The sequence below is a fragment of the Flavobacteriales bacterium genome (assembly GCA_030584065.1).
Taxonomy (GTDB): Bacteria; Bacteroidota; Bacteroidia; order Flavobacteriales_F; family PHOS-HE28; genus PHOS-HE28.
Genome location: CP129489.1, coordinates 1,603,396 through 1,661,066 on the forward strand (window position 1 = coordinate 1,603,396; position 57,671 = coordinate 1,661,066).

The 57,671-nt window shown below is 65.9% G+C and carries 40 protein-coding genes (2 of these 40 only partly in view); 22 read left to right on the forward strand and 18 right to left on the reverse strand.

Annotation, left to right across the window (positions count from 1 at the left end; genetic code table 11):
* The 3 genes from QY325_07105 to QY325_07115 form a co-directional block, all read right to left on the reverse strand.
* Positions 1-347 carry the 5' portion of a putative sulfate exporter family transporter gene (locus tag QY325_07105; protein ID WKZ67689.1) on the reverse strand. 634 nt of this gene lie to the left of the window's left edge, so the window shows 347 of its 981 coding nt (coding positions 1-347); it begins with the start codon at positions 345-347; its stop codon lies off the left edge, out of view.
* A 102-nt stretch (positions 348-449) separates the two neighbouring features.
* Positions 450-1,286, reverse strand: coding sequence for an alpha/beta hydrolase-fold protein (locus tag QY325_07110; protein WKZ67690.1), 837 nt, complete (start codon positions 1,284-1,286; stop codon positions 450-452).
* A gap of 56 nt (positions 1,287-1,342) precedes the next feature.
* Entirely contained in the window at positions 1,343-1,555 is a 213-nt protein-coding gene (locus QY325_07115; GenBank protein ID WKZ67691.1) for a hypothetical protein, read from the reverse strand.
* A 118-nt stretch (positions 1,556-1,673) separates the two neighbouring features.
* On the opposite strand from QY325_07115, the gene QY325_07120 reads away from it, so the two are divergent.
* On the forward strand, positions 1,674-1,901 hold the full coding sequence (locus QY325_07120; protein WKZ67692.1) for an RNA-binding S4 domain-containing protein: 228 nt from the start codon (positions 1,674-1,676) through the stop codon (positions 1,899-1,901).
* Here the strand turns inward: QY325_07120 and QY325_07125 are convergent.
* Together QY325_07125 and QY325_07130 are read right to left on the reverse strand one after the other, a co-directional pair.
* Positions 1,886-2,836, reverse strand: coding sequence for a CPBP family intramembrane metalloprotease (locus tag QY325_07125; protein WKZ67693.1), 951 nt, complete (start codon positions 2,834-2,836; stop codon positions 1,886-1,888). The genes QY325_07120 and QY325_07125 overlap by 16 nt on opposite strands.
* 25 nt (positions 2,837-2,861) lie before the next feature.
* Positions 2,862-3,962: a hypothetical protein gene (locus tag QY325_07130; protein WKZ67694.1), complete on the reverse strand. Its 1,101-nt coding sequence runs from the start codon at positions 3,960-3,962 to the stop codon at positions 2,862-2,864.
* A gap of 43 nt (positions 3,963-4,005) precedes the next feature.
* On the opposite strand from QY325_07130, the gene QY325_07135 reads away from it, so the two are divergent.
* From QY325_07135 to QY325_07145, 3 genes are all read left to right on the forward strand, one after another.
* A complete protein-coding gene (locus tag QY325_07135; GenBank protein ID WKZ67695.1) occupies positions 4,006-4,773 on the forward strand; it encodes an alpha/beta fold hydrolase in 768 nt (255 codons plus the stop codon).
* A gap of 86 nt (positions 4,774-4,859) precedes the next feature.
* Positions 4,860-6,920, forward strand: coding sequence for a T9SS type A sorting domain-containing protein (locus QY325_07140; protein ID WKZ67696.1), 2,061 nt, complete (start codon positions 4,860-4,862; stop codon positions 6,918-6,920).
* A 42-nt stretch (positions 6,921-6,962) separates the two neighbouring features.
* Positions 6,963-7,370 carry a hypothetical protein gene (locus tag QY325_07145; GenBank protein ID WKZ67697.1) on the forward strand — a complete coding sequence of 136 codons (408 nt, stop codon included), beginning with the start codon at positions 6,963-6,965 and terminating at the stop codon, positions 7,368-7,370.
* A 123-nt stretch (positions 7,371-7,493) separates the two neighbouring features.
* On the opposite strand, the gene QY325_07150 is transcribed toward QY325_07145, so the two are convergent.
* On the reverse strand, positions 7,494-7,940 hold the full coding sequence (locus QY325_07150; protein WKZ67698.1) for a hypothetical protein: 447 nt from the start codon (positions 7,938-7,940) through the stop codon (positions 7,494-7,496).
* Between the two features lie 66 nt (positions 7,941-8,006).
* Between QY325_07150 and QY325_07155 the strand changes: the two genes are divergently transcribed.
* Positions 8,007-9,038 (forward strand): tryptophan 2,3-dioxygenase family protein, encoded by a 1,032-nt coding sequence (locus QY325_07155; protein ID WKZ67699.1) that lies wholly within the window; start codon positions 8,007-8,009, stop codon positions 9,036-9,038.
* Positions 9,039-9,265: 227 nt separating this feature from the next.
* Here the strand turns inward: QY325_07155 and cmk are convergent, their stop codons facing one another.
* Both cmk and porQ read right to left on the reverse strand, forming a co-directional pair.
* Positions 9,266-9,967, reverse strand: coding sequence for a (d)CMP kinase (cmk, locus tag QY325_07160; GenBank protein ID WKZ67700.1), 702 nt, complete (start codon positions 9,965-9,967; stop codon positions 9,266-9,268).
* A gap of 43 nt (positions 9,968-10,010) precedes the next feature.
* On the reverse strand, positions 10,011-11,051 hold the full coding sequence (gene porQ / locus QY325_07165) for a type IX secretion system protein PorQ (GenBank protein ID WKZ67701.1): 1,041 nt from the start codon (positions 11,049-11,051) through the stop codon (positions 10,011-10,013).
* A 197-nt stretch (positions 11,052-11,248) separates the two neighbouring features.
* Here porQ and QY325_07170 point away from each other — a divergent pair, with 197 nt between their 5' ends.
* The 5 genes from QY325_07170 (at position 11,249) to QY325_07190 (ending at position 21,521) form a co-directional block, all read left to right on the forward strand.
* A complete protein-coding gene (locus QY325_07170; GenBank protein WKZ67702.1) occupies positions 11,249-12,691 on the forward strand; it encodes a hypothetical protein in 1,443 nt (480 codons plus the stop codon).
* 10 nt (positions 12,692-12,701) lie between these two features.
* Complete coding sequence (locus QY325_07175; protein WKZ67703.1) at positions 12,702-14,807, forward strand: SPOR domain-containing protein; 2,106 nt, start codon at positions 12,702-12,704, stop codon at positions 14,805-14,807.
* Positions 14,808-14,956: 149 nt separating this feature from the next.
* Complete coding sequence (locus tag QY325_07180) at positions 14,957-20,569, forward strand: MG2 domain-containing protein (protein ID WKZ67704.1); 5,613 nt, start codon at positions 14,957-14,959, stop codon at positions 20,567-20,569.
* A gap of 175 nt (positions 20,570-20,744) precedes the next feature.
* Entirely contained in the window at positions 20,745-21,242 is a 498-nt protein-coding gene (locus QY325_07185; GenBank protein ID WKZ67705.1) for a hypothetical protein, read from the forward strand.
* An 87-nt stretch (positions 21,243-21,329) separates the two neighbouring features.
* A complete protein-coding gene (locus QY325_07190; GenBank protein WKZ67706.1) occupies positions 21,330-21,521 on the forward strand; it encodes a hypothetical protein in 192 nt (63 codons plus the stop codon).
* A gap of 103 nt (positions 21,522-21,624) precedes the next feature.
* On the opposite strand, the gene QY325_07195 is transcribed toward QY325_07190, so the two are convergent.
* The 3 genes from QY325_07195 to QY325_07205 all read right to left on the reverse strand — a co-directional run bounded on the left by QY325_07195 (position 21,625) and on the right by QY325_07205 (position 24,975).
* Positions 21,625-22,677, reverse strand: a complete 1,053-nt coding sequence (locus QY325_07195; GenBank protein ID WKZ67707.1) for a hypothetical protein — start codon at positions 22,675-22,677, stop codon at positions 21,625-21,627.
* A gap of 448 nt (positions 22,678-23,125) precedes the next feature.
* Positions 23,126-24,223 carry a hypothetical protein gene (locus QY325_07200; protein ID WKZ67708.1) on the reverse strand — a complete coding sequence of 366 codons (1,098 nt, stop codon included), beginning with the start codon at positions 24,221-24,223 and terminating at the stop codon, positions 23,126-23,128.
* 146 nt (positions 24,224-24,369) lie between these two features.
* Positions 24,370-24,975 (reverse strand): hypothetical protein, encoded by a 606-nt coding sequence (locus tag QY325_07205; GenBank protein ID WKZ67709.1) that lies wholly within the window; start codon positions 24,973-24,975, stop codon positions 24,370-24,372.
* A gap of 84 nt (positions 24,976-25,059) precedes the next feature.
* Between QY325_07205 and QY325_07210 the strand changes: the two genes are divergently transcribed.
* Positions 25,060-25,461 carry a hypothetical protein gene (locus tag QY325_07210; GenBank protein WKZ67710.1) on the forward strand — a complete coding sequence of 134 codons (402 nt, stop codon included), beginning with the start codon at positions 25,060-25,062 and terminating at the stop codon, positions 25,459-25,461.
* A gap of 85 nt (positions 25,462-25,546) precedes the next feature.
* Here the strand turns inward: QY325_07210 and QY325_07215 are convergent, their stop codons facing one another.
* From QY325_07215 to QY325_07225, 3 genes are all read right to left on the reverse strand, one after another.
* Positions 25,547-25,711 carry a hypothetical protein gene (locus tag QY325_07215; GenBank protein ID WKZ67711.1) on the reverse strand — a complete coding sequence of 55 codons (165 nt, stop codon included), beginning with the start codon at positions 25,709-25,711 and terminating at the stop codon, positions 25,547-25,549.
* 142 nt (positions 25,712-25,853) lie between these two features.
* Positions 25,854-26,297: a KTSC domain-containing protein gene (locus QY325_07220; GenBank protein ID WKZ67712.1), complete on the reverse strand. Its 444-nt coding sequence runs from the start codon at positions 26,295-26,297 to the stop codon at positions 25,854-25,856.
* Positions 26,298-26,355: 58 nt separating this feature from the next.
* Complete coding sequence (locus QY325_07225) at positions 26,356-27,978, reverse strand: trypsin-like peptidase domain-containing protein (GenBank protein WKZ67713.1); 1,623 nt, start codon at positions 27,976-27,978, stop codon at positions 26,356-26,358.
* 64 nt (positions 27,979-28,042) lie between these two features.
* Here QY325_07225 and pbpC point away from each other — a divergent pair, with 64 nt between their 5' ends.
* From pbpC to QY325_07240, 3 genes are all read left to right on the forward strand, one after another.
* Positions 28,043-30,436, forward strand: a complete 2,394-nt coding sequence (gene pbpC, locus QY325_07230; GenBank protein ID WKZ67714.1) for a penicillin-binding protein 1C — start codon at positions 28,043-28,045, stop codon at positions 30,434-30,436.
* A gap of 64 nt (positions 30,437-30,500) precedes the next feature.
* Positions 30,501-32,153 (forward strand): S41 family peptidase, encoded by a 1,653-nt coding sequence (locus QY325_07235; protein WKZ67715.1) that lies wholly within the window; start codon positions 30,501-30,503, stop codon positions 32,151-32,153.
* Between the two features lie 96 nt (positions 32,154-32,249).
* On the forward strand, positions 32,250-32,813 hold the full coding sequence (locus QY325_07240; GenBank protein WKZ67716.1) for a DUF1573 domain-containing protein: 564 nt from the start codon (positions 32,250-32,252) through the stop codon (positions 32,811-32,813).
* Between the two features lie 159 nt (positions 32,814-32,972).
* On the opposite strand, the gene QY325_07245 is transcribed toward QY325_07240, so the two are convergent.
* The 4 genes from QY325_07245 to QY325_07260 all read right to left on the reverse strand — a co-directional run bounded on the left by QY325_07245 (position 32,973) and on the right by QY325_07260 (position 36,286).
* Positions 32,973-33,212, reverse strand: a complete 240-nt coding sequence (locus QY325_07245; protein WKZ67717.1) for a 4a-hydroxytetrahydrobiopterin dehydratase — start codon at positions 33,210-33,212, stop codon at positions 32,973-32,975.
* The gene (locus tag QY325_07250; protein WKZ67718.1) at positions 33,209-35,398 is read right to left on the reverse strand and encodes a S46 family peptidase; all 2,190 of its coding nucleotides are present in this window, start codon (positions 35,396-35,398) and stop codon (positions 33,209-33,211) included. Before QY325_07250 ends, QY325_07245 begins: the two co-directional genes overlap by 4 nt.
* Positions 35,399-35,468: 70 nt before the next feature.
* Positions 35,469-35,750, reverse strand: a complete 282-nt coding sequence (locus QY325_07255; protein ID WKZ67719.1) for a hypothetical protein — start codon at positions 35,748-35,750, stop codon at positions 35,469-35,471.
* Positions 35,747-36,286, reverse strand: coding sequence for a sigma-70 family RNA polymerase sigma factor (locus QY325_07260; protein WKZ67720.1), 540 nt, complete (start codon positions 36,284-36,286; stop codon positions 35,747-35,749). Before QY325_07260 ends, QY325_07255 begins: the two co-directional genes overlap by 4 nt.
* Before the next feature lie 230 nt (positions 36,287-36,516).
* On the opposite strand from QY325_07260, the gene QY325_07265 reads away from it, so the two are divergent.
* From QY325_07265 to QY325_07300, 8 genes are all read left to right on the forward strand, one after another.
* Entirely contained in the window at positions 36,517-46,254 is a 9,738-nt protein-coding gene (locus QY325_07265) for an HYR domain-containing protein (GenBank protein WKZ67721.1), read from the forward strand.
* Positions 46,251-47,174 carry a type IX secretion system membrane protein PorP/SprF gene (locus tag QY325_07270; protein ID WKZ67722.1) on the forward strand — a complete coding sequence of 308 codons (924 nt, stop codon included), beginning with the start codon at positions 46,251-46,253 and terminating at the stop codon, positions 47,172-47,174. Before QY325_07265 ends, QY325_07270 begins: the two co-directional genes overlap by 4 nt.
* A gap of 1 nt (position 47,175) precedes the next feature.
* A complete protein-coding gene (locus tag QY325_07275) occupies positions 47,176-49,401 on the forward strand; it encodes a PKD domain-containing protein (protein ID WKZ67723.1) in 2,226 nt (741 codons plus the stop codon).
* Positions 49,402-49,462: 61 nt separating this feature from the next.
* Positions 49,463-52,966, forward strand: coding sequence for a gliding motility-associated C-terminal domain-containing protein (locus QY325_07280; protein WKZ67724.1), 3,504 nt, complete (start codon positions 49,463-49,465; stop codon positions 52,964-52,966).
* Positions 52,963-53,970 (forward strand): PorP/SprF family type IX secretion system membrane protein, encoded by a 1,008-nt coding sequence (locus QY325_07285; GenBank protein WKZ67725.1) that lies wholly within the window; start codon positions 52,963-52,965, stop codon positions 53,968-53,970. Before QY325_07280 ends, QY325_07285 begins: the two co-directional genes overlap by 4 nt.
* A gap of 11 nt (positions 53,971-53,981) precedes the next feature.
* Complete coding sequence (locus QY325_07290; protein WKZ67726.1) at positions 53,982-56,249, forward strand: DUF1573 domain-containing protein; 2,268 nt, start codon at positions 53,982-53,984, stop codon at positions 56,247-56,249.
* A gap of 9 nt (positions 56,250-56,258) precedes the next feature.
* Positions 56,259-56,966, forward strand: coding sequence for a dipeptidase PepE (pepE, locus tag QY325_07295; protein ID WKZ67727.1), 708 nt, complete (start codon positions 56,259-56,261; stop codon positions 56,964-56,966).
* A gap of 45 nt (positions 56,967-57,011) precedes the next feature.
* Positions 57,012-57,671, forward strand: the 5' portion of a protein-coding gene (locus QY325_07300; protein WKZ67728.1) for a mechanosensitive ion channel family protein. The gene runs 210 nt beyond the window's last position; the window shows 660 of its 870 coding nt (coding positions 1-660); its start codon is at positions 57,012-57,014; its stop codon lies off the right edge, out of view.

Below are 57,671 nucleotides of genomic sequence, written 5' to 3' on the forward strand. Positions count from 1 at the left end.
CCCGTCGCGCCCGGGCACCGCACCCTTCGCGCCAGGAAGTACGTGATGAGCACCATGGCCGCCACCACGATGGCGATGACGGTGAACGAGGCCGCGCCCAGGTCAGCGATGCGCGCATAGTCGATGCCGAAGGCCAGGAAGATCACCGAGGCCTCGAGCAGCCTCCCGCTGGTGAGCCCGATGCCGGGCGAAAGGGCAGCCGGCAGCCTGACCAGGTTGCCGACCAGCATGCCCAGCAGCAGCGCCAACAGGATGCCATTGAGCGCGGAAGGCGTGAAGGCCGAGAGGAAATGGCCGATCGATCCAATGGCCGCGGCCAGCATAAAACCCGGCAGGTGGGAGCGCATGGATGCCATTCGCGATGCGGCCTCAGCGGCGCTCGGCAAAGCTACCCGCACCCTGGTGAGGCGGTGTGGGCCTTTGGTCACCGAGCCGCAGCCGCCTGCGACCTATCGGCGCCCGCCCTCAGCCATCCAGCGCAGGCCATCCAACAGGGCCTGGTGCATGATCGCGGCATGATCGAAGGCCGAGAGCCGTGCGAAGCCGACCCTCGTGCGCGGCGATCGGCGCACCAGATCGGCAAGCCGCTTCGCACCCTTCACCATCACCGGATGCTCCCTGCCCACCGCCACGAACACCCGTGCAGGCGCCAGCGATCGGTCGGCGGTGAACCGGGCATCGCGCCGAAGCACGGTGCCATCGTCCCACCACAGGCTCGGGCTCACGATGAGGTAGTCGGTGAACAGGTCAGGCCGCTCCATCAGCACCTCCGTGGCGAAGAGCCCGCCCAGCGACTGCCCGATGAGCATGCGCCGCGGCTCCGTGCGGAACCGGGCATCCACCGATGGGATGGCCTCTTCGGCTAGGAAACGGAGGAAAGCCGCCGATCCTCCCGCCGTGGGAAAGTCCGCCTTGTCCTTGGCGATGGAGGTCGGATGCGTGAAGTCCCGCTTGCGATCGATGCTGACCACGCCCACCACGATGCTCTGCGGCATCCATGCGACCCACGGGAACGCGGCGAACTGCACCGCTCCGGAGGTGTGCAGGATGTCCTCGTCCAAGCCGCCATCGAGAACGAAGATGACCGGGTAACGCGCAGCGCCATCCGGCGAATAGCCGTGGGGCAAGACGACATTCAGGACGCGCTGCTCGCCCAACACAGCAGATTGAAGCTCGAGCACTTCGCCCACAACCAGCGGCTTGCTGCTGACCTGGGCCCGCAGCCCCGGGGAGAGTCCGACGATCATGGCGGCAATCGCGCCCCATAGCGGACGGTGTGCGTTCATCGCCGGCAATGTAGCGCGGCCGGCAGCTGGCGTTGGAAGCCGGCCCAGCGGACGGCTCAGTTGCCGCCGCCGTTATCATCGCCCGGCGGGTCGTCTCCGCCATGGCCGCCGTGGTCATCGGCAGCGGTCGCCGGCGAGGGCGCGGCGGAATCATCCTTCGTGCAGGAAGGCAGCACAGCGGTCAACGCGAGCAGGGCCAGCATGTAGAGCACGAGGGAGAGCAGCGCGTTCCGCTGCCAGCGGTGCGTGGAGGAGGCTTGGTGGTACATGGCTTCGGTGTCTGATGGCGCCAAGCTCCCTCTGCCCGGTGCCGGGGCCAACCCATATGCGATGGAACCGGACGAAGGGCCGATGAACCGGGCAGCGTCGCATTCCTTCCTTTGCGCCATGGACGAGATCACCTTCGAGCTGCGGGACGAGCACATCGAACTGAACCAGCTGCTGAAGCTCGCCGGCGTGTGCGAGAGCGGCGGTCAGGGCAAGCAGCTGGTGGCCGAGGGCCGCGTGAAGGTGGATGGCCAGGTGGAACTGCGCAAGACCAACAAGATCCGCGCGGGGCAGGTGGTGGAGTGCGGGCGGGTGAGGATCACGGTGGTGGCTCAAGGGGCCGGTTGATCCCCGACTGCGACGAGAAGGCCCTTGCGGTACCGTGCATCGAACAGCAGGACGACCAGCGCAAGCGTCGCCAACGCGATGAAGCCCGCCACGCCCACCGGCGAGCCCCAGAGCGGATGTCCGCCCCATGCAAAGAGCACCACGCCGCCAGCGCTGCCATTGATGATGCCGTGGAGCAGCGCAGAGGACCAGATGCTACCGCTCCGGGTGCGCGTCCAATCGAAGAGGATCGCCGCCAACGCGCAGAAGGCCACCATCATCGCCACGCCGATCCAGGGAAAGCCGGGATAGTTGTGGCCCATGAGGATGAGCGGTGCATGCCACAGGCCCCATGCGGCACCCGTGAAGGCGATGCGCCGCATGCCGCTCCAATGGGCGGTGGCTCGCCACAGGTAACCCCGCCATCCGAGCTCCTCGCCCAGCATGAAGAGCAGGTTGACGCTGCAGGCGGAAAGCAGGGCAGCGAACTGGATAATCGCCAGCACCAGCCATGGCGGCCAGCCTGCCAGCACGCTCTCCTCCTCCCCGGCCTGCACCCCCGCTTGGTGCGCCAATTCGCTCAGCGATGCGGCCATGCGCTCCGCCGTAAAGCTCACATGGCCGAAGCGGACCATGCCCAGCCCGTCCCCCAGCAGATGCTGCACCAGCAGGTACAGGGGCATGATGATCATGCCGGCCACTGCCGTGAACGCCACGATGCGCCAGTCCGTGACCTTGAATCCGAGGCCGAGCCAGTTCCAGCTGCGATGCTCACGCAGGCGTGCCTGCACCACCGCCCCTGCAGCGGGCCCCAGCATGCAGGCACCCGCCAGCACCAGATAAGGGAGGCCTGAATCCGCCCTGATGCCCAGCAGCGCACCCAGGCCCGCCAGGATCCATGTGAAGCCGAAGGCTGCTGCAAGGAAGCCCGCAACGCCACGAGTCGAATCGCGCATGCCGCAAGATTAGCCCCCCCCGGCCTTAGTGCGAAGCGCGCGTCACGCGCACCTGGTCGATGCGGAGCACCTCATTGCCCGGCAATGGGTTCACCAATCGGAGCGCACCGGCCCGTTTGCCTCCGGCTGTCACCTGGTCCATGCGCAGTGAGGCATGGCAGCGGTCGGCGTTGATCCGTGGCCAGGCCACCCGCGTGGCGATATGGAAGGTCTCATCCCACCAGCCCACCTGGCTCAGATTCAACTGCCCGCTCACGTAGGCGATCACAGGCGCCTCGAAGCGCCCGTTCCAGTAAACATGGCTGAGGTCCACGATCGCGCGGGGCGGCATGTTCACGTGTATGCTGGCCTTGCGGACGGCATGCTCCACATGGAAATTGGCGAGCGTGAACTGCTTCACCACGGTATTCTTCGCCGGCACATCATCCTCGCCCCCGATGGCCGCGCTCAGGAACAGGTCATGATCGCAGGGATGACCCTCGCTGATGCAGTCGGTCATACGGACGCCGTTGCAGTGGAGCACCGTGAAGGCCTGCGTGGTGGTGGGTGCGGCATAGACCCGGCAGCGTTCGAGCACCGTGTGGTTGCTCTGGCTGTTGCTCCATGTTGCCCCCGGCCAATCGCCTTGGCGCACCACGATGCCCCGGCGGACAGGGCTGGTCACGAGCACGCCGCTCACCTTGGCCAGCAGGCAGAAACGCAGGTCGATGGCCGCCTCCGATTGACCCGTGCAGCGCACGTTCTCCACGGCGCTGCCCAGCGTGGCCTGGAGGTCGATGGCCTTGCGCCCGCCTTCGATGGCGGCGAAATCCCGGATCGCATAGCGGCTCCCCGTTCGGGCCTCCGCGTCCTTCTGGTCGCGGATCCGGCGCGTGAAGCCGAGGCTGGCGGGCCCCAGCACCAGCCGCGCCCCCGCACCGTCCACCACGAGGAACTGCGCATCGGGCAGCACGATGTCCGCTTCGCATCGGTACACCGCGGCCGCTGAGAAGACCACGCGCGTGGCGTCCTTCGGCAGCTTGGCGAAGAAACCGGCCACATCGGAAGGCGGCACCACGTAATCCTTGGCGCTTATCTTTCCCACGAGGAGGGCCGCCAGCGACAGCAGTGCGAGGCGAAGGTCCATGAGCGCTAAGTTCGACCGCTCCGCAGCGACGGCCAAATGAGCCATGCACAGGACGCTCCTTTGCATACACGGCTTCCCGCATGATGGGAGCTTCTGGCGGGGCCAGGAAGAGGCACTTGCAGGAGCCGCTACGGTGATGGCGCCCGATCTCCGCGGCTTCGGGCATGACCGGGCCCCGCTGCCGACGGCCATGAGCATGGAGGCCTATGCGACCGACCTGCACGACCTGCTCGATGCGGCGGGCAGGGAGCGGGTGGTGCTCTGCGGATTGAGCATGGGCGGCTATGTAGCCCTGAGCTTCATCGACCAGTGGCCCGAACGGGTGGAGGGCCTCATCCTGTGCAATACCCGCGCAACGGCCGACGGACCCGAGGGCCGCACCGCGCGCGAGCAAACCGCCCGCGATGCGGAGGACAAGGGAGCCGCGGTGATCGCGCGGGCCATGGCGCCGAAGCTGCTCTCGGAACGCACGCGGATGCTCCATCCGGAAATCTGCTCCCGGATGGAGCGGATGATGGCCGAACAGCGCCCGGAGGCCATCGCCGCCGCAGCGCGCGGAATGGCTGAGCGACCTGACCGGAGCGAGCTGCTGCCGCGCATCGAGGTGCCCACGTTGATCATCACCGGGAGCGACGATGCGCTGATGCCGCTGGAAACGAGCGAAGCCCTGCACCGTGCCATCCCCGGGAGCCGCATGATGGTCATCCAAGGCGCTGGCCACCTGAGCCCGGTGGAGGCCCCTGCACTGTTCAACGAGGCCGTGGAGCTATTCCTCGACGAACTGGAGGACCTCCATCGGCCGATGCGGTGAGCCCGGCGGACGCCAGACGAGTTTCATCGCATTCCGTCGAACAGTGCGTTCCGCAGGGTAGTTTCACCCGCACAACGCACCCTCCCATGCGCCTCCTTCTACGCTCGATCCTCCTGGCCCCGGCCACCCTTGCGGCCGCCCTCTGCACAGCCCAATGCCCGGCTGGGCAGCTCGAAGTGACCATCGAGGTGGTCACCGACGACTGGGGCAATGAGACCTATTGGCAGCTGGTCCCCTACGGCAACACCTGCGGGCAATCGCCGCTCTTCATCGGCGGAAACACGGCAGCGCTCACCTGCACGAGCGGTGGGACCCAGACCTCCCCTTCAGGCGGATATGCCAGCAACACGACCATCAACGCCGGGCCCTGGTGCCTGGACGAGGGCTCGCAATGGTCCATCGTGGCCATCGACAGCTACGGCGATGCACAAGCCACCTACCGTGTCTTCGCCGATGGCGCCTCCATCGGCGAGTTCAATGAGGACGGCGGGTTCCACATCTTCTCCTTCACCGTCATGGCTCCGGAGGCCCATGACCTGGGCGTCATCGCCCTGACCACGCCCCTCTACAACACCGAGGGCCTGCCGACGGCCATCACGGGCACGCTGCGGAACTTCGGCTCCGAGACCATCACCGCCTTCACGCTCAATGCAGCCCTCGACGGGGCGCTCGTGCTGAGCCAAGGGTTCACCGGAGTCAGCATCCCTTCGGGCAACATATACGAATTCACCACGTCGGACCTGTGGACGCCCGATGCGCCAGGCTCCGCAACGCTCACCGTATGGGCAACGGACCTCAATGGCCAGCCCGATGCAGTGCCCAGCAACGATATCGCCTCAGCGGGCCTCGTCGTGAACGAACCGACGCCCGACCTTGTCAACGATTACCTGGCCGCAGTGCCCACCATCGCCATCGTGGCCGATGATGACGAGGACCTGCTCACCCCACGCGACCTGGCCTTCCACCCCGACCGGAGCCGTGACGAACTCTGGGTGATCAACAAGGATGTGGCGAATACGGGCGGCAGTACGGTGCGCTTCTTCAGCCCGGGCCAGCCCCAGCAGACGCACCTCTGGCAGCGCGACCCCAACGCCTGGCACTTCATGAGCCTACCCACCGCCATCGCCTTCGGTGACAACGGCAACTTCGCCACCTGCCCGGGCATCTTCGATGCCAACCAGAACGGCGGCGACCCCTTCACCGGGCCGTCGCTCTGGAGCGGCGATCCCGCCATCTACGCGCAGCCCGGGGAAGGTCCGTTGGGCAGCCATCTGGACATGCTCCACGTGAACCCGCGCAGCCAGGGAATCGCGCATGAACGCTGGAACCGCTACTGGGTGGTGGACGGGCACTACGGCGATGTGGTGATGAACGACTTCCGCGAGGACCATGGCCCCGGGAACACCTGGCACGGCGATGCGGTCATCCGCCGCTATACCGGAATCAACATCCAGCGCGACCCCAACGACCACATCGTCAGCCACTGCGAGTTCGACAAGCGCACGGGTTGGCTGTACGTGGTGGACCACGGCAATCAGCGCGTGGTGCGGCTCGATACGCGCAGCGGCAGCGTGAGCGGCCCCGGTGCGCATGGCCCGTGGGAGAGCTATGTGGAATACAGCCAGATGAGCGGCCACACCTGGGAGACCGTGGCCTCCTCCGGGCTGCAGCAGCCGGCAGGCATCGCCCTCAGTGGTAACCACCTGCTCGTCAGCGACCACGCGAACGGCGATATCGTGGTGTACGACCTGACGGCTGGCGGATTCCCTGAGGTGGGGCGCATCGCCACCGGGTTGCCCGGCATCATGGGGATCGAGGTGGGACCTGATGGCCGCATCTGGTTCGTGAATGCCTCCACCCATGCCTTGGGGCGCCTCGATCCGGCCGTGAGCACCGGTGTGCACGAACCGGTCACGGCTTCGGCCTTCAGTGCCTATCCGAACCCGGCGAGCGACCGCCTCTTCATCGCCGCAGCGCCGGGAACGCCGGCCGATGCGATAGTGACCCTGCTGGACGCCTCGGGACGCAAGGTGATGGAGGGAACCTATGCGGCGATGCGCAATGGCATCGATGTGAGCAGCCTCGGGGCCGGTGCGTACGCCCTGGCCATCGGTGAGACGGCCATCAGGCTGTGCATCCAGCACTGATCCGGGCGATCGAGGCCTCGCGAGCATGCCTACATTCGTTGCATGAGAAAGCACTTCATCGCCGCCTGCCTTGCCGTTGCAGCCGTCGGCATGCAGGCCCAAGAGCCGGCCACTGCCCCGGCCGCGCCGCAGGCATCCGCCCAACGCCCCGCCCCGGTCGTCATCACCCCGGAGTCCCTCACCAAGGAACTTGGGCTCACACCGGAGCAGCATGAGCAACTGGAGCGGGTGTTCAGCGAGCATGCCGCCGGCGCCAAGGCCATCAACCGGGAGAATCTCGAGCCCGCCGTGAAGCGCGAGCGCACCGTGGCCTTGCGCGAGAAGAAGGAGAAAGGCATCCTCGCCATCCTCACGGAGGAGCAGCGCACCCGCTACAACGCGTTGAAGCAAGGCATGCACGATGCCCGCAAGGAACAGCGGAAAGCCGTGCAGAAGCCGCACCAGGAGTAGCAACCCAGGGCGCGGCGTGAAGCCCGTTCACACGCAATCGGCCCTGCGCATGGCGCAGGGCCGGTTGCATGCGGACTTGGCTACTCTCTTCCCGCCCGCTTGTGAGGATTTCCATGTCCCGATTCAGGGGCTCGGCCGCACCTTGGTCTGCATGCGTGTCCGCACCTTGCTGTAGCCGATTCGGCCGGGCTCCCAGGCTGATGATCGCATCGCGGCGCACTCGACCCTGCGGTTGAGCCCCGTGCAGCCTCCCTTCACCACCTGCGCATCGGTGATGGTGCCGTCGCGTTCAACGGTATAGCGGAGCACCAATGCACTCTGTGCGGCGCACTGGCGGACCGTGGTATCCGCCGGGCAGCCTTCCATCCGCAGTAAGGCCTCCGTCCATCGCTCCAGCCCTTCCGTGCAGCGCGGTTCGATATCCAGTTCGCGGAGGGAGTAGAGCGCCAGCGTGTCCGGTACCGTACCTATGCGATGCGTGCTCCGGCCTACCGGAATCCGCACCCCGATGCCGAACTGCGCGCTGGCTTCCACCGCCATCAGCACAAGCAGGAGGAAGGTGAATCGCATGACCAAAGTTAGGCCTGCGGAAGAGGCCCCGGCTACATTTGGCCGCAACCCCGCCTGCATGCGCACATGAGCGCGCGCATCCGGGCACCAGCGCGCATGAGCAACGTCTATTACCCCGACTACCTCCAGCTCGACAAGATCCTGGAGGCTCAGCATCCCGAGAGCGCCAAGCATGGAGAGCCGGCGCACGACGAGATGCTCTTCATCATCATCCACCAGAGCTACGAGCTGTGGTTCAAGCAGGTGCTGCATGAGGTGGGCAGCGTGATGGCGCTCTTCGCGGATGGGCATATCGACGACAACGCCGGCGAGCTCAGCATCGCGGTGCACCGCCTGAGCCGGGTGCATACCATCCTGCAGGTGCTGGTGCAGAAGATCGACATCCTGGAGACGTTGACGCCGCTGGACTTCCTGGACTTCCGCGACATGCTGCGCCCTGCGAGCGGGTTCCAGAGCATGCAGTTCAAGATCCTGGAGGCGAAGCTGGGCCTTCGCATGGAGCAGCGCTTCGGCAAGCAGTACTACACCAGCCAGCTGAAGCCCGAGCACAAGGCGGAGATCGAGGCGCTCGAGGGACAGCCCACCTTCCTCGACCTGATCAACGGCTGGCTGGGGCGCATGCCTTATTTCGACGCGCGCTACTGGCCGCAGGGCGAAGCGCCGCTCTGGGACCGGTTGAAGGGCATCTACGCCGCATCATTGGTGCAGGGCGAAGAGGGCAATCTGGCCCTGTGGGAGAAGCTCTTCGAGACCGGCGAGGGCCGCCGCCTCACCCCGGCCGCCGCACGCAGCGCCGTCTTCATCATGCTCTACCGCGACGAGCCCATCCTGCAGATGCCCTTCCGCCTGCTGGAATGCCTGCTCGATATCGACGAGGCGCTGGCCACCTGGCGCTACCGCCACATGAGCATGGTGCACCGGACCATCGGCCTGCGCGTGGGCACGGGCGGAAGCACGGGCAAGCAATACCTGGCCGGTGCGCTCCACAGCCACCATATCTTCCAGGAGCTCGCGGACCTCAGCAGCTTCCTCTTCCAGCGCCAGCGGCTCCCGCCCCTGCCCCAGCAGCTGCGCAGCGCATTGCGCTTCCAGCCTTGAACTGCGGCGCGCAGAACGACTTGCGCGAGGCGCCCATCGCCCTCCCCCGCGGAGCTTGACACGGCGGGAGCGGTGCAGGCTTATTCCCCTGCGACGAAAGCCTGCGGCGATGCCCTTGAGCGCTCATCATGCGGTTGCGCCAGGCACCGGTATACAAATCCTCCGCGCGACGGTCCTATCCTGCCTCATTGCCGGTGAGCCATGGTGCCTGGCCCCCCACGTGGCTGTCACTCCTGCCCCACGCGGGCAAGCACCCCTAGTACGATGTCCAGCGCCTTCACGAACTGCTGCTCCGCGGTGATGTCGCTGTTGTCGATCTCCACCGCATCCGGCGCCTTCACGAGTGGGTCGGCGGCGCGGGTGGTATCATCCTCATCGCGCCGGGCGATGTTCTCCAGCACGCTGGCGTAGTCCACCTCGACACCTTTCTGCTTCAGCTCGTGATAACGGCGCTGGGCGCGCACCTCGGGCCGAGCGGTCATGTAGAGCTTCACCTCCGCATCAGGGAACACCACGGTGCCGATATCGCGCCCATCCATCACCACGCCCTTGTCACGCCCGAACGCCTGCTGCAGCCGCACGAGCTTGGCCCGCACCTCGGGCACCGGGCTCACCAGGGTCACGTGCCGGCTCACCTCCATGCCACGGATCTCGCGCTCCACGTTGCGGCCGTTGAGGTAGGTCGCGCTGCGATCGGCCAACGGGTCGTGCTGAAAGCGGATGTCGATGCCATCGAGCGCATCGAGGAGGCCTTCGCGGTCGAGCCGGCCATCGCGCACCAGGCCGTGCTCGATCACGTAGAGCGCCACGGCCCTGTACATGGCGCCGCTATCGATGTAGGTATAGCCGAGGTGGGCCGCCAGCTGCTTGGCCAGGGTGCTCTTTCCGCAAGAGGAGAAGCCGTCGATGGCGATCGTGATGCGATTCATCCGGGCCCCAATGATAGCGCAGGGCGCCGTGATGCAGGCGGGATCAGACGCCCTCCTTGCGGAAATCGGAGAAGCGCACCGCCAGCGTGATGGTGTTGCTGATGCCGGCCAGGTGCAGCTGCGAGAAGCCGTAGCTCAGGTGCACCTTGCTCACCCGCAGGCCGAGCCCGAAGCTCAGGCCCACGGCCCCTGGCCGGTTGTCAACCTGCATTTCGTAGCGGGTCCTGAAGTTGTAGGCTACACGGAGCATGAAATTCCTGCTCAGCAGGATCTCGGCGCTGGGGACGGCATGCAGCAGCGCCTTTCGCGCATTGGAGATCTTCTTCTCCACCACTTCGCCTGTAGTGGGGTCGATCTGCGCGCTGGCGGTCGGATCCTCGTAGGTGAGGTCCCAGCGCTGCAGCTCCTCCAGCATCAGGCCGAGCCGGAACGGCGCGTGCTTGAACTTGTAGGTGACCCCCAGCTGCACCTGGAAGGGCAGGTCCTCGTATTCGTCGGAATAGCGATTGGTCTGCCGCCCGATGTTGCGCAGCATGGCCGCCACGGTAAGCCCGATGGAGCGCTTGGTGAAGACCCCGCCCACGTCGAGCGCCACGCCTGAGGCGGTATACGCTTCGAGGTTGCTGGTGATGAACTTGGCATTGGCGCCGATGCTGAAGAGGCTGTCGATGGCGCGGCCGGCCCCGACCTGCAGTACGTACTCGCCGGCACGGAACTCGCCCAGCTCATGCCCCACCTCATCGGTACGCGTGAAGCTCCCGTAATCCACGTACTGCACCGTGCCCGAGAAGGTGGTCCGGATGCTGTCGAAGTGATGGCCGTAACTCGCGTATCCGATGTTGATGCCGTCGATGTAAGGCAGGTAGCTCAGGGCCGCCTGCTTCCCCATCTCGGAGTTGAGCAGTGCGGGGTTGAATATGCCCAGGTTGAGGTCGTTGTCCTGCACCGCGATGTAGTTGCCGCCGAGGGCGGAGACCCGTGCTGAGGAAGGGACATCCAGCACGCGGAATACCTGCTGGCCGCCCAATTGGGCCGCCGAGGTGAGGTGCAGCAGGAAGAGGCAGGGGAGTATGGCTCGTCGCATCCGGGTGGGGAACGAAGGTAGCGCGCGGGTATTGTCCGCCGGCCCCGGTCCCAACGCCTTCGCGGGCGCCTTGTTCAACACCGGCCTGTTGGAATAAGCGCCTGAGCCCCTGCCCTTCGCCGCGGGCACCCCGGATACTTTTGATCGCGAGCCTGCGCAGGACCCTTTCCGCTTGCGCACCTGACCCAGACCGCACCATGGTGAACCAACTCGTCCTGTTGATCAACGTGGTCGGCATCCTGCTCGTGGATGCCTTCCTCGCCGCCAACCTCAGCATCACCCAGAATGTGCCGGCCGCCTTGGCACCAGGCAGCGAGGTGAAGGTGACGGTCACGGTGGAGAAGGGCGACCTCACGGGCTTCGCCAAGCTGCAGATCGACCTGCCCGATGGCCTTACGGCCACCGCCATCGAGACCAAGGGCGCCTCCTTCACCTTCTCCGACGGCAAGGCCAAGTTCATCTGGATGTCGCTGCCCGCCTCGCCCACCTTCAAGGTCACTTACACCCTCTCCGCCGCCGCGAATGCCTCCGGTATAAAGACCATCAACGGCCGCCTTTCCTACATCGAGGACAATGAGCGCAAGGTGTTCGAATTGCCCGCCAGCACGGTGGACCTCGGCGCTCCGGGCGCGGTGGCCGCCATCACCCAGCCGATAACGGCGGAAGACCCGACGGCCAATGACGTGGTGAGCGCAGCTGGCGCCGCCCCCGTGGGCACCATCCCCGTGATGGTGATCGACGATGCCAGCGGCGTGGCCCCGATCCAGGGCGCCGGTGGCGTGACCGGCCAACGGACCATCACACCCGTCACCGAGAAGGAGATGCTGGTGGAAGTGGTGGTCAGCAAGGGGAGCATCCGCGGATTCGGCAAGCTGCAGGAGGTCATCCCGCAGGGATTCACGGCCATGGAGAAGAACAGCGCCGAGGCCATCTTCACCACACAGGACCGCATCGTGAAGTTCGTTTGGCTCAATCTGCCCGCGAGCAGCGAAGTGAAGATCGTCTACAAGCTGCGCGCGAACGAGCGTCCTGATGGGGAGTACACCATCGATGGGGAGTTCGGCTACCTGCTCAACGACGAGACCCAGAAGGCCGTGCTCGGCAGCAGCAAGTTCATCGTGGGCGCCCGGGCGTTCGAGGCGCTCGCCCAGGACACCAGCTCCATGGGACAGCAGGAGGTGGAGGACCCCGAATTGGCCTTGCGCCTGAAGGAGGAGGCTGAGCGCAAGGCCCGCGCCGAGGCAGAGGCCCGTGCCGCTGAGGCCGTGAAGCCCGTGGTGAAGGAGAAGCCCGAGACCGCAACGGCCGCTCAGCAGCCCAAGGCCGCCGGACGCATCCCGGCACCTGAGAAAGGCGTTACCTACAAGGTGCAGATCACCGCAGCGCACCGCGAGGTGGGGAAGGCCTACTTCAAGGCGCGCCACAACTACGGCGGCGACTTCCAGATCGAGCGGCATCAGGGCTGGATCAAGTATGTAACCGGCAGCTATGCCGAGTACAAGGATGCCCGCGATCAGCGCGTGGGCTACGTGCAGGCCGGCCACAACTTCCCCGGCCCGTTCGTAACGGCCTACAACAATGGCGAGCGCATCACCGTGCAGGAGGCCCTCCTGATCACCAAGCAGCAGTGGGTGCAATGATCCGGACCTGATGCGCAGCCACCGCTCGGTCCTGTCGTCATCCTTGTGCCGCGTCGCCGGCATCGCAGCCCTCTTCGCCCTTCCCTATCTCGCCTGCGGGCAATCCGACAGCCTCTCCGCCCCTCCAGTCCAGCAGCCGCCTGCGTCCGCCGCGCTCAAGCCCGGACGATTCCTGCCCACCATCGGCCTTGGCGCGGGCATGTTCGCCTTCTACGGCGATGTGGGAAACGACCACGCGGGCCGCTCGCCGCTGGTCACGCGGCCGGGATACGAGATCCGCGCATCCGCTCCGATCACCGATTGGCTCGAGGCCGACCTCTATGCACTGCATGGCCGCTTGGGCGTCAATGAGCGCGACTTCCGGCGCAACCTCAACTTCGAATCGCGGATCACCATCGGCGGCTTCCAGTTCCGGTACAACTTCCTGCAGCTCCTGAACCGCGACCGCGTAGTGGAGCCCTACCTCAACGCAGGCTTCGAGAGCGTGGAGTTCCTCACGAAGACGGACCTCTTCGACGCGCAGGGACGCCGTTATCATTATTGGGATGACGGCACCATCCGCGACATCGCGGAGGATGCTCCGGATGCGGCGAACGCCGTGGAGATTCAGCGCGACTACCGCTACGAGACCGATGTGCGCGAATTGAATGCCGACGGCTTCGGGAAGTACCTGGAGCGCACTTGGGCCGTGCCCGTGGGGATCGGCGCCCGCATGGACATCGGATCCGGGCTCGACCTCCGCATCGGCACCACCCTTCACCTCACCTTCAGCGACCTGGTGGACGGCGTCACGGACAAGAGCGTGGGCGACCGGCAGGGCAAGGCCGGGAACGACCGCTTCCTCTTCAGCTCCGTGAGCCTGGGGTATGCCATTCCCATGGAGCGCAAGCCGAAGCCGCTGCGCTTCACCACACCGCTCAGCAATGAGCAGCTCGATGTGATCGTGCTCAACGACGATGAGGACGGCGATGGCGTGAAGGACTTCCACGACCGCTGCCCGGGCACGCCTGCCGGGGTGAAGGTGGACGCCTTCGGCTGCGCCTTGGACGGCGACGGGGACGGGGTGCCCGACGACCGGGACGACGAGCTCAACTCCGCACCGGGGGCGCTGGTGGATGGTCGCGGCGTCACCCTCAGCGAGGAGGCGCTGCTGAAGGCATGGCTCAATTGGAAGGACAGCGCGAACGTGAACATCGTCACCTCCCGGGTGGAGAGCTTCGGCCCAAAGCGCGAGAAGCCACCGGTCAAGCGGGTCTACGTGGTGAAGGTGGGCACCCACACCGAGGGCATCAGCGAGGAGATGATCCAGCGCATCCTGAGCATCCCGGATGTGCGCACCATCGAGAAAGGCGACACCACCTACTACGTCGTGGGCAGCTACGATGCCATCCCGGAAGCGCTTCGCCGGGAGCTCGAGCTGAAGGGCATGGGCATCGAGAGCGTGGTAATGGCCGAGGAGGGCGGAAGGCTCATCGATGTGAGCAAGGAGACCGCTGCGGAGCGCGCCAAGATGGCGGGCATGGGTGCGGGCGATGACAGCCGCGATGTCATCATACGCGTGCAGCTGGGCGCCTTCCGCAACAAGCTCTCGAAGAACATCTTCGGAGGGATCAAAGACCTCGTGGTCATCAATGGCGACGATGGCCTCACGCGTTACTACACCGGGTCATTCAAGGAGGTGAACCCTGCCGCTGCGCACCGCGTGCAGATGCTCACCCAAGGGTTCGAGGGCGCCTTCCTGGTGGCCTTCCGCGAGGGAAAGCGCATCACCATGAAGGAAGCCGGCGCCCAGGTGCTGCGGCCCGAGGACCTCAGCACGCGGGTGACCCCCGGCAGCGTGGCGCGCGATAAAGTGCGCTACCGGGTGCAGGTGGCCACCTTCGCCGGGAACGTCCCCATGGAGACCATGGACAAGCTGCTCGGCCTCGGCGACCTGGAACCGGTGACCAGTGACCAGACCACGCGCTACTTCTATGGCAGCTTCGTGGAGCGCGGAGAAGCCGACGAGGCCATGCAGGCCATCCGGGCGAAGGGCTTCATTGATGCCTTCGTGGTGGGATCGGTCAACGGCGTGATCACGCCGGCCGAGGATGCGGACAGCCTGATCGGGAAGTAAGGCCGGGCAGAAGGCGGCCGCAGCCCTGCACAGTGTCCATCGATTTCCCGCAATGGCCGCAATAGCGCAAGCGGTGCCGCCGTTGCACCGGTCGTAGCGCGTACGCCATGGGACCCGCACCGCTACTTTCACCACCTCTTCCTACCACCATGCCATCGCTGCCCCGCCCTGCGCGCGCGACCGTCTTCGCCTTGCTGTGCATCCTCGCGCTCGCCGCCTGCCACACCAACGAGAAAGGCACGCGCCCGGATGCGGCCTTCACGCCCTACATCCCCGCCTTCACGGCCGGGCATATCAGCGCGCGCTCCCCCATCATCGTGCGGATCGCCGAGGGGCAGATCTGGAGGGACAGCTCAGCGGCTGCCGTCCAATCCCTCTTCGCACTCTCTCCCCAGGTCAAGGGAACGGTGCAATGGCAGGATGAGCTCACCCTGGCATTCGTTCCCGGGGAGCGCCTCGAACAGGACCGGACCTACCAGGTCGAATTCGCCCTGGGACGGCTCATCGATGTACCGAAAGGCCTCGAAACCTTCCGCTTCGAGGTCACCACATTCCGGCAAGGGATCGATGTGAAGGTGAACGAGATGCAGGCCCTCAGCGCAGCGGACCTCACCTGGCAGCGGCTCATCGCCAGCGTATACACCAGCGACGATGCGACCGGGCAGGACCTGGAAGCCTGCTTTACCGCCGAACAGGAAGGCCGGAGGCTGCCGCTGACCTGGGAGCACGAGCCCAATGGGCGGTACCATCGCTTCAGCGTGGACAGCGTGCGCCGTGGCGAGTCCGCATCGCGGGTCGAGATTGCGTGGAACGGCAGGGCCATTGGCAGCAGCGATGCCGCCACGCTTCCCTTCGAGGTGCCCGCCATCGGCGAACTCACCCTCATCAGCGCCACCACCTTCAGCGATGGCGAGCAGTACGCCACGTTGCTCTTCAGCGATCCGCTCGACCCCGAACAGGACCTGCGCGGCCTGGTGGGCATCGCGGGCGCGGATGAGCTGCGCATCGCGCACGACGGAAGCAAGCTCGTGCTCTACCCCGTGCAGCGCCTCAGCGGCAAGCAGGACGGCTTCGTGAGCGCGGGCCTGCGCAACGTGAACGGGCGAAAGCTCGGTAAGGACCTCAGCGTCGAGCTTGAATTCGAGGAGCTCAAGCCCGCGGTGCGCTTCACCGGAAAGGGCACCGTCCTGCCCAGCACCGACGGCCTCCTGCTCCCCTTCCAGGCCGTCAACCTGAAAGCTGTTGACGTCCGCGTGGTCCGTATCCACGAGAGCAACGTGTCCCAGTTCCTGCAGGTGAATGCGCTCGACGGCAGCCGTGAGCTCGCGCGCGTGGGACGCCTGGTCTCCCGCAAGACCATTTCACTGAAGACCGCGGACAGCCCCGATCTCGGGCGCTGGAACACCTTCTACCTCAACCTCGCCGATCACATCAAGACCGAGCCCGGCGCCGTGTACCGCGTGGAGATCGCCTTTGGCCGCCACCAGAGCGTTTACCCATGCGCCGGCAACGAGGAGGCGGAAGCACCGCGCGAGAAGAGCTGGGAGGAGGAGCAGGCTGCCTATGACCACCAGCAGGACTACTGGTACTACGACGACGACTACTACGATTACGAGGAGGAGTACAACCACCAGGAGCGGGAGGATCCGTGCAAGGCCAGTTACTACCGCCGCAACACGAGCACCGCCCGCAACATCCTGGCGAGCGATATCGGCCTGATCGCCAAGGTGGGCAACGATGGCAGCATGCTCATGGCCGTGAGCGATCTGCGCACCGCTGCGCCCCTGAGCGGCGTGAAGCTCGACGTGCTCGACTTCCAGCGCCGCTCCATGGGCCAGGTAGTGACCGACGGCGAGGGGCTGGCCACGCTTCCCGCCACAAGGCACAAGCCCTTCCTGCTGGTGGCGAGCAAGGGCAGCCAGCGCGGCTATCTCAAGCTCGACGACGGCGGCTCCCTCAGCGTGAGCAGTTACGATGTCCAGGGCGAATCCATCGAAAGGGGCCTGAAGGGCTTCCTCTACGGCGAACGAGGCGTCTGGCGCCCGGGGGATTCGCTCTACCTCAGCTTCATGCTCCAGGACGCCCAAGGCAGGCTGCCGAAGGACCACCCGGTGGTGCTGGAGCTGAGCGATCCGCGCGGCCGGCTCGACCAGAAGCATGTGCGCACCGCCGGCGTCAACGGCGTCTACGGCTTCCGCTGCGCCACCTCGCCCGATGCCCCGACGGGCTACTGGAACGCCGTGGTGCGCGTCGGCGGCACCGCCTTCCACAAGAGCGTGCGCATCGAAACCGTGAAGCCCAATCGGCTGAAGGTGCTGCTGGAGTTCCCCGACGGGCCCTCCGGCACCGAAGGGGAACGGCTCAGCGCGGAGGGGGCGCGGACGATCACGCTGCGCTCGCACTGGCTGCACGGAGCGCCGGCCCGCAACCTCAAGAGCCGCGTAACGGTGACCATGAGCGCGGGAAGTGCGGCCTTCAAGGGCTACGACGGTTTCCAGTTCAACGACCTGAGGACATGGGTGCCTGAGGAGGAGCAGGTCGCCTTCGAGGGCGCCCTCAATGAGCAGGGCGAGGCGCAGTTCGACCTGAACCTGCAGATGGGCCGCAGCGCACCCGCCGTGGTCAGCACCAACATCGTCACCCGGGTATTCGAGGCGGGCGGCGATGCCAGCATGGACCGGGTGACCGTGCCCTACTATCCCTACACCAGCTATGCCGGCATCCGCGCACCCGATGCGGGCAGCGCCTGGGGGACCTTCGTCACGGACACCACCTACCGGTTCTCGGTGGCCAGCGTGGATGCCAAGGGGAAGCCGCTCGCCGGCCACCAGCTGAAGGCGCAGGTCTACAAGCTCAACTACAACTGGTGGTGGGATGGAAGCCTCACGGGCAGCGCGAGCTACATCAGCTCTCCCAGCGTGGAACTGCAGCAGGAGCATGCCCTCATCACCGATGCCAAAGGGAAGGCGGTGCTCAGCCTGCGCATCAACCGCCCGCAATGGGGCCGATTCGCCGTGCGCGTCACCGACCCCGCCAGCGGCCACGCCAGCGCGGTGCAGGTCTACATGGATTGGCCGGGCTGGGAAGGGCGTAGCCGTAGGCAGGACCCCGACCAGGCCGCGGTGCTCAGCTTCAATGCCGACAAGGAAAAGTACCAGGTCGGCGAACAGGCCACACTCATCATTCCCAGCGGCGGCACAGGGCGTGCGCTGGTGAGCCTGGAGACAGGGAGCCGGGTGCTCGATGCCGCATGGATCGACCTGAAGGCCAAGGAGACGCGCTACACCTTCCCCATCACTGCGGACATGGCGCCGAACGTCTTCGCGCATGTCACACTCGTGCAGCCGCATGCGAGCACGGCCAACGACCTTCCCATCCGGCTGTACGGTGTCATCCCCATCCTCGTGGAGGATGCCCAGACCCACCTCAGCCCGGTGGCCCAGGCACCGAAGGAGATCAGGACCGATTCGCCCTTCAGCGTGGAGGTGAGCGAGCGGACCGGCCGCGCCATGACCTACACGCTGGCCATCGTGGACGAAGGCCTGCTCGACCTGACGCGCTTCAGGACGCCCGATCCCTGGAAGCATTTCTATGCGCGTGAGGCGCTCGGCGTGCGCACCTGGGACCTCTACGACCAGGTGATCGGATCCTTCGGCCAGCAGCTCCAGCGTGTGCTCGCGCTCGGCGGCAGCGATGAAGGGGCCAAGGGCGATGCCGCCCGGGCCAACCGCTTCAAGCCCGTGGTACGCTTCGTCGGGCCCTTCAAGCTGGAGCGCGGGAAGAAAGCCCGGCACGACTTCACGATCAGCAACTACGTGGGCAGCGTGCGCGTGATGGTGGTGGCCACGGACGGCGAAACGGCCTACGGACATGCCGAGCAGACGGTGCCCGTGCGCAAACCGCTCATGGTGCTGGCCACACTGCCGCGCGTGCTCGCGCCCGGCGAAACCGCCGACCTGCCCGTGACCGTCTTCGCCATGGACCCCAAAGTGAGGGACGTGACGGTGAAGCTGGAGCCCAATGAGCTGCTGACCCCCGAAGGGCCATCGCAGAAGTCGATCCGCTTCACGGCCATGGGCGACCAGGTCGTCACCTTCAAGGTGAAGGTGAAGGATGCCGTGGGCGTTGCGCGGATGAAGGTGAGCGTGAGCGGTGCCGGCGAGAGCGCAAGCGAGAGGATCGAGCTGCAGGTGCGCCAACCGAACCTGCCGGCCACCGAGGTGACCGAGGCCCTCGTGGAGGCTGGCCGGAGCTTCAGCGCCACGCCAGCGCCGATCGGCGTGGCAGGCACCAACAGCGCCTACCTCGAGGTCAGCACGATCCCGCCCGTGGATATGGGACGGCGCCTGCAATACCTGCTCGACTATCCGCACGGCTGCCTGGAACAGACCACGAGCAAGGCCTTCCCGCAGCTCTTCCTCGCCCAAGTGATGGAATTGCCTCCGCGCGGCGAACAGATGGCACGCGCCAATGTAGAGGCCGCCCTCCGCCGGATGGTGCAGTTCCAGCGCAGCGATGGCGGCTTCAACTATTGGCCCGGTGGCGACCACTATGACACCTGGACGAGCATCTATGCGGGCCATTTCCTCGTGGAAGCCGAGCGGGCCGGCTATGCCATGCCCGGACAGGTGAAGGCCAACTGGCTCGGCTTCCAGCGCAAGCAGGCCCGCGATTGGAACGGGTCGGTGCCTCAGGGTTGGCAGCGCAGCGGTACCCAGCTCGTCCAAGCCTATCGGCTGTATGTGCTTGCCCTGGCCAAGGCGCAGGAGCTGCCCGCCATGAACAGGCTGCGTGAGCAGAAAGACCTTGGCCTGCAGGCCAAGTGGATGCTGGCTGCGGCGTATACGCATGCCGGCCGCAAGGATGCGGCTCAGCAGCTCATCAGCGGCATCCCGCTGCAGGTGCCCGCCTACACCGAGCAAGCATTGACCTATGGCAGCGACCTCCGCGACGAGGCGCTCATCGTGGAGGCCCTCATCGCCATGGGCGAGACCGAGAAAGCCGCGCCGGTCGTGGCCCGCATCGCCAAACGGCTCAGCAGCAGCGACTGGTGGAGCACCCAGAGCACCGCTTTCGGGCTGCTGGCCGTATCGCGCCTTGCACAGCAGGGCCAGCTGGGGAAGGGCATGAGCTACACCCTCACGGTGAATGGCAAAGCCACGGAGAGGTTCTCGGAACGGGCCATCAGCCGCATCGAGCTGCCCACGCCCAACGGCAAGGCCTCCGTGCAACTGGAGAACACGGGCAAGAACCTCCTGTACGCACGGCTCGTGCGGACGGGGACTCCCTTGGCCGGCGAGGAGCAGGCCAGCAGCAGGGGCCTAGGCCTCACCGTGTCGTACACCCTGATGGACGGAACGCCCGTCGATCCCCGCCGGATCGAACAGGGCACCGATTTCATGGCGGTGGTGACCATCGCGCACCCGGGCGTGGTGAACGGCTATCAGCAACTGGCCCTCTCACAGCTCTTCCCAAGCGGCTGGGAGATCCGGAATACCCGCTTGGAGGGAACGCTGGCCGGCGCATCGCAGGGCCCCTTCACCTACCAGGATATCCGCGATGACCGGGTGCTCACCTACTTCGACCTCTGGAAAGGACAGAGCCACACCTACCGCGTGCTCCTGAACGCCAGCTATACGGGCCGGTACTACCTGCCAGGCGCGCATTGCGAGGCGATGTACGAGCATACGATACAGGCCCGCAGCAAAGGCCAATGGGTGGAGGTTGTGCCGGCCGGCGGAGAAACGGCGGCAATGCCGTAGCCCAGCCGCCAGCATAGGCAAGGCCGGACCGGGGCCTGTGCGCGGCCGGGACCGATGCGCCGATTGGCCGTGGTGGGTGCCGTTGGCGCATCCGTCGATTCGCCATCGCCGATCCGTCGAAGATCCCGCTACTTCCAGCGCCGGCCTGCGTTCAGGGACCCAAACACCTCCACCCATGGCTCCCGCCGTCCTCACCCGTCCTTTGCTGGTCTTCACCGCCCTCCTGGTCAGCGCCGGTGCGGTGCGCGCTATTGCCCCGCCCGATGGCGATGTCGTGCTCACGGGCTGGATCCATGTCGAGGACCACACCTGGCAGGATGCCACGGTGGCCGTTGAGGTCAATGGCTCCACACGTACGGCACGCGTATCGGAAACCGGCCGCTTCACGCTTTCCCTTCCCGCTGGAGCCGATGTGGTGCTGCGATTCGAGAAGCCCGGTCACCTGGCCAAGGAAGTGGTGGTGGACACACGCCATGCGGGTCAAGGACCGGCGGGCCGCCGGAAGCGCCACGTGAAGTTCGCCGTGGTCCTGGAACTGGAGCGGCACATGGCAGGCTTCACCTATCACAGCCCCGTGGGCAGCATCGGCTTCGACCAGGAGGGGGGGTGCCTGGCCGTTACCCGGCACCGCGACAAGGTGCCGCCGACCCGCCAACAGCCCATGGTTTTCTGACCATCTTCCCGGGCCCACGCACCGCTGTTCGCGAACATCTGACGAGGATCAGTCGCACATGGCTCCGGATCTCATTATCTTCATCGCATGAGCCCCTTACGCATCATCCGCAAGAAGCCACGCAAGCGGGCGTCGCGCGTGCCCGAGGAGTTGCTCGTCGCATTGCCAGGCCGGAATGGCGCCAAGCCGGAGCGTGTGGCGCTTCAATGGCACGACGGAGCCGGTGAGCTGCACGTCGCCACCTTGACCCCCGCGCAGAGCTGGCCTTACCTCAACTGAGGCACCGCCTTCCTGCGGGGCGATGGAGGATGTCCATCGCATGCTGCGGCTGAAGGCCCGTGCGGTCCTTGGTGCACCATTCCCGTTTCGCGCTTCCAGCCGCTCAGCGGTGCCAGATGAACCGCGTCGCAGCTGAATGCGCTCCGCTTCCGGGATCAAGGATCCGGAAGAGGCAGATGCCCTCCCCTGCCGCGGTCATGTCCACCCATAACGGCCCTTCGGCAGAGAGGGTCCCGGTGCGCACCAAGCGCCCCTGCGCATCGGTGATGTGCCATGGCGTACCTGCCGGCAATGACCCCGTCCAATCGACTCGGAGCATCGGCGATAGGACCTGCACGGAGAGCTTGCGGCGAGGAGCCGCCTCATCGAAGCCTGTGGAGAGGTAGGGCTCCGACGGCACATGGCAGCCATTGGCGTAGGCTACGCTCACCGTGTAGGATCCAGGCGCAACGGGCACGATGCAGCCCTGGTTGCTGTTGGCCAGTTCCACGCCGTTCAGGTACCACGCATAGGCTGGGCCCGGCGGGGTAGCGCACAGCTCGCCATCCTCAGCCGTGATCACGGGCTGCGTGGGCGGCACGAAGACGATGTCCACGGTGACGCCCAGTCCCACTACGTAGTCCGGGCAGATGGCGGGGGCCCCGCTGACGTGGTAGCTCCCGCTTTCCGTCACCACCAGCACGGGAGCATCCGCGCCATCAATGGGCTGCCCGTTGCGCGTCCACTCGATGCTCTCGGTGTAGGGCATGCCGAGCGTAAGCTGCACGAAGGCGCCCTCACAATACTGTGCCGCGCCTTCCCCGGTGATGCCCAATGGCTCATCGCCCTCCGTCATCACTACGGGCGGGAGGAAGACCCAGCCATCCACCAGCACGGGGGCGCTCATTTCAGCGCAGCCATCCAGCTCAGCCAGCACGCTGAAGCTGTAGCCGCTGCTCTGCTGGTAGTCGACGGGCAGGGTCTGCCCCATCGCACCCGGGATGGGCTGCCCCTCCCTATACCATTGGTAACTGTCGTAGACCTGGGTACTCAGCAGCGCGTTCTCAAGCGGGCAAAGCACCAGGTCGCTCGGGCTGATGGTGGGCGTGAATTCGCATTGTGCGCAAAGCCTGATGGCGAGCGCGAAACCTGTGAGTGATGTGAGGTACCGGTTCATCCTTTACTGCCTGTTCGCCAAAAGACGCACTACAATCGCAGGGCGCGGCCTGGCCGGTGATGAGCGGTGAATCCGATGGATGAACACCCGGCTGGCTCCTCCGCGGGATGCGTGCCCATTCACCGGCGAAACCTGATTCCGGCCAATTGCCTGGATGGGATGCATCGCTAGCCTCCGAAACCGCTTCAGCGCATTCCCATGGCCAACAAGTGAACCCTCAACCCTGCCTCGCCGCGCAAAGCCGGCAAGGCCGCACCCTCGCCCAGAGACCGCCGGCTTCCGGGATTGCAGCATCCGGGGCGGGTCGGAGCCAGGAACCGTCAGTGAGACCAGTCCGGCTCACAGCTTGATCGGGAGCGACATGGCCACCAGTGCCATCACGAAAGCCGGTGCCGCGCCCACGGACAAGGAGGCGGTGGCACGCAGCCGATCGAAGCAGCAGGGTCGCTCAGCGCTTGACGAAGGCCCTTCGCCTGCCTTCGGCGAACTCAAGCACGTAATACCCGGGAGCGAGGGCCGAGGCATCGACGGGTGATGCACCAAGGCCGTCGGCGACGATGCGGCCCTGGGCATCGGTGACGCGCACCGCCGGCAGTTCCCCCATCCAATGCAGCAGGTCCTCAACGGGCTGCGGGAATACCTGCGGTGCCGGGCGCCCATCATGATCGTTCACCCCCAACACCGACTCCACGGTGAGGATCGTGTCCACGGGCGCGCAAAGTGAATCGGCCAGGAAACTGACATGATAGCTGCCTGCGGGCAGGTCCTCCCAGAACGCTGAAACCCCGACCTGGTCGCCGCCGGCAGGCTCCATGGAAGGCCATGCACGAATCTGGAACCAGCCTGTGATCGGCGCTGGGGGCGGTAGCACCGCTGCAGGGTCGGGCACCACCCCGAGGATGGCAATGCTGCCCCCAGTTCCAGCGCTGACGGCTTCAACCTGCGCATCGAGCACGGCCCCATCGCAGGAGTACGCGAGCACCAATTGACTGTACCCGGATGACCCGCAGGCGCCATGATCGATGAGGTGCAGCTGGTATGCGGACCCGAAGGGCAGGCCATCCCACAGCTCGAAGCCGGCCAAGCAGGAGACCGGCCAGAGGCTATCGACGGGCACGCCATCCTGTAGCAGGTATAGCACCGTGGAGTCCGGATCCGGTGCGCAATGATGGTGATGGAAGATGCTCGTGCCGCAAAAGGGCAGGCTGGCGGTTGCATAGAAGTCGGCACCGTTCGGCCCGCCGACCGGTGAGAGATGAAGCATCCATGCGAGCTGCAGGATCTCGAAGGAGAGGGTGTCAATGGGCGCCGTGCCCTGCAGGAGCACCACCTGGTGCATTCCAACCCCGAGGCCATCGGTTGACCAATCGGTGCCGCCATTGTCCCATAAGCACGCATCGATATCGCCGAGATCACCGCACTCGAACGGGTTCAGGTAGGCCAACCCCACTGAATCGGGCCACACCGGATGGTGCATATACGGGCCGCACTGGGCGACTCCGGCGTGGGTGATCAGGGCGGCGAGGAAGCCGGCAGTGATGCGCATGGGGCATGGTCTCTTCGAAAAGACGGAAAGCCACCATCCGGTTGCCCCTGGAACGGCGGAAGGCACGGCCCGTCGCGGGTGCGAGCCGGCGCCAGGCGGCAGCCCTTCACAGCCGCTGCAAGGCGGATCCTCTCGCACCCCTGAGGCTAAGGTGCCTCCGCATCATCGGAAACACGCGGTGGACCGCTCACCCGGCCGGAACCGTCCTCCGGCTGCAGCCTTGCCTTCCTGACCTGCTCCCAATACCGGTAGTGCATGCGGCGGGCCAAGGCCAGCAAGTCATCCGCGGCGATGCGAGCGGTGTGCAGCTGGATAGGGCGGCGCTCCTCGAACACACGCCCCTGGTCGTCGACCGTGTAGATGCCGGCATAGCGGGGAAGCACGATCGGGGAGGCGGTGCGGTATACCCGGCAGGGCATGGCGAAGCAGAAGTAATTGGGGCGGCGGCAATGAGCGGACCCAGCCCGATCACGCGCCCGCTCATGGGCCTCCACCCGTGTGCGCGTTGCATCGTCGCGCTCCACCGGGAATGCGCCATTGAGGAGCAGGCCCTGGCTGTGCTTGGGCTTCAGCAGGTCGTGCTTCAGGTCATTCCGGCTCACCTTGATCTCCACCTCGCAGACATGCCCCTCCGGCGTCACGGTGAGGAGGTCGCTCTCCCAGGCGTAGAGCCTGGCATTCGGGGTGATCCACTCGTGCCGCAGCCCCATCGCGTGAAGGCGCATGTGCCAGGCGATGTCCGCTGCTTTCATCGCCTCTAAATCTAAGGCGCGGCGGGCGGGCATGCAGGTGGGCCGACGCGCACGCATCAAGCCGCGGCTCCTTATCTTCAGGCCATGGAGCGCAGGATCAGCACCCGATTGGCGGAGATGATGCTATCCGATGGCGACCGCATCATCGAGGTGCGCTACCGGGCGGGACTGGACCTGGACGTGGAAGGGCTCCTGGAGGTGCAGCAGCGACGCGGTGAATTGACGGATGCACGGTGCGCGATGCTCGCTTTCTTCCAGCCCGGTACGTTGGCGGACCTCTCCGTGATGGACATGGACTTCTTCGGCGCCACGCGTGCAGGCGAGCAGCTCATCGCACTGGCCATCGTCACCGAGGATGACCTCGGAGAGGCCATGTCATCCATCTACTACAGCTACCATCCGCAGCCTTTCCCCACGCGCATGTTCAGGAGCGAGCGGGAGGCACGGACGTGGATCGCGGAGCAGCTGCGCATGGCTGGGATCTGAAATCGGCTCCTGAGCGCTGCGCTCGCGCGAACAGAGGAGAAAGGTGGGTCAGCTGCCCAACGGTTGCGCTGAGGGCGCCCCTGGTTCACGGCACCTGCGTCGGAATGCTCGATGTGTGCTTCCAATCAGCGGGTGCCCCACTTCCGGTGAGGCCGTACTTGAGAAGGGCGAGCACACCCAGCAGAATGACCAACGGAATGATCACTTGACGAACGAGGCGGTCCACCCAATGCATGAGGCTACCTTCCATGGAATGCGGATTGTGGGCGCGCTTTCAAGCAAAGCTCACGCGCCGTCAAGCTATACGCGCCTGGCGCGCCAATGGTTGCAGGCAGCCTATTGCGGCCGCGTCGCCTGGTGCGGTGCGCATGCACGAACCGATCGGGGAGGCTTCAGGCTGCAACGGCGGCGGCGGCAATGCACCGGCGCGGGAAGCTCCCGGCCAGGTGGCGCCTGACGAAACGTGCCGAGCCATCGCTGCCCACGAACTTGTTGTAGGTATTGGGCGGAACACCATAGAACGCGTGCTCACTGCCGTCGCCGAGGCAGACCCGCAGGACCTGTCCCTTGTACTGCCAGTTGGCCACGCCGCTAAGAAGGGCCACCTCGAATTCGGCCGCCTTTGCAGCCTGCGTCTCCGGATGCAGCGCTTCCAGCAGCTTGTAGGCCGCGATGATGCGCTGGCTCATGGCCTCAGCCGCCTCCCTTTCCGCTTCCTCCTGGAAACGGTCCGGGTGATGGCGTTTCATCAGGCCCTTGTATAGCCCGTTGAGCTCCTTCAGGCTCAGGCCCGAGGCGGCGCCGAGCAGCAAGCGGCTCTCATTGATTTCCTTCATGGCGGCGTGTTCACGGGAAAAACGGCCGCAAAGGTCGGCAAAAAGACCGCTGTTCTGTTCAACGAACCATCCGCACGCTCCCGGTGCGCACACCTCCTTGGAACACGCTGAGCACATAGGTGCCCTCGTTCCAGGCCATCGCCTCAACGGTGCAGGTGGAGGAACTGATGCGTGCGGCATGCAGCAGGCGCCCGGTGGCATCGGTCACTTCCAGCCGATCGGCCCCTTGCAAGGACTCTGGCAGGCGCACGGTGAAGCGGTCGGTGAAGGGATTGGGGAACACCTCCGGTTCGGGAAGGCGCACCTCATCGATGCCGATGGTCGCGCACGGGTTGTAGCTGCCATTGAGCGTGGTGGCGTTGAACACCGGCGACAGCCAATTCCTGAGCTCCTCGGCTGCCGGATTGGGGTTCGCCGTGCCGAAATGGAAGCTCATCTTGCCGAAGTAATCCGGTGCCGTGGGCGTATCACAGAAGGATGAGCCGCCCGTGAGGGTGCCGATGATTCGTTTCGATGCGTTGAACAGCGGGGCCCCGGAAGATCCGGGTTCCGTGACCCCATGGCCGTTCACGGTGGCCGCCCAGGTCACGCGCCAATGCGATCCGCTGGGTCCGCCCCACGTCGTGCTCACAAGGTTGGAAGTGTAGGTGCTGATCTTCTTGTAATCCCCATCGGGGTGGTGGATGCACACACCGGAATTCGACCCCGTTCCTGTGGCGTCCCAGCCGGCATAGTAGGCGCCGACCGAGGCCGGCACGGCACTGGTGAGCTCGAGCAGCGCGAAATCGGAGCCGCTATCCCCACCGTTGTCGTTGCTGTCAGCCCGCCGCGTACAGCCCACCATGTTGAACCCGTTGGTGGTACCGCCATCGCAGGATGCACGCTGGTAGTTCCAGCGGAACTGGAATGTGGCGAAGTTCGAGTCCTGGCTGTCCACGATGCAATGGTGCGCCGTGAGCACATAGGGCTTGCAATCCTGGGCGGTGTTGTTGACCAGTGCCCCGGTGCAGAAACCGGTGCCTGAGGGATCCACCACCCGGATCCGGACCACCGAGTTCCGCTGGTCCACCCAGTTGTCGCCCTCCGGGCAGAGTACATCCACCTCGCACTCACCGGAGAGCATGTCCGCCATCCGATAGGCGTGGGCCAGCCGCCGCAGCCTCAGCGCTCCCTCTCCGCGCACGGCGGCCGGTTCGTGATACTCCAGCACGCAGGCATCGCCGCGGGTGAGATCGGTGGCCAACGCACCGTTCTCCTGGACGTGCGCAGCCGTGTACCCGCCGTATACCTCGTCGCCGGAGGCGGAATAGACGTGGAGCTGAGCGCCGGGCGGCAGATGCACTTCCTCGAGGAAGAGCTCCATGGCGATCGCCCCGGGTGAGGTGATGCGAAGCCGCCAGAGGCGGTCGCCACCAGGCAGCTCGAGCCAGGTTCCATCGGTGCCGAGCGATGCCTCCAGCGCCACGAATCGCCCGTAGAGCGGAACCTTGCCCATGGCATCGCGCTGGCGGTCGTCCGCGCCTGCGGCATCGGCGTCGAAGGGAGCGGCCTCCACACCCGCCACCGCATGGGGGTCTAGGCCGAGGCGCATGCTCAGCGGCAGCGCACCCGTGGTTTCCTGGCCGAGGGCACCGGATGCGAAACCGAGGAGCACGACGTTGAGGGAAAGAGCAAGTCTCATGCAGATAGGGATGAATGGGGCGAATGTAGACGAGCGGTTGCCGGAACCCAACGAACTTTCGCCCATGGTTCCGGTGAACGGAGGAGGCCCGCGCCGGATGCGGAATGCCCCTTGGATCCGCAGGCTGCGCTGGCACGCCGTTGCTGCGGCCCTGGTTCTAGCCTGGGGGCGGTGGGGGCCGATGGAGCCGCTCTTCGAAGGGCCGCGCAGCACGGTGCTGCTCGACCGCGATGGTGGCCTGCTGGGTGCCACGGTGGCCGCGGACGGCCAGTGGCGCATGCCCCCCGGCGATAGCATCCCCCACCGGTTCGAGCGCTGCCTCATCGCGTTCGAGGACCGCCGGTTCCGCGAGCATTGGGGCGTGCGCCTCCCTTCCCTCCTCCGCGCGGCGCGCCAGAACCTGCAGGCCGGCCGCACGGTGAGCGGAGGCAGCACCCTTACCATGCAGGTGGCGCGCATGGCACTGGGGCATCGGGAGCGCACGGTGCTGAACAAGCTCGAGGAGATCATGATGGCCCTGAGGCTGGAGCTGCGGTTCAGCAAGGATGAGATCCTGCGGATCTACGCTGCCAACGCGCCCTTCGGCGGCAATGTGGTGGGCCTGGAGGCCGCAGCATGGCGCTGGTACGGCCGGGACCCGCACTCCCTGGGCTGGGGTGAATGCGCCACCCTGGCCGTGCTTCCCAACGCCCCCGCCCGTATCCACCCGGGCCGCAACCGCGAGAGCCTGCGCGCCAAGCGGGACCGATTGCTGGACCGGCTGCTGGCCGCGGAGGCCCTGGATACACTGGCCTGGTCGTTGGCGCGCGAGGAACCGTTGCCTGAGGCACCTCACCCGCTGCCCCGGCTCGCCCCCCACCTCCTGGCCACGCTGCAGTCCTCGGGCCTCGAGGGGAAGCGCATCCGGAGCACGATTGACAGGGTCCTGCAGCAGCGGGTAATCGACCTGAGCCAGCGCTATGGCCACCTGCTGCGGGCCAATGAGGTGCATAACGCAGCTGTCCTGATCCTGGATGTCCCGACAGGCGAGGTGCTCGCCTACCTGGGCAACCTGCCCGATGCCGATGCCGCCCATGCCGGCCATGTGGATATCGTGCGTGCGCCCCGGAGCACCGGAAGCCTGCTGAAGCCCTTCCTCCATGCCGCCATGCTGCAGGCCGGGGAGCGCATGCCCGACCAGCTCGTGGCCGACCTGCCCACCAGCTACGACGGGTTCGCGCCACGGAACTTCGACGAGCGCTACAGCGGTGCGGTGCCGGCATCGCAGGCCCTGGCCCGCTCGCTCAACGTGCCTGCGGTGCGTGCGCTGCGCGAGCATGGCGTGGAGCGTACACGCGGCATGCTCATGGCCATGGGGCTCCTGCACCTGGACCGCAGTTCGGCCCATTACGGCCTGTCGCTGATCCTCGGCGGGGGCGAAGGCACCCTCTGGGAGCTCACCGGCGCCTATGCCTCCATGGCCAGGGTGGTGCAGCGCTACACCGGGAGCGATGAGGCCTTGGCCGGCGCCGTGCATCCCCCCGTGGTGCATGGGGCCGAGCAGGCGGGGAACGATGCGCGACCCGTGCTGGGCGCCGGGGCGCTCTATCACACACTGATGGCCCTGCAGCAGGTGAACCGTCCGGAGAATGAGGCCGGCTGGCACCGATTCGATGGGGCGCGGCGCATCGCTTGGAAGACAGGCACCAGCTTCGGCCAGCGCGATGCTTGGGCAATCGGCACCACGGACCGCCATACCGTGGGGGTATGGACCGGAAACGCAAGCGGCGAGGGCCGGCCCGGGCTCACCGGCACCTTGGCTGCCGCCCCCCTCCTCTTCGACCTCTTCGGCGCGCTGCCCCAAGGCGGCGGATTCGAGCCGCCCTACGATGCACTGGAACCCATTTCCGTTTGCCGGGCGAGCGGCTACCGGGCAGGAATGGACTGCGACGATGCGGAGGAGCGACTGACCTTGCGCGAAGCGCTCCGCACCGCCCCCTGCCCCTATCACCGCCGGATCCTGGTGAACGCCAACGGCACCTGCCGCGTGCCCCCGGGGCCGGATGCACAGGTCCGCGCTTGGTTCTGCCTGCCACCGGCCATGGAGCACTACTACGCCCCTGAGCACCCTGCCTATCGCCCCTTGCCGCCCTGGGAGCCCGGCTCGGCAGTCCCTTCCATGCAGGACCAGCCCATGCAGATGATCTATCCCGAGCAGAGCGCCACCCTCTACGTTCCGGTGCAGCTGAACGGCGAGCCGGGCCGGGTGGTGCTGCGGGCCGCGCATCGGAACCCCCGCACCAAGGTCCATTGGGACCTGGATGGCGCCCCGATCGGCACCACGGTGGGCGACCATCAGCTGGCGGTGGAGTTGGGCGACGGCGACCACATCCTCACCTTGACGGATGAGGCCGGCGCCTACCACCGCACCGGGTTCCGCACCATCTCCGCATCGCCTCGCCCCCCAACCGGTCCGTGAAGCCGATTCGATGGCCATGGCTTGACAGTTGTTGGGAGTGCCAAGGCAACCGCACCGCCATCCCATGCGTTACATTGGCGTCTCATACCGCACTCCATTGATCGTCCCCTTCCGCCACGCCGCCCTGGTCGGCGCTTTGGTGCTATCCGCAGCGCTCACGGCACAACCGGTGCCGCCCCCGTCAGCTGCCGACCCTGCCACCACCGGAAAGCTCGAATCCCTGCTCTACCACATCGACCGCATGTACGTGGACGATGTGGACAAGCAGAAGCTCGTTGACGCGGCCATCGTGCGGATGCTCGAGGAGCTGGACCCGCATTCGATCTACATCCCCAAAGAGGAGCTTGAGGAGGTGAACGAGCCGCTGAAGGGCAACTTCGAGGGCGTCGGCATCCAGTTCAACATCATCCGCGATACGATCTACGTGGTGGATGCCATACCTGGCGGTCCCAGCGAACGCCTCGGAATCCGGGCAGGCGACCGCATCCTCTCCATCGAGGGCGAGAATGCCGCCGGTGCGGGCTTCAAGAACAGCGATGTGATGAAGCGCCTGCGCGGGAAGAAGGGGACCAAGGTGGCGGTGGCAGTGGCACGCAAGGGCGAGCCGGCCCCGCTGGATTTCGTGATCACCCGGGACAAGATCCCCATCTACAGCGTGGAGGCCAGCTACATGGCCTCGCCCCAGGTGGGCTACATCAAGGTGAGCCGCTTCAGCGCCACCACCATGAAGGAATTCCGGGAGAAGATGGACGAACTGAAAGCCAAGGGTATGCAGGACCTGATCCTCGACCTGCAGGGCAATGGCGGCGGCTATCTGCGGACGGCCATCGAGATGAGCGATGAATTCCTCGGCGACCGCAAGCTCATCGTGTACACGCAGGGGCGCACCTCGGCCCGCGAGGACACCTATTCCACGAAGGAGGGCCGCTTCGAGAAGGGCCGGCTGGTGGTGCTCGTGGACGAAGGCAGCGCCAGTGCCAGCGAGATCGTGAGCGGTGCGATCCAGGACTGGGACCGTGGACTCATCGTAGGCCGCAGGAGCTTCGGCAAAGGGCTCGTGCAGCGGCCGGTGATGCTCCCCGATGGCAGTGCCGTGCGGCTCACGGTGAGCCGCTACTACACCCCCAGCGGCCGCTGCATCCAGAAACCCTATGACGACGGCGTGGAGGCCTATCGCGGCGAGAAGGTCGCCCGGCTGGCAGCGGGCGAGCTCACCAGCGCCGACAGCGTGCACCTGGCCGATACGGTGAAGTACTACACGATGAACAAGCGCGTGGTCTACGGTGGAGGAGGCATCCTGCCCGACGTTTTCGTGCCGATCGATACCACCCAGAGCAGCGCCTACTTCGGCCAGCTGGTGCGCAAAGGGGTGCTGAACACCTTCGCCCTCTCCTATGTGGATGACCATCGCGAGGAGCTCAAGCAGCGTTATGCGGGACCGGATCAGTTCCGCCAAGCCTTCCAGGTGGGCGACGTGATGCTCGATGCCTTGGAAGCCTATGCCGCCAAGGAGGGCATCGCTCCCGATGCCGCGGGGATGGATCGCTCCCAGGCCCTGATCGCCCTGCGGCTGAAGGCCCTGCTGGCACGCGACCTCTGGGACACCAGCGCCTACTGGCAGATGATCAATGCGGAGAATCCCGTGGACCGCAGCTTCCAGAAGGCCCTGGAGGTGCTGTCCGATGACAGCTTCCAGCGGCTGGGCATGTCGCGTTGACGCCAAATGCAAAGGGATCGTTAAGGCGCGCTTGCGCGGACGGCCTTGGCCTATTTTCGCAACCCGAAACACCGCATGACGAAACCCGCTACTCCCATGAAAGACAAGATCCAGATCGCATTGCTCGGCGTCATCGCCGTGGCGCTCGGCGTCATCGCCTGGGGCCAGCTCTCCGGCACGGGAAGCGACTCCGGCAGCAACGTTGTGGCCGCCGCGAGCAGCGCAGCCTCCCCTGCAGGCCAGTCGTTCGACCCTATGGCCAACACCAGCGCTCCCGTGGTGGACAACACCCCGAAGACGACGCTGAACTTCGGCAAGTACGAGCACGATTTCGGCACCGTGAAGCAGGACTCGAAGAACAAGTACGTCTTCACCTTCACCAACACCGGCAAGGAGCCGCTGATCATCGAGAGCGCCACCGGCAGCTGCGGCTGCACGGTGCCCAACTACCCCAAGGCGCCGATCCCCCCGGGCGGCACGGGCGACATTGAAGTGGAGTACAGCCCCGGCAAGCAGGAGAACGCCCAGACGAAGACGGTGAAGGTGGTGGCCAACACCGAGCCCAAGGAGACCGAGCTCCGCATCAAGGCCTTCGTGCAACCCGGCACCGGCAACCCCAACGCCGGCGGCGAAGGCCAGACCATCACCATCGGTCAGTAATCAACCGCATCGCATCGAAGAAGCCCTGCCTGCCGGCGGGGTTTCTTGCTTTGACAAGGGCGGACGAGCAGCGGCCTGATCCGCGCAGCCATCGCCCGGCGCGACGGGGTCGCCACCAACCAGCTGATTCCGGCCTGGACGCCTCGCAACCAGCGGCACCTAGCCCACCAACCGGTCAATCGCAGCCGCCAGCCGGTGGTCCTTCTCGGTGACAGCCCCACCGGCATCGTGCGTGCTCAGCCGGATGGTCACGGTATTCCACACGTTGGTCCACTCCGGATGGTGGCCGTGCTGCTCGGCCAGCAGCGCCACCCTGGTCATGAATGCGAACGCCTCGCTGAAGTCGGCGAAACGGAAGGTGCGACAGAGGGCGCCCTGCGCCTCTACCCAAGCGCTCATCGGTGAATGGGCAGGTCGATCATATGGGGCGGTTCGCGGCGCACCAAGGTCATCTCCTGCACCAGATGCCCGGCCCCGGCGAACTTGTCGATGATGAAGAGGAGGTAGCGCGCGTCCACGCAGATATTGCGGCACTTCCCGGGGTCGAACTGGATATCGCTCATCGTGCTCTCCCAGGTGCGGTCGAAGTTCAGGCCGATGAGCTCGCCACGCCCGTTGAGCACCGGACTGCCGCTATTGCCGCCCGTGGTGTGCAGCGAGGAAGTGAAGCAGACGGGCATCTCATCGCCTTCGCCATAAGGACCGTAGTCCTTGGTCCGATGGAGCTCGAGCAGCCGCTGGGGCACATCGAACTCGGCATCGCCCGGCACGTACTTCTCCAGAACGCCGTCGAGCGTGGTCCTGTGGACGTAGCGGACGCCATCACGCGGCAGGCTGCCCTCCACGGCACCATAGCTCAAGCGCAGGGTGCTGTTCGCGTCGGGCCAATATGTCCGCTCCGGATACATCTCCATCATGCCTTTCACGTAGGTGCGCATGGCGGTCTCGATGCGGTCGCTGAGCTGCGCATGAGGCGGCCGGACCTGGTCGAGGAAGGTGCTGAAGAAGCTGCGCGACACCCGGAAGGCGGGGTCCTTGGCCAATCGCTTCATGGCCCCGGCGGATGGATTGCCCAGTGCCTTGCGCAGCCTGCCCTCATCGGTGAAGGCGCTCCGCGCGTAGATCGCATCCACCCAGGCATCGGTATCGCCGCGGTAACGCGTGTCCACCTCCTTCAATACCGGTGGCAGCAGGTGCGCCGGCATGTGCTTCCGGTAGATGGGCAGCAGGGCCTTGAACACGCGCTTGTCCACTTCGGCATCGTAGTTGGCGAAGTAGGCCTTCGCGGCCTCCATGGCCTTCAGGGACTCCGGGGCCAGCTTCCCCTCCTTCCGCAATGCATCGTGCTGCTCCACCACCTCCTTGAAGCCATCGGCGAAGCGCAGCACCTCCGGACCGTAGTAGGCCATCTCCACGAACAGGTCGCGGGCCGTAGCAAAAGGCACGTAATCGCCGTAGAGCTGCTTCAGCTGCGGCAGGGCCTCGGCATAGGGCGCCATGCCGGCTGCACGGGCCTTCTCCTGGTACTCGCGCTCGTAGGCCCGCTTCCGCTCGAGCGTGCCCAGTTCCTTCAGCCCTCTGAGCTCGCCGATCCACTTCTTCCAGGCATTGCTGATGCCCGCCTGCTTGTCGGCGTACTGAAGGCGCGTACGGTCGCTGGCCCGCATGGCGGCATCGATCACCGCCAGGCTGGCGGTCCGCATCTCGATGCGCATGGGGTCGGACTTCTCCATCACATACTCCACGGCATAGCTGCTCAAGTAGCGCTGCGTCTGGCCCGGGAATCCGAAGATCATGGCGAAATCCCCCTCCTTCACGCCGTCAAGGCTGATGGGAAGCACGTGCCTCGGCTTCATGGGGATGTTCGCATCACTGGGCTCGGCGGGCTTGCCGTCCGGCCCGGTGTAGATCCGGAAGAGGCTGAAGTCGGCATTGTGCCTGGGCCACATCCAATTGTCCGTGTCGCCACCGAACTTGCCGATGGCCGCAGGCGGCGCCCCCACCAGTCGCACATCCCGGAAGGTCTCCGTGACGATGAGGTAGAAGCTGTTGCCGTAGTTGAAGGGGCGCACCACGGCCTTGAAGTGGGTGCCCGCCACCGCCTCGTCCACCAGCGGCTTGGCGGCCTTTACCAGGAGTTCCCTGCGCGCCGCCTCATCGGGCGCTCCGCTCAGCTGCGGCGCGATCCGCTCGGTGACATCCTCCATGCGCACGATGAAGGTGGCCGTGAGCCCGGGGTTCTTCAGCTCTTCGGACTTCCCGGCCGCCCAGAAACCGTTCTTGAGCCGATCGTTCTCCACGGTGCTGTGGTCGGTGATGGCACCGAAGCCGCAATGGTGATTGGTGAGGATGAGGCCCTGCCCGCTGACCACCTCCGCGGTGCAGCCGCCGCCGAAGAGCACGATGGCATCCTTCAGGCTGCCGCGATTGATGCTGTAGATATCCTCGGCGCTCAGCTTGAGGCCCGCCGCCTGCAGGTCGCCCTCGATGCCCTTGAGGAGCGTGGGCAGCCACATGCCCTCATGGGCGGATGCGGCAGACGCCTGCACGAACAGGCCAAGAAGGAATAGCCGGATGTAGCGCATGGATTCACCGAGATTGCGGCGAAGGTAGGCCGCACCACCCGGAGCGAGGGCTGCAGCAGCGGGCCCGGCATCACTGCCCAGGCGCCGGGGGCGACTGCTCCGGAACAGGGCTGCCGCCGCTATCCGGATGCGGGCCTTCCAGCAGGCCCTCGCTGAGCAGCCAGGCCAGCAGCACGATCAGCAGCAGTGCGAAGAACGCCTTCGGGTCCCGATAGATCGGCCGCCGGTGCAGCAGGTCGCGCGCCCGCTGGTAGTTGTAGAGGAGCCTGCCCTTATCCCGGTAGCGCAGGATCTCGGCATCAGTGGGCTCTGGCCCGCTGCCCTGGGGCGTTATGCGGTATCGGTGCTTCATGCCCGCTTGGAAAGATAGGCCCGCAGGACGGCGAGGGCGCGATGGGTGCGCATCTTGGCGGCATCCTCTCCGATGCCCAGCACCTGGCCCACCTCCAGGTAGCTCATGCCATCCATGAATCGCAGCTGGATCAGCTGAGCGCGGGCTTCATCGAGGTGGGAGAGCGCGGCGGCCAGCCGCTGCATGTCGTCGGGGTCGGGATTCAGTTCCAGCTCTTCGCCCAAACCGCGGACGCGCTGGTAGTCCAGGTCGATCACCACCTCGCGGCGCTTGCGCCAATGCATGCGCAGCTCGTTGAGCGCGATGCGGAAGAGCCAGGCGCGGAAGGGCAGGCCGCGGTCCTGGTAGCGCGACAACGACAAAAGGGCCTTCAGGAAGCACTGCTGGGTGATGTCCGCGGTGAGCTCACGGTCGCCGGCACGCCGGAGCACGAATCGGAACACATCGGCGAAATAGCGGTCGTACAGCGGGCCGAACCGAGCCGGATCAGCTTGGGCGCGCCGTATCTCCTCCGGTTCCGTTGGCGGTGCGGGCATGTTCAACAGCGAAGGAATGCAACCCCCGGCCTTTGGTAACGCTGAAAGCGCTCGTCGATGGCGAAAATGCACCCATCGACTTAACCGCTGGATGTGTCGGAAACACCGGGTTGGCTTCCTGCGTATGACGCTCACTCTCCAAAACGATGCGCCGATCACGAAACCGCTATGCATGCGGTCACGACTGCCTGACACGCTGTGCGGTCCTCGCGTTCGCAGCATTGGCTTGCGTGGGTGCCTCAGTGCACGCGCAGCCCTTCGCCTGGCCATGGACAGCCAACCTATCAGGCACCCATCAGGAGGAGGTGAAGGGGGTTGCCATGGATGAGCAAGGGGCCGTGGTGGCCGCGGGCTACACGCGCTCAACGGGCCTTTTCGCAGGGACCACCGGACAGGTCACCGGGAACCAGGATGCGTTCATCGCACGATACAGTCCAACCGGAGCCCTGCTCTGGGCAGTCACCCCGGACAATGCCGCTGAAAGCGCCGCGATGGATGTGGCGGTGGATGAATCGGGAAATGCCTATGCCTGCGGATGGTTCAAGAACACGATCAGCTTCGCGAATCCCACCATCGCCACAGGCAGCCAGTCGCTCACCAGTGCCGGAAAAGAGGATTGGTTCATCGCCTCCTGGACACCATCAGGTGAGCTCCGCTGGGCAATCAGACTGGGGGGCAGCGAGGCCGATTTCCCCTCCTGCATCCGGTTCGGAGAAGATGGACCCGTAGTGCTCGGCACAATCGAGGGACGCATCACCACCGGCTTCGGCTCCATACCGGCTGCGCTGCCGAGCGGGAAGGATAACCTGGCGATCGCCAAGCTCACCACCTACGGCGTGGGAGAGTGGCTCATATCCGGCGGAAGCGGGGATGATGAGCTGCCCCGAAGCCTGGCCGTCGATGGTGACCGGGTCTATGCCGGGTACCACGCACGCAACGCAACCATGACCTGGTATGGGCCGAGCGGTGCGGTACTGGGCACGCATACCTCAACGGCCTCGAGCGGAATCCGGGTCACCGCGCTCTCGGCCCCGGGTGCGGCCCTTTGGACGACTCAGGTAGCGGAGCTGTCATCAGCGCTCCAAGGGCCCGCTGCGCTGGCAGCCGGCTGCGGAGCGGTGTACCTCACCGGCATCACCCACTCACCGAGCCTCTTCCCTGGCCAAGGAACCATCGCGACCGGCACCCATGACTACGGCTACCTGGCCCGACTGAACCAAGCCAATGGTGAATTCCAATGGGTGAGCACCGGCACGTCGACGGGCGGGGACCACCTATTCGGCGGTACGGGCCTGGCCCTGACCGGACAGGGCTTGGTGCTCCTTTCCGGCCAGTACAGCACAACCTTCACGTTGGGCGGCATCACCCTCTCGGCGCCGAACAACAAGACCCAACCCTTCGTAGCGGCGTACCTTCCATCGGGCCAGGTGGCGCGCATCGACCGGTTCACCAGCGAGAAGGATGCCACGCCGCCAGCCATCGCCGCCAACCGGAACGGGAGGTTCGCAATTGGCGGTGCATACGAGACCAACCTCGACCTCGGCACCTTCAGCATCACCGGTGCCTCCAACCTGAATGGCTTTGTGGCATCCGGGCAGATCGACCTGATGGCCATGCCGAACCGCTCGGTTTGGCAACCGCCAGGGCCCGTATGCACCAGCGCCGCTCCATTGAACCTCATGGGCTTCCTGGTCCCGTTCACCAGGGGCCATGCCGTTTCGGTGATGGCATCGACGGGGGTGAGCAACGCCGCCGGTGCCGTTGATGGGCTGTCCGGCACCTATGCGGCCTTTGCCAATGCCGGAAATTCCATCACCGTGGACCTTGGATCCGTGGTGCCAGCAGGCGGCACCGTGGGACTCACCTGGGGCGCGGATGCAGGCAATGCCATTGCCATCATCACCACAGGCCTGACGATGCCTCCCACGCACAATGCCGGCAGCCTTGCCATCGGCGGCATGGTGGACCAATACAGCGGCCTGCAACTGGTGGAACCCGCACGCTACGTGACCATCTCCAGGCCCCTGACGGGGAGCCTCAGCTTCCGCTTGGATGCCGTGGACTTCGCGTTCGGCAACGACCTTTCGGGCACCTGGTCGGGGCCCGGCGTTACAGGCAGCGCATTCAGTCCGGTAGGGCTCAGTGGCGCCATCCCAGTCACCTATTCCGTGGGTCATGGGGCTTGCAGCACAAGCACCACAGGCACTATCCAGGTTGAATCACCACCGAATGCCGGAATCGATGGCGTGCTCAGCCTTTGCACGCCCACCGGCACCTTCAACCTGTTCGCGGCGCTTGGAGGAAACCCGCAGCCGGGTGGCACTTGGAGCGGACCCAGTGCGGTGAGCGGCAACACATTCGATGCCGCCACCATGTCCGGGGGCGAATACACTTACTCATTGGCTGGATCCGGCGGTTGCATGAACACCGCCGCCAGCGCCCAGGTGTCGGTGAGCATCGGCCTCCCACCTGGCGGTGGCAACTTCACCGGATCAGGCGAGGTATGCCCCCCACCTTCCAGCGGCATGCTGTCCATCTCGGGCTATGGTGGATCCATCGTGCGATGGCAGTGGAGCGAGAACGGCACGACCTGGAACAACACTTCGATCACAACGCCGTCCATCACCTGGAGCAACCTCACATCGCCTAGGAGGTACCGGGTGGAGCTCAGTTCGCCCCTATGCCCGAACGGCTTCAGCAATGTGGCCGTCATCACCCCGTCTGACAACACGCCGCCCGTGCTGCAGTGCCCGGCGGTGAGCCCCATGGAGGATGCGCAAGCGGATGCCAATTGCATGCTGCAGGTGCCTGACTTCACATCCTATTTCATCGGCACCGACAATTGCACCCCAACCCCGCAGATGGTGCAGTCACCTGCCGCGGGAACCACCATCCCATTCGCGGAGATCACCGTCATTGAGGTGCGGGCCGTGGATGCTACCGGGAATCCCTCCGCTCCCTGCCAAGCGTTCCTGCTCGGACTGGATGCTTCACCGCCCATCGTGAGCTGCCCCGGGGATGCCGTGATCTCTGTCGCCCCGGGCTCATGTTCGGCAGCCTTCATTCCCGTTGCAGCGACCTACAGCGATAACTGCCTCGGGACCGGAACAGCAGACCGGATCCACCTGCGAACCGGCCTCCACAGCATCGCACCCTTCTCGCTCTTTGATGATGCCGGTTGGACGGACATTTCCGGTATTGGCAGCGTGGACCTCGCTCCTGGAACCTACACCATCGCGCACATCGCACTGAGCGGCACCAGCCCCATCGCCCTCTGCAGCAACACGGTCACCGTGGGAGACCCCTACCCACCGATCGCCACCTGCCCCCCTGCGCATACGCTGCTCTATACGCCATCAGGAAGCTGTGTAGCCCTCTATACATTGCCTGCAATCAGCTCATCCGACAATTGCCCCATCGGAATCACGCCTGATGGCGCTTTCATTCAGGACGGCTCCGGGGTCCTGGTGATTGGCGGGCCGACAGCGCCAGCGGAAATCGACGAGCCGCTCCCGGAGGGAACCCAGCTGCTCCTGCCTCCCGGCATGCATCTCTTCTCCGATTCCATTGCGGATGCCGCAGGGAACCTGGCCATTTGCACATGGGTGGTGGAAGTCCGGGATACCATCGCACCGGTGTTCACGAACTGTCCGGCAGCCCTGGATACCATCGCCCTGGTGAACGGAGGATGCATGGCGCAATACATCTTCCCCGTCCTTCAATCGACGGACGCATGCGACTCCGATACGGATAGCGACTACCGCACATGGCACAGCCTGGATGGCGGAAACAACTGGGGGGAAGTCACTGGGCAGTGGTCAATCGATCTTGGCCCGGGAGCGCATCGATTCCGCGAGGAGCATCGGGATGACGCCGGTCGGGTGGCGACCTGCTCCTGGACCATGATCGTCATGGACCAGGAGGCGCCGGCCATCATTTGCCCTGCAGGCCTATCACTCAATGATGCGGACGGTGATTGCCTGGAACTGTTACCTGTGCTGAGCGCCACCGCCACGGACAACTGCGGACCAGTGCTGATTGTGCAGACCGCCGGCCCCATGGCCGGATCGTCGGTCGGGATCGGATCGCACACCATCGGCTACACCGCAACTGACGGTGCCGGCCTAACCGCCACCTGCACCTTCGAGCTGGAAGTGATCGACCTGGCGCCCCCCACCGTGTGGTGCCCACTGATGGATACCATCCACCTCTCGACGGGCGCAGGCTGCGCGATCGCATTCCCCGACCTGCGCGATTCCCTGACAATCACGGATTGCAGCGCCTGGACCAACACGATGACGCCTTCACCCGGCACCGTGCTGGGACCCGGTCCGGCCTTCCTGATGACGATGTGGATCGAGGACGCGCATGGCAACGGCCTTTGGAACAACCATTGGGTGCGCGTAGTGGATCAGAGCGCTCCCTCGGTCTCTTGTCCCAGCATCATTGCTACGCTGCATGCCGGACCGGATTGCACCGCATCCCTCCCGGACTACCGCTCCTCGGCGGCCGTGAGCGACAACTGCGGCAGCGCTGGCCTTGCATTGACCCAGGCCCCTGCCCCGGGCGCATCGCTCCCTCCCGGTGCGCATAGCGTGACCCTTACCGTCCGCGACGCCGCAGGTCTGTCGGCCTCATGCACATTCTCCGTGACCGTGACAGACGCAACGCCGCCGGTGATCACCGGATGCCCATCCGCGCCGCTCACGATGTCGACACCATTCGGCTCATGCAACGCTGTGGTGAGCTGGAATCCGCCGCTCGCCTCCGACGCATGCGGAGCCGCGAACATCACACAGACCGGTGGCCCAGCACCAGGAAGTGCTTTCAGCGTGGGGACGCATGCGGTCGCCTACACTGCCGTGGATGCAGCCGGGAATGCCTCGACCTGCAGCTTCAGCGTGGTCGTTATCGACCAGACCGCACCGACAATCACCTGCCCCACCGTCATTCCGGGCATCCCCGCCACTTCTGGGCTTTCGGGCTCCATGCCGGACTGGCGCAGCCTGGTCCTCATAGCGGATAACTGCGGTACTGCTGCAGCCGGAATCAGTCAGAACCCGGCGCCCGGAACCACGGTTACCGGCTCATTCACGGTCACCTTCTCCATCGCGGACCTGCACGGTCTCTCAGCGCAATGCAGCGTCACCGCCATGGTGGTTGACTGCACCGGCTCACTCGCCGCCGGGGCCTACCTGGACAATTGCGGACAGTGCGTTGGAGGCAATAGCGGATCAACCCCGTGCGCGCAGGACTGCCTTGGCGCATGGGGCGGCTCGGCCCTGCCCGGTACGCCTTGCGATGACGGAGATGCCTCCACCGGCAACGACAGCTGGAACAGCAGCTGCCAGTGCGTCGGCCAGCTCATCGATTGCAGCGGCAGCGCCGGCGGATCGGCCCTGCCCGGTACGCCTTGCGATGACGGCGATGCGGCTACCGGCAACGACAGCTGGAACAGCAGCTGCCAGTGCGCAGGCCAGCTCATCGATTGCACCGGCAGCGCCGGCGGCACCGCCCTGCCCGGTACGCCTTGCGATGACGGCGATGCCTCCACCGGCAACGACAGCTGGAACAGCAGCTGCCAGTGCGCAGGCCAGCTCATCGATTGCAGCGGCAGCGCCGGCGGATCGGCCCTGCCCGGTACGCCTTGCGATGACGGCGATGCGGCTACCGGCAACGACAGCTGGAACAGCAGCTGCCAGTGCGCAGGCCAGCTCATCGATTGCACCGGCAGCGCCGGCGGATCGGCCCTGCCCGGAACGCCTTGCGATGACGGCGATGCGGCTACCGGCAACGACAGCTGGAACAGCAGCTGCCAGTGCGCAGGCCAGCTCATCGATTGCACCGGCAGCGCCGGCGGATCGGCCCTGCCCGGAACGCCTTGCGATGACGGCGATGCGGCTACCGGCAACGACAGCTGGAACAGCAGCTGCCAGTGCGTCGGCCAGCTCATCGATTGCAGCGGCAGCGCCGGCGGATCGGCCCTGCCCGGTACGCCTTGCGATGACGGCGATGCGGCTACCGGCAACGACAGCTGGAACAGCAGCTGCCAGTGCGCAGGCCAGCTCATCGATTGCACCGGCAGCGCCGGCGGATCGGCCCTGCCCGGTACGCCTTGCGATGACGGCGATGCCTCCACCGGCAACGACAGCTGGAACAGCAGCTGCCAGTGCATCGGCCAGCTCATCGATTGCACCGGCAGCGCGGGCGGCAGCGCCCTGCCCGGAACGCCTTGCGATGACGGCGATGCCTCCACCGGCAACGACAGCTGGAACAGCAGCTGCCAGTGCATCGGCCAGCTCATCGATTGCACCGGCAGCGCCGGCGGATCGGCCCTGCCCGGTACGCCCTGCGATGACGGCGATGCCTCCACCGGCAACGACAGCTGGAACAGCAGCTGCCAGTGCGCAGGCCAGCTCATCGATTGCACCGGCAGCGCCGGCGGATCGGCCCTGCCCGGTACGCCTTGCGATGACGGCGATGCCTCCACCGGCAACGACAGCTGGAACAGCAGCTGCCAGTGCATCGGCCAGCTCATCGATTGCAGCGGCAGCGCCGGCGGATCGGCCCTGCCCGGAACGCCTTGCGATGACGGCGATGCGGCTACCGGCAACGACAGCTGGAACAGCAGCTGCCAGTGCGCAGGCCAGCTCATCGATTGCACCGGCAGCGCCGGCGGATCGGCCCTGCCCGGAACGCCTTGCGATGACGGCGATGCGGCTACCGGCAACGACAGCTGGAACAGCAGCTGCCAGTGCGTCGGCCAGCTCATCGATTGCAGCGGCAGCGCCGGCGGATCGGCCCTGCCCGGTACGCCTTGCGATGACGGCGATGCGGCTACCGGCAACGACAGCTGGAACAGCAGCTGCCAGTGCGCAGGCCAGCTCATCGATTGCACCGGCAGCGCCGGCGGATCGGCCCTGCCCGGTACGCCCTGCGATGACGGCGATGCCTCCACCGGCAACGACAGCTGGAACAGCAGCTGCCAGTGCGCAGGCCAGCTCATCGATTGCACCGGCAGCGCGGGAGGCAGCGCCCTGCCCGGAACGCTCTGCGACGACGGCGATGCCTCCACCGGCAACGACAGCTGGAACAGCAGCTGCCAGTGCGCAGGCCAGCTCATCGATTGCACCGGCAGCGCCGGCGGATCGGCCCTGCCCGGAACTCCTTGCGATGACGGCGATGCGGCTACCGGCAACGACAGCTGGAACAGCAGCTGCCAGTGCGTCGGCCAGCTCATCGATTGCAGCGGCAGCGCCGGCGGCAGCGCCCTGCCCGGAACGCCCTGCGACGACGGCGATGCCTCCACCGGCAACGACAGCTGGAACAGCAGCTGCCAGTGCATCGGCCAGCTCATCGATTGCACCGGCAGCGCGGGAGGCAGCGCCCTGCCCGGAACTCCTTGCGATGACGGCGATGCGGCTACCGGCAACGACAGCTGGAACAGCAGCTGCCAGTGCGTCGGCCAGCTCATCGATTGCAGCGGCAGCGCCGGCGGATCGGCCCTGCCCGGTACGCCTTGCGATGACGGCGATGCCTCCACCGGCAACGACAGCTGGAACAGCAGCTGCCAGTGCGCAGGCCAGCTCATCGATTGCACCGGCAGCGCCGGCGAATCGGCCCTGCCCGGTACGCCCTGCGATGACGGCGATGCCTCCACCGGCAACGACAGCTGGAACAGCAGCTGCCAGTGCGCAGGCCAGCTCATCGATTGCACCGGCAGCGCCGGCGGCAGCGCCCTGCCCGGAACTCCTTGCGATGACGGCGATGCCTCCACCGGCAACGACAGCTGGAACAGCAGCTGCCAGTGCGCAGGCCAGCTCATCGATTGCACCGGTGTCCCCGGAGGCAGTGCCCTGCCCGGAACGCCTTGCGATGACGGCGATGCCTCCACCGGCAACGACAGCTGGAACAGCAGCTGCCAGTGCGTCGGCCAGCTCATCGATTGCACCGGCATCGCGGGAGGCAGCGCCCTGCCCGGTACGCCTTGCGATGACGGCGATGCCTCCACCGGCAACGACAGCTGGAACAGCAGCTGCCAGTGCGCAGGCCAGCTCATCGATTGCACCGGCAGCGCCGGCGGATCGGCCCTGCCCGGAACTCCTTGCGATGACGGCGATGCCTCCACCGGCAACGACAGCTGGAACAGCAGCTGCCAGTGCGCAGGCCAGCTCATCGATTGCACCGGCAGCGCCGGCGGATCGGCCCTGCCCGGAACTCCTTGCGATGACGGCGATGCCTCCACCGGCAACGACAGCTGGAACAGCAGCTGCCAGTGCGCAGGCCAGCTCATCGATTGCACCGGCAGCGCCGGCGGATCGGCCCTGCCCGGTACGCCTTGCGATGACGGCGATGCCTCCACCGGCAACGACAGCTGGAACAGCAGCTGCCAGTGCGCAGGCCAGCTCATCGATTGCACCGGCAGCGCGGGCGGCAGCGCCCTGCCCGGAACGCCCTGCGACGACGGAAACGAGCAAACCATCGATGATGCATGGACCACCGACTGTGGCTGCGCCGGAACGCCTGTGGATTGCACCAGTGATGCTGGCCCCGACCAGACCGTTTGCGGCACATCAACCACAATGGCCGCATCCGGCTCCGGCATCTGGACCGCACCCACCGGTGTCAGCCTCAGTTCGGTGACGGACCCAACGGCGCAAGTATCGGCTGCGACCCCTGGTGCCTTCGACCTGCTGTGGACTGTGGCAATCGGCGGTTGCGTTGATACCGACACGGTGCGCATCACCTTCCACCCCACGAGCGACGCCGCCTTCGCCTATGGTGCAGCACAATACTGCGTCAACGGACCTTCGCCTGCACCGTGGACGGCGGAGGCGGGAGGCACCTTCAGCGCAGTACCCGCCGGCCTGGCCATCGATGCCCTCAGCGGAAGCATCGACCTTTCCGCGAGCGTACCAGGCGACTACCTCGTGAGCCACCTGATCGGCGGTGCGTGCCCCGCATCTGCGGTCGCCGAACTGACCATCATCGCCGCACCGAATGCGGCCTGGACGCCCGGCTCGGTGATCTGCAGCAACCACAGCCCCATCAACCTGGATGGGTGGAACACCGGCACGCCGGGCGGTACATGGTCGGGCCAGAACGTTTCCGGAGGCGTCTTCGACCCCAGCGGCCTCTCCGGCAGCATCCCCCTCACCTACACCATTGAAACGGCCGGATGCACCGCGCAATCCACACAGCCGGTGATCGTCCAATCCGCTCCTGCCGCGAATGCTGGACCCGACCAGAGCATCTGCGGAGATGCTGCCGACCTGAGCGGGACCGGGCAAGGCCAATGGACCGCCCCATCGGGCGTCACGTTCTATGGCTCGCCGCAGCAGCCCAGCGTCATCGCAACGGCCACCGCTTATGGTACATATGCCATCATCTGGACGGAGGCCCAAGGGTCCTGCTCCGCCAGCGACACGGTGCTGGTGACCTTCCTCGACCCAGGCACGGCCCTATGGGTGGAAGCCGGCGAGGATCAGCGCCTGGAGGTGACCACGGAATCGCTGGTGACCGGCAGCGCTTCGCCCGGCGCGAGCCTGATATGGACCATCCTCAGCGGGTCGGGCTCCTTCGCACAACCGACGGACAGCTCCACCAGCATCACCGGCCTCGCCATCGGCGACAACGTGGTGGTCCTTACCGCCAGCCTGGGGATCTGCGCCTCGGTCAGCGACACCCTGCTGATCCACGTGGCCGACCTCTTCATTCCCCAAGGCTACTCCCCGAATGGCGATGGCACGAACGACCGCTGGGTCATCACCGGGCTCGAAGCCTACCCGGCGAGCGAACTGCGGATCTTCAACCGATGGGGACATCCCGTGTATGCGACGGATCGCTACGGCAACGATTGGGAAGGGCGCTCCCACAACGGTCAGGCCCTTCCGGATGACACCTACTTCTACGTGCTGAACCTTGGTGGGAACCGAACGTACAACGGCCACGTGATCATCAAGCGATGAGGATCATCCGCCGCTCTATCCCGTTGGTAGCGCTGTGCCTCACCGCTGCGGTCCGCGCACAGCACTCTCCGCTCACCAGCCAGTACCTATTCAACGGCTTGACCATCAACCCCGCTTATGCCGGCAGCCGCGATGTGCTCAGCGCCACGCTGACGCACCGCCAGCAATGGGTGGGCTTTGACGGGGCGCCGGTCACGCAGATGGCTTCCGTGCACGCCCCCGTGAAGCGAAGTCCGCTCGGGCTGGGCCTGGTGGTCTACAACGACCGTATCGGAGTGACCAACGAATCGGGGATCCTCTCGAACTACGCGTACCGCATCCGCACACCCAGGGGCAAGCTTGCCTTGGGCGTAGGCGCAGGCCTCACGGTTCTCCGGGCGAATTGGACCGAGGTGTCCCTGCAGCAGACAGACGATGCCGCCTATGCGGGCGCCACGCGAGCCGCGCTCCGACCCAACTTCAGTGCGGGAGCCTTGTATCAGACCAAGACATGGTTCCTCGGCGCATCGGTCCCCTTCCTGGTCGCTCACCGATACGATCCAACGGATGGCGCATACCGCCTCACGAACGAACGCATCAGCATGCAACCGATGCTCACAGGCGGATGGCTGATGAAGCTCAACGACGACCTGAAGCTGAAGCCCAGCGCGCTGCTGCGCTACCGCTTGGACAGTGGATTGCAGGGTGACCTCAGCACGAATGTCATCTACAAGGACCGGATCTGGCTGGGCGTGAGCTACCGCACGCGCGATGCGGTGGTCGGGATGCTGGAGGTGCTGCCTACGCCGCAGTGGCGCCTCGGCTACGCCTACGACCTGGGCATATCCGCCCTGCGCCCGTATCACCGCGGCACGCATGAACTGCTGGTCCAGTATGAATTCGGCTACCGCATCCGGGTAAGGGACCCGCGCTACTTCTAACATGCCACGCTTCCTCCTCGCCCCCCTTCTCTCCTTCAGCGCGCTGGCTGCCACCGCGCAGGTGGTGCATGAGGTGCGACCTTTGGGGATCCGTCCGGCAGGGGAGGATTACGCGCCGCTATTCATGGACAGCGGCTTCGTGATGTGCTCGGTGCGCGAGAACAGCTCACTCATCGGGTTCGTGGACGCGGAGACCGGAAAGCCGCTGAGCGATCTCTACTGGGTGCCGATGCGCGAAGGCCGAACGGGCACCCCGGTGCTCTTCAGCGCCAACCTCGCCACTCCCGTGAACGAGGGCCCCGCCAGCTTCACCGATGGCGGACGCACCATCTGCTACACCCGCAACCAGGTGCTGCCCAAGAAGCTGACAAACATGCGCCGATCCAGTAGCCAGCTGGGCCTCTTCTTCTCGCACCTGGAGGATGGGGCTTGGACCGCACCCGTGCCATTCGCCCACAATGATCCCGCTCATGCCCATGTGCACCCCTGCTTCTCTCCCGACGGGCGCACCTTGCTCTTCGCCAGCGACCGGCCCGGCGGCTTCGGCGGCATGGACCTGTACCGATCCACACGCACAGCTGATGGATGGAGCGCACCGGAGAACCTGGGGCCGGGCATCAACAGCGCCAGCAATGAGGCTTATCCCAGGCTGCAGGCCGATGGGCGTTTGCATTTCGCCAGCGACCGGCCCGGCGGGCTGGGCGGCCTCGACATCCTCGTCTGCGAACCTCATGGGGACGGCTGGGCGACGCCGAAATGGATGCCGGAGCCCGTCAACAGCGCCGCCCACGACCATGGCTATGCCGAGATGCAGGACCGCTACAACGCGCTCTTCTCCTCCAACCGCTCCGGGACGGATGCCATCCACCAGGCCAAGGTCACCGTGCCGCGCTTCCGTGATTGCACGGAGCAGCAGCAGAACAACTACTGCTACTCCCTGCGGAAGCGCCCGCATGCCGCCACTAGCGCTCTCCCCCTGGATCATTACTGGGACATGGGCGATGGCACACGCATCAAGGGCTATCATGCGCAGCACTGCTACGAACAGCCCGGAACCTATACGGTGCGCTCGGTGCTGATGGACCGCAAGACCAACGCCGTGTTCCACGTGCTGACCGAGAAGGAACTGGTGGTGGCCGACCTGACCCAGGCGTGGATCGCGGCCCCGGATACGGTGCGGACCGGTCGTCGCCTGGAGCTCCATGGGGGCATGAGCAACCTGCCAGGCATGAAGCCCGGCGAGTACCATTGGGACCTCGGGGACGGCACATTGCTCGAAGGCCTGAAAGCACATCATGCGTTCAAGGCGGAAGGCACCTATGAGGTCAAGCTAGATGTGATCGCTTGGCCGGATGGAGAGGGCACGATCACCAACCGCTGCAACACCAAACGCATCGTCGTCATCGACCGCTTCCGCGACCACGAGGACATGGCCGTGGTGGCAACCTACCAGGATGCACTGGGCAAGACCCATAGCTTCGAATACCAGGAGCTGCCCTTCGATGATGCCAGCCTGCAAGGCGTGGACCTTGCCGATGCGGTGTTCTCCGTGCAGCTCTTCACGAGCAAGGCCCGTGTGGACCTCGATGATCCGCGCTTCGCGCAGATCCGGAAGCTCTACCGCGTGGTGGAGCGCTTCGATCCCCTGCAAGGCACCTACACCTATTCCGTGGGAGAGACCAAGAGCGCAGAGGAACTCTACGAGGTCTTCAGGAAGGTGAAGGAACTGCAGTTCCTGGATGCGGAGGTGTTCGCCCTGCGCGTGGAGCAGCTCCTGGACCTGAGCCAGCTGGATTTGAGCCGCCTCGAAGACCTCAACCACAAGAAGCTGCGCACCAGCGCCATCCACTTCGCTTACAAGAGCGCCGACCTGGAGCGCAGTGCGGAGCCTATCCTGGAGCAGATCATCGTCCTGCTCCGACAGCATCCGGAACTGCAGCTGGTGATCGAAGCCCACACCGACGACATCGGCAGCCGCCAGTACAATCTAGGCCTATCGCAGGATCGCGCCGATGCGGTGGTGAGGCACCTGGTGGATCGGGGCGTGGCCGCCGAACGGCTGGTGCCGATCGGACACGGAAAGAACCAGCCCCTTGCCAGCAACAGGACCGAGGAGGGGCGCAGCCAGAACCGCCGTGTGGAGTTCCGCATGGTGGTGAGAGGGGATGCCGCGCCGATGCAGGACCAGCTCTCGGGTGCGACGCCGCGGAAGGCACGGCGCCCCTAGCCGGGGAGCAGCGCGGACCGCCGTTCACCATCGTCCCAAGCTACCTTCGTGCGGCCAGCCCATGGGACCCTCGCGTGCCTTCGCCATCCTTGCCACCCTGCTCATCGGGGCCAGGGCCGATGGCCAGGCGCGCTTCATCGAGAATCGCGGACAATGGGAGGCGGGCATCCTCTACCAGGCGGAAATGGATGGAGCGGTGGCCTGGTGCGAGCGGGACGCCATCGTCTTCGACCTCTTCGATGCCGCGGCCATGGCAGGCACACATGCCCGGGTAGAGGCGCCATTGCCAGCGGCGATCAGACGGCATGCCGTTCGGATGCGCTTCCTCAGCGCCGATGAGGGCACGCGCCCCGAGGCGTCGGATGAGCTGCGGGGATACCACAACTACCTTCTCGGCCGCGACCGCTCAAGGTGGGCCTCCAGAGCCAAGGGCTTCGCGCAGGTCACCTACAGACGGATCGCACCGGGATGCGATGCCGTGCTCAGGGCCGGCCGCGGAGGAGCGAAATACGACCTGGTGGTCGAAGCCGGCGCTGACCCCTCCGGCATACGCATCGCCTTCGAAGGCGCCGACAAGGTGGAGCTGCTCGGCGCATCGCTTGTCGTGCACACTTCACTGGGCAGGCTCACCGAGCGCATCCCGCTGGCCTACCAAGTCATCAACGGTGAGCAGCGGCCCGTGCAATGCCGTTACGTGGTGCAGGATGGCATCGTCGGATTCATGCCCGGCGACTATGACACGCGGCACCCGCTGGTCATCGACCCCACCCTCTCCTTCGCCACATACTCGGGATCATTCAGCAACAACTTCGGATACACCGCCACATTCGACCAGCTCGGATTCCTGTACGCGGGCAGCACGGCCTTCGGCAACCAGTTCCCCGTGACCCTCGGCGCCTACCAGACGCAATGGGCCGGCGGTGCGGGTCAGCAGAACGGCGGCACCGACATCGCTGTCACCAAATACGACACCACCGGCAGCTTCCTCGTCTGGAGCACCTACCTCGGCGGCAACGGCGACGAGATGCCGCACAGTCTCTATGTGGACGGCAACGACCAGCTCGTGCTGCTCGGCACTACCGGCTCCGATGATTTCCCCACCACGGCCGGCTGCTTCGACAACAGCTTCGGCGGAGGCTCAGCGGTGACGCCGGCCGGCCTCGGCATCTCCTATCCGAACGGATCGGACATGGTGGTGGCTCGCTTGGCCAGCGATGGCAGCGCCCTCATCGGCAGCACCTACCTCGGCGGCACGGCGAACGATGGCTTGAACTCGGCCGCCGGCCTCAAGTTCAACTATGCGGATGAGGTGCGCGGCGAAGTGCTCCTGGACCCTCAGGGCCGCGTTTGGGTGGTGAGCTGCACGCAGACGCAGAACATGCCCGTGACGGCTGACGCCGCACAGGCCGCTTACGGCGGCGGAAGCCACGATGGCTTCGTGGCGCGCTTCAATCCGCAGCTCACGCAGCTGCAATATGGCAGCTATCTCGGGGGGACCGCAGCAGATGCGCTCTACAACGGCGACCTGGATACGCAGGGGCGGCTGTATGTGTGCGGGGGCACGTTGAGCACCAACCTGCCCGTGAGCTCCGGCGCGGTGCAGGGCGCGTTCAACGGCGGTCCGGCCGATGCCTTCGCGGCGCGCTTGAGCGTGGGCGGAAACGCGGTGGAGCGGCTCACCTACTGGGGAAGCGCGGGCTACGACCAAGCCTACTTCATCGAGCTGGACGGCAGCGGCAACGCCTTCCTCTTCGGGCAGACCAACGCTCCCAGCGGCCAGCTGATCCAGAACGCGCCGTACAACATACCGGCAGGCGGTCAATTCATCACCAAGCTGAACCCCGAGCTGAGCGCGGTGCTGCTCAGCTCGCGCGTGGGCGCCGGCGATGGCACTCCGGACATCTCGCCCACCGCTTTCCTGGTGGATGTGTGCGACAAGATCTACACGAGCGGCTGGGGCAGCAGCAGCGGAGGCCTGGGCGGCAGCCTCACCACGGCCGGCCTGCCCGTAACGCCGGACGCCATCCAGTCCGCCACGGACGGCCACGATCTCTACCTGGCCGTCTTCGACATCGATATGCAGGCGCTGACCTATGCCACCTACTACGGCGGCAGCCAGAGCCCGGAGCATGTGGATGGCGGCACCAGCCGGTTCGACCGCCGCGGGCGCGTTTACCAGAGCGTGTGCGCAGGTTGCCAGAACAACGATGACTTCCCCACCACCCCGGGCGCCTGGAGCGCCACCAACAACAGCAGCGGGTGCAACAACGGGGTGCTGAAGATCGATTTCGATGCTCCGCTCACCATCGCCGCATTCCTGGCGCCCGACACGGTGTGCGCACCGCTCAGCGTGCCCTTCACCAACCTGAGCAGCGGCGCAACAGGCTACCTCTGGGATTTCGGCGATGGGGAGACCAGCACCGCCGCATCGCCATCGCACACCTACGCGCAGCCCGGCACCTACACGGTCACGCTCACAGCCACCAGCCCGCTCACCTGCAACGGACAGGACATCGCCACGCGCACGGTCACCCTGGCGCCGTCCGGACCGCTGCTGCAGGCCATGAGCGACACGCTCATCTGCGGGCCGGCCAACTCCTTCACGCTCATGGCCACCAGCTTCGGTACGGCGAGCACATGGCATTGGAGCAGCGATCCGCAGTTCACCGACACGCTCAACGCATCCTTCAGCGACAGCACGGCCACGGTGGCGCCCGCCGTCAGCGGCACCTACCACATCCGCGCGAGCAGCGGATCCGCCTGTTCCACGCGTGATAGCGTTCATGTGACCGTGCAGCTGGCCATCATACAGTTGACCGTTGAGCAGGGCATCTGCGTGGGTGACACGGCCCAGATCGCCATCAGTGGGAGTCTGGGAGACGCGACGATCGAGTGGTTGCCTGCCGATGAGATCATCAGCGGTCAAGGCGAGACGACCGCCTTGGTCGCACCCACGTCACAAACCACATACGGGGTCAACCTCACAACCAGCCTTGGTTGCACGTGGAGCGGCACCGTGACCGTGAACGTCTCGCCGCTGTTCGGGAGCGCGGTCAGCGCCAGCGCCGACCAGACGCTCGTGCTGCCCGGCACCACGGTGCAATTGCTGGCCACTCCGGGCACGGGGGTCACCTACTCCTGGCAGCCGGCCGGCGCGGTGAGCGACCCCGGCATCGCGAACCCGACGGCCGTGGTGCAGCAGACCACCACCTTCATCGCCACGGTGAGCGACGGCATCTGCACGCGGTCGATCCCGGTCACGGTGCGCGTGTACGAGCTGCGCTGCGAGGACCCGGACATCTTCGTGCCCAACACCTTCACACCGAACGGCGATGGAGCGAATGACGTGCTCTTCGTGCGGGGCCGGCACATCGCGCGCATGGAGTTCAAGGTCTTCGATCGCTGGGGCGAGAAGGTCTTCGAGACCAATGACCCCGCCATCGGCTGGGACGGCCAATACAAGGGCATGCTGGTGGACCCTGCGGTATTCGTGTACCATCTGCGGGCCTGGTGCATCGATGGACAGGAGTTCTTCACGAAGGGCAATGTGACCGTGGTGCGATGAAGAGCTGCGCATCCCTGCTGCTCGCACTCACCGCAGCCCTCAGCTGCACGGCGCAGGACATCCATTTCTCGCAGTTCTTCAACGTGCCGACGGGCCTCAATCCCGGGTGCATCGGCCAGTTCGAGGGCGACTACCGCGCGCATGGCGTGTTCCGCCAGCAATGGCGGTCGGTCACCGTGCCCTACCGCACCTTCGGCCTGGGCGGCGATGCGCGCGACTTCACGGGCGCGAAAGGCCTTGGCTTCGGAGCCTGGCTGTTCAACGACCGCGCGGGCGATAGCCGCATGAACCAGTTCCACTTCAGCCTGGGCGCGAGCTGGACCGGGATGCTCGATGCCCGCAAGCGCCACAGCCTCACCGTGGGCGCGCAGCTCGGCGTCACCTCGCTCACCATCGACAACAGCGGCCTCACCTTCGATGCCCAGTACAACGGCTTCAGCTACGATCCCAGCCGCGACAATGGCGAGGACTTCCGCCGCTACGGCCTGGCGCACGAGGACGTGCATGCAGGGCTCGTGTACCGCTACGTGAAGTCCTCACGGCAATGGCTGCAGGCCGGCTTCGCGCTGTTCAACCTCACGCGGCCGGGCGTGGGCTTCCTCGGCGAGCCCAGCATCCCGTTGGACCGCCGGAGCGATGTCCATGCGATGGCCTCCTTCACCGTGCACGAGGACATCGATGTGCTGCCCGTGATGCGCTGGATGGCGCAGGGAACCTTCCGCGAGCTCGACCTGGGCGCCAACGCGCGCTACATCCTCCTGGAGCGCTACGGGCTGAAGCGCGCGCTGCTCGCGGGGCTCCACCTGCGGGCGCGTGATGCAGGCTTCGTCTTCGCCGGACTGGAGCGCGATGACTGGACCTTCGGCATGAGCTACGACATCAACTCCAGCGACCTGGTGCCCGCGAGCCGCTACAGGGGCGCGATCGAGTTCACAGCGGTGCGCATCTGGAGGAAGCGCCCGCCGGTGCCGGTGCGCTTCAAGGCATGTCCCGAGCAGCTGTGATGACCGCGCCTATGAGGACCGAAGGCCCCGTTCCAGCCAAGCGCCCGGTGCTGTTCGCGGCGGCGGCCTTCCTCCTGGCCCTCACTGCCGCAACCGCGTCGGCGCAGAGCATCGAGCAATGGACGCAATGGGGCGATGCTGCCATGGCACGCGGCGAGTACTACGGTGCCACCCGGTTCTACGATGGCGCGCTGGCCATCGATGCCGGCCGCATGAGCCTGCAATGGAAACAGGCCGAAGCCTGCAGGCTGAGCCACCAATACGACCGTGCCGCCGCGCTCTACGACCGCGTCCACCGGAAGGACCAGGGACGCACCCATCGCGAAGCGCTCCGCTGGCTGGGCGAGATGCAGCTGTGCATGGGCGACCCCGGAGCCGCCGAGCGCACCTGGAACAGGGTGCTGCAGAAGGAGAAGGATACGTCCTCGGTCCTGGCGCAGCGCGCTGCCAATGCCCTCATCGGCTGCGGAATGGCCCGGACGCTGCGCGCCGACAGCGCGATCCGCTTGGAGCATCTGCCCCAGCCCGTGAACGGCTACGACAGCGAGTACGGCGCGCGCATCGGGCCTGACAGCCTGCTTTGGTTCGCCAGCCTGCGCGGGAAGCTGAACAAGGAGGGCGAGGTGGAGGATACCGCCGCCTATCGGTCGGCACTGCTGCACGTATCCCTGCGCCAGCCGTGGCAACAGGCGACCCAGGCGGCGGATGCCATCAATGCCATCGGCGACAACGCGAATGCGGCATGGAGCCTGGATGGCCGGTGGATCCTCTTCACGCGGTGCGCGCCGCTGTGCCGCATCCACATCGCGCCGGTGGACGAACAGGGGCGCATCGGCGAAGCCACGCTGCTGCCGGGGATCGGCGAGGGGCAGACGAGCACCCAGCCCATGATCGCCTGGTGGGACGAACGTGAGATGCTGCTCTTCGCAAGCGACAGGGAAGGCGGCGCCGGCGGATTCGACCTCTGGATGGCAGAGTTCCACAACGGCACGGCACGCAACCTCTTCCCGCTCGACCGCTTCGTGAATTCGCCGGGCAATGAGCGCTGCCCGTGGTACGATGCCGATTCGCGCACGCTCTGGTTCAGCAGCGACTTTCATCCCGGGCTGGGCGGCTACGACATCTTCCGCAGCCGATGGGGGGCCGATGTCTTCTCCGCCCCCATGCACGCCGGCCTGCCCGTCAACAGCCCCGCCAACGACCTCTATCCCGCGTGGTATCCCGCTCGCAACGAGCTCTGGCTCACCAGCAACCGTGCCGGCTCCTTCGCCAGCAAGGGCGAGACCTGCTGCAATGACCTCTATCGGCTCCGGCTTGAGCGCCTCGACACCGCCGCTGATCTGGCCTCTGCCGATACCGCAACAGCCCCCATCCGGCCCCTGACCGCGCTCGAGCGGCTCGTGGGCTGGCAGCGCGAACCGCCCCTCGTACTCTACTTCCACAATGACGATCCCGAACCGCGCAGCTGGAGCCCCACCACTGCTCAACCCTACAGCGAGGCCTACCTCCGTTACAAGCGCCTGCAGGTCGACTACGAATCGCTCGCCGGCGATTCCGCGGCGGTCCGGCGCTTCTTCACCGATGAGGTGGACCGCGGATTCGAGCGACTGGGTGAGTTGGCACGCAGCCTCGCTCCGGTCCTGGCTGAGGGCACATCCATCACCTTGGAGGTGCGCGGCCATGCCAGCCCGCTCGCGCGCAACGACTACAACCGTTACCTCAGCATGCGCCGCATCCAGAGCCTGCGCAACCACCTGCGCATCGCCGAAGGCGGCGCACTCACCGCCTACCTCGACGGAACCGCACCCAATGGCGCGCGCCTTTCCGTGCAGAACCTGCCCTTCGGCGAGGAGCGCTCGCAGGCCGGTGTGAGCGATGACGTGCGCGACCCGCAGCGCAGCGTGCACAGCGTGGAAGCCATGCGCGAGCGAAGGATCGAGGTGGTGCGCATCGGCCTTACACGCCGCGAGGAGACCACGGAGGCCGTGCGTATCGTGCAGCACGTGGGAGCGATGGCCCAAGGCGCCGAGCGCAAGGTGCCTTTCACCATCTCCAACACCGGCAACCGTCCGCTGCGACTGGTGAAAGCCGAGGCCGATTGCGGCTGCACCACCGCCGACCTGCCCAAGGCCCCGCTCGCACCGGGCGGCTCGGCCGTGGTGGAGGTCACCTTCAATGGCCGGGCGCAACCGGGGCCGCTCACCCGCATCGTGGTGGTGGAGACCGATGGCGAGCACCTGCGCTTCGACCTTGTTCTGCAAGGCGAGGTGGTTCCGTAACATAGCGGCATGGAACTGCTGCTGCTCTCCAACTCCACGCTCCCTGGCGAACCCTTCTTCACCTGGCCCCAGCCCTATGCGGCAGCGTTCCTCAAGAACCGCAGGCGCATCGCCTTCGTACCCTTCGCCGCCCCGGACGCTATGCTCGACGCCTATGCGGACAAGGTGGCGCAGGTCTTCGGCGGATTCGGCTGCGAGCTGCTCAGCCTGCACCGCGAGTCCGATCCGGTAGCCGCTCTGAATGGAGCCGACGCGGTGGCGGTGGGCGGCGGCAACACCTTCCTGCTCCTGCGCGCGCTCTACCGTTCGCACCTGCTCAAGGCCATCGCCGACCGTGTGCGGAACGGCTTGCCCTACATCGGCTGGAGCGCCGGCAGCAACGTGGCCTGCCCCACCATCATGACCACGAACGACATGCCCATCGTGGAGCCGCCGAGCCTGCGTGCCATGCACCTGGTCCAGTTCCAGATCAACCCGCACTACACCGAGGCCACCATTCCAGGGCATGGCGGCGAGAGCCGCGATCAGCGCATCGCCGAGTTCCTGGCGCTCAACCCCCGGATGACCGTGGCCGGCCTGCGCGAAGGGGCCCTGCTGCATGTCCAGGGCGGCACGGTGCGCCTGGAAGGCAGCGGCATGAAGGTGTTCCGGCATGGAGAGCCCCCCCTTGAAGTGGCCGGGGGCACCGAGCTGCGCGCCTCCCTCGGCGGCATCTGAAACGGCCGAAGGGCGGTAACCGCGCGCCCTTACTTTCGGCCCACGGTGAAGGACCTGCTCGATACCCTCGGAATCAATCTGCTGCTCCTGCTCAAGGTGGCGCTCATCGTGGGGGGCGCCTTCGTGGCGGAGCGCATCATCCGCAAGCTGCTGCGCCGCACCTACCTGCGCAGCGAACAGGGGTACGAGGACCGCACGCGCTACCGGTTCCTGCGCAATGCCATCCGCTTCATCGTGGGCACGCTGGCCTTCACCGCGATCGTCTACAGCATCCCATCGTTCAAGCAGCTGGCCATCACCTTGTTCGCCGGCGCCGGCATCCTCGTGGCCATCCTCGGCCTGGCCACCCAGCGCGCCTTCAGCAACATCATCAGCGGCATCTTCATCGTCAGCTTCAAGCCCTTCCGCGTAGGCGATGTGATAAAAGTGGGCGCCATCGACAGCGGCGTGGTGGAGGACATCACCCTGCGGCATACCGTCATCGTCACCTTCGAGAACCGCCGCGTGATCATCCCCAACGCGGTGATCAGCGACGATGTCATCGTGAACAGCAGCATCACGGAGGAGGAGACCTGCGAGTTCGTGGAGGTGCGCGTGAGCTACGAGAGCGACCTGGACCGCGCCATGGCCCTGCTCCAGGAAGAATGCAGCGCGCACCCCGACTGCATCGATAAGCGCACGCCGGAGGAGGTGAAGCGCAACCTG

Excerpts from the sequence above, each read along its gene's own strand:
- QY325_07110 (WKZ67690.1), bottom strand. The coding sequence starts at position 1,286 with ATGAACGCACACCGTCCGCTATGGGGCGCGATTGCCGCCATGATCGTC.
- QY325_07115 (WKZ67691.1), bottom strand. The coding sequence starts at position 1,555 with ATGTACCACCAAGCCTCCTCCACGCACCGCTGGCAGCGGAACGCGCTG.
- QY325_07120 (WKZ67692.1), top strand. The coding sequence starts at position 1,674 with ATGGACGAGATCACCTTCGAGCTGCGGGACGAGCACATCGAACTGAAC.
- QY325_07125 (WKZ67693.1), bottom strand. The coding sequence starts at position 2,836 with ATGCGCGATTCGACTCGTGGCGTTGCGGGCTTCCTTGCAGCAGCCTTC.
- QY325_07130 (WKZ67694.1), bottom strand. The coding sequence starts at position 3,962 with ATGGACCTTCGCCTCGCACTGCTGTCGCTGGCGGCCCTCCTCGTGGGA.
- QY325_07135 (WKZ67695.1), top strand. The coding sequence starts at position 4,006 with ATGCACAGGACGCTCCTTTGCATACACGGCTTCCCGCATGATGGGAGC.
- QY325_07140 (WKZ67696.1), top strand. The coding sequence starts at position 4,860 with ATGCGCCTCCTTCTACGCTCGATCCTCCTGGCCCCGGCCACCCTTGCG.
- QY325_07145 (WKZ67697.1), top strand. The coding sequence starts at position 6,963 with ATGAGAAAGCACTTCATCGCCGCCTGCCTTGCCGTTGCAGCCGTCGGC.
- QY325_07150 (WKZ67698.1), bottom strand. The coding sequence starts at position 7,940 with ATGCGATTCACCTTCCTCCTGCTTGTGCTGATGGCGGTGGAAGCCAGC.
- QY325_07155 (WKZ67699.1), top strand. The coding sequence starts at position 8,007 with ATGAGCGCGCGCATCCGGGCACCAGCGCGCATGAGCAACGTCTATTAC.
- cmk (WKZ67700.1), bottom strand. The coding sequence starts at position 9,967 with ATGAATCGCATCACGATCGCCATCGACGGCTTCTCCTCTTGCGGAAAG.
- porQ (WKZ67701.1), bottom strand. The coding sequence starts at position 11,051 with ATGCGACGAGCCATACTCCCCTGCCTCTTCCTGCTGCACCTCACCTCG.
- QY325_07170 (WKZ67702.1), top strand. The coding sequence starts at position 11,249 with ATGGTGAACCAACTCGTCCTGTTGATCAACGTGGTCGGCATCCTGCTC.
- QY325_07175 (WKZ67703.1), top strand. The coding sequence starts at position 12,702 with ATGCGCAGCCACCGCTCGGTCCTGTCGTCATCCTTGTGCCGCGTCGCC.
- QY325_07180 (WKZ67704.1), top strand. The coding sequence starts at position 14,957 with ATGCCATCGCTGCCCCGCCCTGCGCGCGCGACCGTCTTCGCCTTGCTG.
- QY325_07185 (WKZ67705.1), top strand. The coding sequence starts at position 20,745 with ATGGCTCCCGCCGTCCTCACCCGTCCTTTGCTGGTCTTCACCGCCCTC.
- QY325_07190 (WKZ67706.1), top strand. The coding sequence starts at position 21,330 with ATGAGCCCCTTACGCATCATCCGCAAGAAGCCACGCAAGCGGGCGTCG.
- QY325_07195 (WKZ67707.1), bottom strand. The coding sequence starts at position 22,677 with ATGAACCGGTACCTCACATCACTCACAGGTTTCGCGCTCGCCATCAGG.
- QY325_07200 (WKZ67708.1), bottom strand. The coding sequence starts at position 24,223 with ATGCGCATCACTGCCGGCTTCCTCGCCGCCCTGATCACCCACGCCGGA.
- QY325_07205 (WKZ67709.1), bottom strand. The coding sequence starts at position 24,975 with ATGAAAGCAGCGGACATCGCCTGGCACATGCGCCTTCACGCGATGGGG.
- QY325_07210 (WKZ67710.1), top strand. The coding sequence starts at position 25,060 with ATGGAGCGCAGGATCAGCACCCGATTGGCGGAGATGATGCTATCCGAT.
- QY325_07215 (WKZ67711.1), bottom strand. The coding sequence starts at position 25,711 with ATGGAAGGTAGCCTCATGCATTGGGTGGACCGCCTCGTTCGTCAAGTG.
- QY325_07220 (WKZ67712.1), bottom strand. The coding sequence starts at position 26,297 with ATGAAGGAAATCAATGAGAGCCGCTTGCTGCTCGGCGCCGCCTCGGGC.
- QY325_07225 (WKZ67713.1), bottom strand. The coding sequence starts at position 27,978 with ATGAGACTTGCTCTTTCCCTCAACGTCGTGCTCCTCGGTTTCGCATCC.
- pbpC (WKZ67714.1), top strand. The coding sequence starts at position 28,043 with ATGGTTCCGGTGAACGGAGGAGGCCCGCGCCGGATGCGGAATGCCCCT.
- QY325_07235 (WKZ67715.1), top strand. The coding sequence starts at position 30,501 with ATGCGTTACATTGGCGTCTCATACCGCACTCCATTGATCGTCCCCTTC.
- QY325_07240 (WKZ67716.1), top strand. The coding sequence starts at position 32,250 with ATGAAAGACAAGATCCAGATCGCATTGCTCGGCGTCATCGCCGTGGCG.
- QY325_07245 (WKZ67717.1), bottom strand. The coding sequence starts at position 33,212 with ATGAGCGCTTGGGTAGAGGCGCAGGGCGCCCTCTGTCGCACCTTCCGT.
- QY325_07250 (WKZ67718.1), bottom strand. The coding sequence starts at position 35,398 with ATGCGCTACATCCGGCTATTCCTTCTTGGCCTGTTCGTGCAGGCGTCT.
- QY325_07255 (WKZ67719.1), bottom strand. The coding sequence starts at position 35,750 with ATGAAGCACCGATACCGCATAACGCCCCAGGGCAGCGGGCCAGAGCCC.
- QY325_07260 (WKZ67720.1), bottom strand. The coding sequence starts at position 36,286 with ATGCCCGCACCGCCAACGGAACCGGAGGAGATACGGCGCGCCCAAGCT.
- QY325_07270 (WKZ67722.1), top strand. The coding sequence starts at position 46,251 with ATGAGGATCATCCGCCGCTCTATCCCGTTGGTAGCGCTGTGCCTCACC.
- QY325_07275 (WKZ67723.1), top strand. The coding sequence starts at position 47,176 with ATGCCACGCTTCCTCCTCGCCCCCCTTCTCTCCTTCAGCGCGCTGGCT.
- QY325_07280 (WKZ67724.1), top strand. The coding sequence starts at position 49,463 with ATGGGACCCTCGCGTGCCTTCGCCATCCTTGCCACCCTGCTCATCGGG.
- QY325_07285 (WKZ67725.1), top strand. The coding sequence starts at position 52,963 with ATGAAGAGCTGCGCATCCCTGCTGCTCGCACTCACCGCAGCCCTCAGC.
- QY325_07290 (WKZ67726.1), top strand. The coding sequence starts at position 53,982 with ATGAGGACCGAAGGCCCCGTTCCAGCCAAGCGCCCGGTGCTGTTCGCG.
- pepE (WKZ67727.1), top strand. The coding sequence starts at position 56,259 with ATGGAACTGCTGCTGCTCTCCAACTCCACGCTCCCTGGCGAACCCTTC.